49 protein-coding genes and 1 pseudogene (1 of these 50 running past the window's edge) are annotated in these 57,671 nt (G+C 60.6%); 27 read left to right on the forward strand and 23 right to left on the reverse strand.

Features of this window, described 5'->3' with window-relative positions:
- A pseudogene (locus tag AOA62_RS01780) lies at nucleotides 1–2,549 on the reverse strand (DUF6531 domain-containing protein); the annotation flags it as partial.
- A 184-nt stretch (nucleotides 2,550–2,733) separates the two neighbouring features.
- Nucleotides 2,734–3,348, reverse strand: coding sequence for a LysE family translocator (locus AOA62_RS01785; protein WP_017134642.1), 615 nt, complete (start codon nucleotides 3,346–3,348; stop codon nucleotides 2,734–2,736).
- Nucleotides 3,349–3,493: 145 nt separating this feature from the next.
- On the opposite strand from AOA62_RS01785, the gene AOA62_RS01790 reads away from it, so the two are divergent.
- Both AOA62_RS01790 and AOA62_RS01795 read left to right on the forward strand, forming a co-directional pair.
- Nucleotides 3,494–4,579 carry a DUF1615 domain-containing protein gene (locus AOA62_RS01790; RefSeq protein ID WP_099547657.1) on the forward strand — a complete coding sequence of 362 codons (1,086 nt, stop codon included), beginning with the start codon at nucleotides 3,494–3,496 and terminating at the stop codon, nucleotides 4,577–4,579.
- A 90-nt stretch (nucleotides 4,580–4,669) separates the two neighbouring features.
- Nucleotides 4,670–5,095, forward strand: a complete 426-nt coding sequence (locus tag AOA62_RS01795) for a PaaI family thioesterase (protein ID WP_099547658.1) — start codon at nucleotides 4,670–4,672, stop codon at nucleotides 5,093–5,095.
- A gap of 244 nt (nucleotides 5,096–5,339) precedes the next feature.
- Here the strand turns inward: AOA62_RS01795 and AOA62_RS01800 are convergent, their stop codons facing one another.
- From AOA62_RS01800 to AOA62_RS01810, 3 genes are read right to left on the reverse strand one after another with little or no spacing between them, the layout of a single operon-like run.
- The gene (locus tag AOA62_RS01800) at nucleotides 5,340–6,521 is read right to left on the reverse strand and encodes an acetyl-CoA C-acetyltransferase (RefSeq protein WP_099547659.1); all 1,182 of its coding nucleotides are present in this window, start codon (nucleotides 6,519–6,521) and stop codon (nucleotides 5,340–5,342) included.
- A gap of 11 nt (nucleotides 6,522–6,532) precedes the next feature.
- Nucleotides 6,533–7,192, reverse strand: a complete 660-nt coding sequence (locus tag AOA62_RS01805) for a CoA transferase subunit B (RefSeq protein ID WP_017135011.1) — start codon at nucleotides 7,190–7,192, stop codon at nucleotides 6,533–6,535.
- A 31-nt stretch (nucleotides 7,193–7,223) separates the two neighbouring features.
- The gene (locus tag AOA62_RS01810; protein WP_017135012.1) at nucleotides 7,224–7,922 is read right to left on the reverse strand and encodes a CoA transferase subunit A; all 699 of its coding nucleotides are present in this window, start codon (nucleotides 7,920–7,922) and stop codon (nucleotides 7,224–7,226) included.
- A gap of 133 nt (nucleotides 7,923–8,055) precedes the next feature.
- Between AOA62_RS01810 and AOA62_RS01815 the strand changes: the two genes are divergently transcribed.
- Nucleotides 8,056–8,958 (forward strand): LysR family transcriptional regulator, encoded by a 903-nt coding sequence (locus AOA62_RS01815; RefSeq protein WP_017135013.1) that lies wholly within the window; start codon nucleotides 8,056–8,058, stop codon nucleotides 8,956–8,958.
- 122 nt (nucleotides 8,959–9,080) lie between these two features.
- Here AOA62_RS01815 and AOA62_RS01820 read toward each other — a convergent pair whose 3' ends face one another.
- The 6 genes from AOA62_RS01820 to AOA62_RS01845 all read right to left on the reverse strand — a co-directional run bounded on the left by AOA62_RS01820 (nucleotide 9,081) and on the right by AOA62_RS01845 (nucleotide 16,948).
- Nucleotides 9,081–9,410 (reverse strand): hypothetical protein, encoded by a 330-nt coding sequence (locus tag AOA62_RS01820; RefSeq protein ID WP_017135014.1) that lies wholly within the window; start codon nucleotides 9,408–9,410, stop codon nucleotides 9,081–9,083.
- A gap of 605 nt (nucleotides 9,411–10,015) precedes the next feature.
- Complete coding sequence (locus tag AOA62_RS01825) at nucleotides 10,016–10,861, reverse strand: NAD-dependent protein deacetylase (protein WP_017135015.1); 846 nt, start codon at nucleotides 10,859–10,861, stop codon at nucleotides 10,016–10,018.
- A gap of 8 nt (nucleotides 10,862–10,869) precedes the next feature.
- Nucleotides 10,870–11,310 (reverse strand): CBS domain-containing protein, encoded by a 441-nt coding sequence (locus tag AOA62_RS01830; protein WP_017135016.1) that lies wholly within the window; start codon nucleotides 11,308–11,310, stop codon nucleotides 10,870–10,872.
- A 132-nt stretch (nucleotides 11,311–11,442) separates the two neighbouring features.
- The gene (locus AOA62_RS01835) at nucleotides 11,443–13,392 is read right to left on the reverse strand and encodes a DNA topoisomerase III (protein WP_099547840.1); all 1,950 of its coding nucleotides are present in this window, start codon (nucleotides 13,390–13,392) and stop codon (nucleotides 11,443–11,445) included.
- Nucleotides 13,393–13,613: 221 nt separating this feature from the next.
- The gene (locus AOA62_RS01840) at nucleotides 13,614–15,236 is read right to left on the reverse strand and encodes an MFS transporter (protein ID WP_017135018.1); all 1,623 of its coding nucleotides are present in this window, start codon (nucleotides 15,234–15,236) and stop codon (nucleotides 13,614–13,616) included.
- A 65-nt stretch (nucleotides 15,237–15,301) separates the two neighbouring features.
- Nucleotides 15,302–16,948: a GMC family oxidoreductase gene (locus AOA62_RS01845; RefSeq protein WP_099547660.1), complete on the reverse strand. Its 1,647-nt coding sequence runs from the start codon at nucleotides 16,946–16,948 to the stop codon at nucleotides 15,302–15,304.
- Between the two features lie 325 nt (nucleotides 16,949–17,273).
- Here AOA62_RS01845 and AOA62_RS01850 point away from each other — a divergent pair, with 325 nt between their 5' ends.
- On the forward strand, nucleotides 17,274–18,167 hold the full coding sequence (locus AOA62_RS01850) for a LysR family transcriptional regulator (protein WP_099547661.1): 894 nt from the start codon (nucleotides 17,274–17,276) through the stop codon (nucleotides 18,165–18,167).
- Nucleotides 18,168–18,301: 134 nt separating this feature from the next.
- Here the strand turns inward: AOA62_RS01850 and AOA62_RS01855 are convergent, their stop codons facing one another.
- The 4 genes from AOA62_RS01855 to AOA62_RS01870 all read right to left on the reverse strand — a co-directional run bounded on the left by AOA62_RS01855 (nucleotide 18,302) and on the right by AOA62_RS01870 (nucleotide 23,357).
- Nucleotides 18,302–20,161, reverse strand: coding sequence for a DUF3857 domain-containing transglutaminase family protein (locus AOA62_RS01855; protein ID WP_099547841.1), 1,860 nt, complete (start codon nucleotides 20,159–20,161; stop codon nucleotides 18,302–18,304).
- A gap of 165 nt (nucleotides 20,162–20,326) precedes the next feature.
- Nucleotides 20,327–21,427, reverse strand: a complete 1,101-nt coding sequence (locus AOA62_RS01860) for a DNA alkylation repair protein (RefSeq protein ID WP_099547662.1) — start codon at nucleotides 21,425–21,427, stop codon at nucleotides 20,327–20,329.
- Between the two features lie 14 nt (nucleotides 21,428–21,441).
- Nucleotides 21,442–22,788 (reverse strand): glutamine synthetase family protein, encoded by a 1,347-nt coding sequence (locus AOA62_RS01865; RefSeq protein WP_099547663.1) that lies wholly within the window; start codon nucleotides 22,786–22,788, stop codon nucleotides 21,442–21,444.
- Between the two features lie 11 nt (nucleotides 22,789–22,799).
- Complete coding sequence (locus AOA62_RS01870) at nucleotides 22,800–23,357, reverse strand: helix-turn-helix domain-containing protein (protein WP_017135024.1); 558 nt, start codon at nucleotides 23,355–23,357, stop codon at nucleotides 22,800–22,802.
- Between the two features lie 1,399 nt (nucleotides 23,358–24,756).
- Here AOA62_RS01870 and AOA62_RS01900 point away from each other — a divergent pair.
- Together AOA62_RS01900 and AOA62_RS01905 are read left to right on the forward strand one after the other, a co-directional pair.
- Entirely contained in the window at nucleotides 24,757–25,215 is a 459-nt protein-coding gene (locus tag AOA62_RS01900; protein WP_099547842.1) for a transposase, read from the forward strand.
- 119 nt (nucleotides 25,216–25,334) lie between these two features.
- Complete coding sequence (locus AOA62_RS01905) at nucleotides 25,335–25,643, forward strand: RcnB family protein (RefSeq protein ID WP_017138987.1); 309 nt, start codon at nucleotides 25,335–25,337, stop codon at nucleotides 25,641–25,643.
- A 119-nt stretch (nucleotides 25,644–25,762) separates the two neighbouring features.
- Here the strand turns inward: AOA62_RS01905 and AOA62_RS01910 are convergent, their stop codons facing one another.
- From AOA62_RS01910 to AOA62_RS01920, 3 genes are all read right to left on the reverse strand, one after another.
- Nucleotides 25,763–26,035 (reverse strand): DUF1652 domain-containing protein, encoded by a 273-nt coding sequence (locus AOA62_RS01910; protein ID WP_017138988.1) that lies wholly within the window; start codon nucleotides 26,033–26,035, stop codon nucleotides 25,763–25,765.
- Between the two features lie 14 nt (nucleotides 26,036–26,049).
- Entirely contained in the window at nucleotides 26,050–26,301 is a 252-nt protein-coding gene (locus AOA62_RS01915; protein WP_017138989.1) for a CsbD family protein, read from the reverse strand.
- 132 nt (nucleotides 26,302–26,433) lie between these two features.
- The gene (locus AOA62_RS01920; RefSeq protein WP_017138990.1) at nucleotides 26,434–27,930 is read right to left on the reverse strand and encodes a PAS domain S-box protein; all 1,497 of its coding nucleotides are present in this window, start codon (nucleotides 27,928–27,930) and stop codon (nucleotides 26,434–26,436) included.
- Nucleotides 27,931–28,101: 171 nt separating this feature from the next.
- Between AOA62_RS01920 and AOA62_RS01925 the strand changes: the two genes are divergently transcribed.
- The 8 genes from AOA62_RS01925 to AOA62_RS01960 all read left to right on the forward strand — a co-directional run bounded on the left by AOA62_RS01925 (nucleotide 28,102) and on the right by AOA62_RS01960 (nucleotide 37,236).
- Nucleotides 28,102–29,070 carry a hypothetical protein gene (locus AOA62_RS01925; RefSeq protein ID WP_017138991.1) on the forward strand — a complete coding sequence of 323 codons (969 nt, stop codon included), beginning with the start codon at nucleotides 28,102–28,104 and terminating at the stop codon, nucleotides 29,068–29,070.
- 123 nt (nucleotides 29,071–29,193) lie between these two features.
- On the forward strand, nucleotides 29,194–29,814 hold the full coding sequence (locus tag AOA62_RS01930; RefSeq protein WP_017138992.1) for a hypothetical protein: 621 nt from the start codon (nucleotides 29,194–29,196) through the stop codon (nucleotides 29,812–29,814).
- 94 nt (nucleotides 29,815–29,908) lie between these two features.
- A complete protein-coding gene (locus AOA62_RS01935) occupies nucleotides 29,909–30,253 on the forward strand; it encodes an FKBP-type peptidyl-prolyl cis-trans isomerase (RefSeq protein ID WP_017138994.1) in 345 nt (114 codons plus the stop codon).
- 13 nt (nucleotides 30,254–30,266) lie between these two features.
- Entirely contained in the window at nucleotides 30,267–30,848 is a 582-nt protein-coding gene (locus tag AOA62_RS01940; RefSeq protein ID WP_099547667.1) for a GNAT family N-acetyltransferase, read from the forward strand.
- Nucleotides 30,849–31,422: 574 nt separating this feature from the next.
- Nucleotides 31,423–32,139: an MgtC/SapB family protein gene (locus AOA62_RS01945; protein WP_099547668.1), complete on the forward strand. Its 717-nt coding sequence runs from the start codon at nucleotides 31,423–31,425 to the stop codon at nucleotides 32,137–32,139.
- 262 nt (nucleotides 32,140–32,401) lie between these two features.
- A complete protein-coding gene (locus AOA62_RS01950; protein ID WP_026013841.1) occupies nucleotides 32,402–33,046 on the forward strand; it encodes a response regulator transcription factor in 645 nt (214 codons plus the stop codon).
- 6 nt (nucleotides 33,047–33,052) lie between these two features.
- The gene (locus tag AOA62_RS01955) at nucleotides 33,053–36,679 is read left to right on the forward strand and encodes a transporter substrate-binding domain-containing protein (protein ID WP_099547669.1); all 3,627 of its coding nucleotides are present in this window, start codon (nucleotides 33,053–33,055) and stop codon (nucleotides 36,677–36,679) included.
- Between the two features lie 134 nt (nucleotides 36,680–36,813).
- Nucleotides 36,814–37,236 carry a hypothetical protein gene (locus tag AOA62_RS01960; protein ID WP_017138999.1) on the forward strand — a complete coding sequence of 141 codons (423 nt, stop codon included), beginning with the start codon at nucleotides 36,814–36,816 and terminating at the stop codon, nucleotides 37,234–37,236.
- Here AOA62_RS01960 and dkgB read toward each other — a convergent pair.
- Nucleotides 37,233–38,051, reverse strand: coding sequence for a 2,5-didehydrogluconate reductase DkgB (gene dkgB / locus AOA62_RS01965; RefSeq protein WP_099547670.1), 819 nt, complete (start codon nucleotides 38,049–38,051; stop codon nucleotides 37,233–37,235). The two genes, AOA62_RS01960 and dkgB, sit on opposite strands and share 4 nt — an antisense overlap.
- A gap of 275 nt (nucleotides 38,052–38,326) precedes the next feature.
- Between dkgB and AOA62_RS01970 the strand changes: the two genes are divergently transcribed.
- Nucleotides 38,327–38,722, forward strand: coding sequence for a carboxymuconolactone decarboxylase family protein (locus AOA62_RS01970; protein ID WP_058420656.1), 396 nt, complete (start codon nucleotides 38,327–38,329; stop codon nucleotides 38,720–38,722).
- A gap of 9 nt (nucleotides 38,723–38,731) precedes the next feature.
- Here AOA62_RS01970 and AOA62_RS01975 read toward each other — a convergent pair whose 3' ends face one another.
- The 3 genes from AOA62_RS01975 to AOA62_RS01990 form a co-directional block, all read right to left on the reverse strand.
- Nucleotides 38,732–39,559, reverse strand: coding sequence for a hypothetical protein (locus AOA62_RS01975; RefSeq protein ID WP_099547671.1), 828 nt, complete (start codon nucleotides 39,557–39,559; stop codon nucleotides 38,732–38,734).
- Nucleotides 39,560–39,869: 310 nt separating this feature from the next.
- A complete protein-coding gene (locus tag AOA62_RS01985) occupies nucleotides 39,870–40,448 on the reverse strand; it encodes a helix-turn-helix domain-containing protein (protein WP_017139004.1) in 579 nt (192 codons plus the stop codon).
- Entirely contained in the window at nucleotides 40,436–42,391 is a 1,956-nt protein-coding gene (locus AOA62_RS01990) for an FAD-dependent oxidoreductase (RefSeq protein ID WP_099547673.1), read from the reverse strand. The genes AOA62_RS01985 and AOA62_RS01990 overlap by 13 nt, the downstream gene beginning before the upstream one ends.
- A 132-nt stretch (nucleotides 42,392–42,523) precedes the next feature.
- On the opposite strand from AOA62_RS01990, the gene AOA62_RS01995 reads away from it, so the two are divergent.
- From AOA62_RS01995 to AOA62_RS02045, 11 genes are all read left to right on the forward strand, one after another.
- The gene (locus AOA62_RS01995) at nucleotides 42,524–43,282 is read left to right on the forward strand and encodes a class II aldolase/adducin family protein (protein ID WP_099547674.1); all 759 of its coding nucleotides are present in this window, start codon (nucleotides 42,524–42,526) and stop codon (nucleotides 43,280–43,282) included.
- Nucleotides 43,283–43,323: 41 nt separating this feature from the next.
- Entirely contained in the window at nucleotides 43,324–43,962 is a 639-nt protein-coding gene (locus AOA62_RS02000) for a TetR family transcriptional regulator C-terminal domain-containing protein (RefSeq protein ID WP_058420659.1), read from the forward strand.
- Between the two features lie 150 nt (nucleotides 43,963–44,112).
- Nucleotides 44,113–44,904: an enoyl-CoA hydratase/isomerase family protein gene (locus AOA62_RS02005; protein ID WP_099547675.1), complete on the forward strand. Its 792-nt coding sequence runs from the start codon at nucleotides 44,113–44,115 to the stop codon at nucleotides 44,902–44,904.
- Nucleotides 44,905–44,935: 31 nt separating this feature from the next.
- Entirely contained in the window at nucleotides 44,936–46,096 is a 1,161-nt protein-coding gene (locus AOA62_RS02010) for an acyl-CoA dehydrogenase family protein (RefSeq protein WP_099547676.1), read from the forward strand.
- Between the two features lie 18 nt (nucleotides 46,097–46,114).
- A complete protein-coding gene (locus AOA62_RS02015; protein WP_099547677.1) occupies nucleotides 46,115–48,223 on the forward strand; it encodes an acetate--CoA ligase family protein in 2,109 nt (702 codons plus the stop codon).
- On the forward strand, nucleotides 48,213–49,820 hold the full coding sequence (locus AOA62_RS02020) for a 5-guanidino-2-oxopentanoate decarboxylase (RefSeq protein WP_099547678.1): 1,608 nt from the start codon (nucleotides 48,213–48,215) through the stop codon (nucleotides 49,818–49,820). The genes AOA62_RS02015 and AOA62_RS02020 overlap by 11 nt, the downstream gene beginning before the upstream one ends.
- Nucleotides 49,821–49,839: 19 nt before the next feature.
- Nucleotides 49,840–51,426 (forward strand): ABC transporter substrate-binding protein, encoded by a 1,587-nt coding sequence (locus AOA62_RS02025; protein WP_099547679.1) that lies wholly within the window; start codon nucleotides 49,840–49,842, stop codon nucleotides 51,424–51,426.
- A 149-nt stretch (nucleotides 51,427–51,575) separates the two neighbouring features.
- On the forward strand, nucleotides 51,576–52,535 hold the full coding sequence (locus AOA62_RS02030; RefSeq protein WP_099547680.1) for an ABC transporter permease: 960 nt from the start codon (nucleotides 51,576–51,578) through the stop codon (nucleotides 52,533–52,535).
- 3 nt (nucleotides 52,536–52,538) lie between these two features.
- Nucleotides 52,539–53,366, forward strand: coding sequence for an ABC transporter permease (locus AOA62_RS02035; RefSeq protein ID WP_099547681.1), 828 nt, complete (start codon nucleotides 52,539–52,541; stop codon nucleotides 53,364–53,366).
- A 2-nt stretch (nucleotides 53,367–53,368) separates the two neighbouring features.
- Nucleotides 53,369–54,988: an ABC transporter ATP-binding protein gene (locus AOA62_RS02040; protein ID WP_099547682.1), complete on the forward strand. Its 1,620-nt coding sequence runs from the start codon at nucleotides 53,369–53,371 to the stop codon at nucleotides 54,986–54,988.
- A gap of 9 nt (nucleotides 54,989–54,997) precedes the next feature.
- Complete coding sequence (locus AOA62_RS02045) at nucleotides 54,998–55,699, forward strand: NAD(P)H-dependent oxidoreductase (protein ID WP_017139016.1); 702 nt, start codon at nucleotides 54,998–55,000, stop codon at nucleotides 55,697–55,699.
- A gap of 120 nt (nucleotides 55,700–55,819) precedes the next feature.
- Here the strand turns inward: AOA62_RS02045 and AOA62_RS02050 are convergent, their stop codons facing one another.
- Entirely contained in the window at nucleotides 55,820–56,899 is a 1,080-nt protein-coding gene (locus tag AOA62_RS02050) for a 3-deoxy-7-phosphoheptulonate synthase (protein WP_099547683.1), read from the reverse strand.
- A 620-nt stretch (nucleotides 56,900–57,519) separates the two neighbouring features.
- On the opposite strand from AOA62_RS02050, the gene AOA62_RS02055 reads away from it, so the two are divergent.
- On the forward strand, nucleotides 57,520–57,671 hold the 5' portion of the coding sequence (locus AOA62_RS02055) for a carbon-nitrogen hydrolase family protein (RefSeq protein ID WP_017139019.1). The gene runs 598 nt beyond the window's last position; only the first 152 of its 750 coding nucleotides appear in the window; the start codon lies at nucleotides 57,520–57,522; the stop codon falls past the right edge of the window.

Below are 57,671 nucleotides of genomic sequence, written 5' to 3' on the forward strand. Positions count from 1 at the left end.
GTCAGCGCTCCCTGTTCATCCTCGCGGGCAACCTGCCGACCAAGGTCGTCATAGCGATAACGCTTGATACCCCCATTAGGCAGCAGCTCCTCAAGCAACTGCCCACGCTCATTCCAAACCAGCCGATGGCAACTGTTGTCGGGAAACCAAACCCCCGTCAGTTGCCCATATTTGTTGTAGCTGTAGTCCGTAATATTGCCGTCAGGATCGGTCTTACGCGTGACGTCGCCTTGATCATTGCGCTCATATTTCCAGACGGCGAGACCACGCCTTACGACCCGTACAAACCCGTTGTCATGCTCGTAGGACGTCGGCTCGTCATCCCCCGGAAACATCGCTACCAAGCGTCCGGCTTCGTCGTACTGATATGCCGTCACCGCCCCAAGCGGGTCCTGCTCGACCGTCAGCCGACCCTTGTCGTCATAAGACTTGAAGTGCTCAGCACCGTCCGGATCAATGCGCTGCACCAGCCGCGCACGGTCATCGTGGACATACACTTCCCGGCTGCCATCAGCGTTATGCACCGTGACACGGCCGTCATCGCCCCAGGCATACCGCGTATCCATCTGCGAAAAGCTGGCCCAATGCCGAACACACCGAGCGGCCTTGCCAGCCCGTTCCCACTCCCAAAAGAAGCTCGCGCCACCGGCCAACCCACGTTCAAGAATGACGTGCTGCTCGTCGTAGCGATAAACCTCGCTTTCACCCACGGCATTGGTCGCAGAAACCAGTCGGCCAAGGTCGTCATAGGCGTAGGAAACAACCTTCTGCTCCGTCACCCATTCAAACGGTTCGTGCCCCTTGGCCCGATGAACCTGATAGTCCACCGCCACAATGCGGCCCAGCTCATAACGCAGAAACAGCGAGCGACCCACACCGTTATCCAGCCGCTCAACCCGCCCCAAACGATCGCGGAAAACCCGCAACCGGTTGTCATACGCATCGCTGATGGCGGTCAGCACACCCTCTTGAAAGTGGTAGAACAGCGACGCCTAGGCCAGCACCAGTTCATCGGGCAATTCACCCAAATAGATCGCCGCTTCAGCCAAGCTATTGGTAATCGCCGGTCGAGCCGCGGAGGGCAGCACAAACTCGGTACGACGATTCTCATGATCCGTCCACACCACCGAATCACCCGAAACCACCAACCGTTGCGCCAGCGAATGGCTCCAGCCAAACCCCAACCCGCAATCGACTTCCACCGCACTGGTGCGATACAGCCGCGTCCACTCAAACGGCAAAATCCCGTCCAACGTGCCATCGGTGAGGGTCAGCAATTCCTCGCCGGTGACCATCGAAACGGGGCAACCGTGGGTGACGGTTTTGTCCGCAGGGGCCGCCGCATCGCCATTGAGGTTCTTGCCCGAAGCCGGCACATCATCCACAGGTTCCTGGCGCACCAACGCGGTCTGCTGCGTCTTGCCGCGCACCGCCGGCACCGGGTTGGCAACCAACTGATCCCCAGCCTTCAGCGGCGCAACCGGCACGGTCTTGATCGGCGTCGGGGCACTGCTCAGCAACAAGGGTTTAACCGCCGCTACATGTGGCTCCAACGTCGGCCCCACATGCTGTTTTGCCAGCAACTCGAGCAAACTCCGCGCCCGTCCAGACTTGATGTGCCCGAGGACTTGAGTGCCCAGGCGTACTGCCACGCCCATGCCCGCCGTCGCCCGAATCAACAGCAAGTTAATCAACACCTCGCCGGTGATTTCGCCCATCAGCTCCTGCATGTCTTGCGGCGGCAGCAGGCGCATCCAGCTGACCATCGCCGACACGTAAATGAACAACAGCGGCTCATCGCTGAGTACCAGCAGGCCGTTGGCGATCGCGTCATTGCTGAGTGTCAGCAGCTCATCAAGCTCGGCCTGGGAGATGTACTTGAGCAACTTTTCGCTGTTGGGCTTGATGTCCGCCAACATGTCAAACAGCTGCGTCAAGTTGTCCCAAAGGGTGTAGAGCGCCGTGCCCATGCCATTGAGAGCCGCTTTCTCCAGCATCCTGCGTTGATCAAGCGGTTTGGCGTCGGTATAAATTCTCCACTGCGCTTGGAAGGTGTCGTTCCACTCTTTACGCAGGCGCTCTTCCAACCCCGCAATCACTGACTGATAAGACGCGTACAGTGCCTTGACGTGATCTTTGGAAACATCGGGGTAAAAACTGATTCGGTACGATTGATTACGATCACACTCGGTGATTTCGAGAATGCCGCTGGGGCCGATGGTGTGGTGGATCGGCTCGCCCAATGGGCCGCCGTTGGGATCGACGCGTTGCAGCACCACCGGCGTATTGCCGATGGGCACAAAACGCGTGCTTTGGAACATATGCACCAGGGTCAACGTGCCATTGGCCTGGCACGTGGCAACGGTGCTACTGGGAATGATGGAGCGGTTGATCGGGGCGACCAGCGCCACCTCATCCCCGACCTTGAACACCTGCTCGACATCCAGCGCCGAGAAGCTCCAGAAGCTCGACGCCCATTCGTCAAAGGTATTCAGGCATTCGCGAAAATCACGGAAGACGCTTTCAACGTCGACCGTCTTCACGTCCATTGGGGTCAGGGCCAGCCTGCCAATGGCCGGGTTCAAGCGCTAGCCCCTTTGGCCCGGGCTCTAACTAACAAAACCATCTGCAATCCCTCGCACTGTGTGATCAGGCGAAGGACTTTGCAGCGGTTTTCAGGAAGGATCTGTAGAGCTTATCCGGGTGTTGGGTAGGAGGTTTCGCTAGTTCTTGTCAGCGCTGCGCAAACGCCAGGTTCAACCCCAACCCCGCAAAGGCTGCGGCAAAACTGCGGCGCAACCAATTCTGTACCCGTGGTGACTCGATCACGGCACGGCGAAACACATTGGCCAGCAGGCCGTACACCACAAACACCGCAAACGTCATCGCCATGAAAACGCCACTTAGTACCAGCATCTGCACAGCGGGCGCCGTGCTGCCGGGGGTGACGAATTGCGGCAGGAAGGCCAGGAAGAAAATCGTCAGCTTGGGGTTCAGGATATTCAGCAGAAAGCCGCGCAGCATCAGGCTGCGTGCAGTCGCGACCGCTGGTGTGTCGCTCATGGCGAAGGCCGAGCGGTCACGCCAGGTGGCATAGGCCAGATACAAAAGGTAGGCCGCCCCAGCGAATTTCAACGCCTCAAAGGCCAGGGCGCTGGTATGCAGCAGGGCGGAAAGGCCCAATATCGATGCGAGCAAGTGGGGAATGATCCCGGCAGTACAGCCCAACGCGGCGAACAGGCTGGCACGCTTGCCGGCAGTGAGGCCGGTGGACACGGTAAAGATCACCCCAGTGCCGGGGATCAGCACGACGATCAGGCAGGTGACGAAGAAGTTCAGGCTGAGCATGGCATTCAAACTCCTTGTACGAATGGTCGATGACCGATCCTGTCACGTTCAGTGATAACTGGCGAGTGCAACAGGTCGGCGAACCCCGGTTAGACTTACCTGTCGATATCCGCACAACCGGCCCGTCGTTATTCAAGGAAACCCCATGTATTCAAGCCGCCTGATCCTGTGCCTCACCACCTTGCTGGTGCTGGCCGGCTGCTCCACTCCACGCGGCCCGCAGCAGCCTGAGCGCAGCGAGGCCGAGGTGAAGGCGCAGATTGTGCGGCTGTTACCGGCCACGGTGGCGGACCGCAACGGCTGGGCCAAAGACATCTACACCGCCTTCGACACCCAGAAAATCTACCCCAGCAGCGAAAATATCTGCGCTGTGCTGGCGGTGACCGAGCAAGAGTCCACCTATCAGGTAGACCCGCCGGTGCCGAACATGGGCAAGATCGCCCAGGATGAAATCCTGCGCCGCGCCGGCAAGGTCCATGTGCCGGCCTTTGTGGTGCGTACCACGCTGCAACTGCGTTCGCCGACCGGCAAGACTTACGCCGAGCGCCTGAATGCCGCGCGCACAGAGAAGGACTTGAGCGGCATTTTTGACGATTTCATCAGCATGGTGCCACTGGGTAATACCTTGTTCGGCGGCTTTAACCCGGTGCACACCGCCGGCCCCATGCAGGTCAGCATCGATTTTGCGCAGCAACACGCCCGCGATTATCCCTACACCGTGGATGGCACAATTCGTCGCGAAGTCTTCACCCGTCGTGGCGGCATGTACTTCGGTATCACGCATCTTCTCGGTTACCCGGTGAGCTACGACCAGCCGCTGTACCGCTTTGCCGATTTCAACGCGGGGTGGTATGCCAGTCGCAATGCCGCGTTCCAGGCTGCTGTCAGCCGAGTCAGCGGCACCGAGCTGGCGCTGGATGGGGATCTGATTCGTTATGGCTCACTGCTGCCCGGCACCACCGAGTTGGCGGTGCGTTCCCTGGGCGCGAAGCTGGATATGCGCAACCCCAGCATCCGCAGCCAGCTGGAAAAGGGCGAGCAGCTCGACTTCGAAGAAACCACCCTCTACAAACGCGTATTTGCCCTGGCCGACAAAGCTGCCGGCAAGCCTGTGCCGCGCGCGATTTTGCCGGGCATCGTGCTCAAGAGTCCGAAGATCACCCGCAACCTCACTACCGCGTGGTTTGCCAAGCGTGTGGATGAGCGCTATCAGCGTTGCATGAAGCGTTAGCTGATTGTTGATCATTGGCTTGGCTGATCTTGATGGTGAACTTGGGGAGGCTGGGGTACACCTCGTGTTTTGGCCAAGGAAGAGCTCGCCATGATCACTTACACCGTGCCCGAAGGGTTTGTCTCGCTGCCACGCAGCAGCCCGTTGCTCGACCTGTTAGGTCCGGCGTATTGCCGGGGTGAAGGGTTGCAATTGGAAATCGGCCTGCGTGCCGACAACCGCCACGCCAATGGGCGCGGCACGGTGCACGGTGGGGTGTTGGCAACGCTGGCGGATGTCGGCATGGGCTATGCGATGGCGTTTTCCAGCGAACCGCCGTTACCGTTGATAACTGCTAGCATGACCCTGGACTACCTGGGTGCCGTGCAGGTGGGGGAGTGGATTGTGGTGCGGCTGGAGCACCACAAGCGTGGCCGGCAGATGGCGTTTGCCACTGTGAGCCTGCAAGTGGGGGACAAGGTGGTGGCACGGGCGAATGCGGTGTTTGCGGTACCTCACTCTGACGATGAAGATTAAATGTGGGAGCTGGCTTGCCTGCGATAGCGGTGTGTCAGCCAAGCAGTTGTTACCTGATACACCGCTATCGCAGGCAAGCCAGCTCCCACATGAGTATTGTTTTTTTTCAGGAAAACCGGGCAAAGAAAAGGCCCGATTTTTCGTGGAATCGAGCCTTTTCTCATGTTGCTCTTGTCGACAGGGGCTGCTGCGCAGCCCAACGGGAGCAAGCTCCCTCGCCACAATTAGCCTGTTGCTCTTTAGATCAACTGCGCTCGAGGGCCAGGGCTACGCCTTGGCCGCCGCCGATGCACAAGGTGGCCAGGCCTTTCTTGGCGTCGCGCTTGATCATTTCATGCAGCAGGGTCACCAGCACGCGGCAGCCTGAGGCGCCGATCGGGTGGCCGATGGCGATGGCGCCGCCATTGACGTTGACCTTGTTCGCATCCCACTCCAGCTCTTTGCCCACCGCCAGAGATTGCGCGGCGAAGGCTTCGTTGGCTTCGATCAGGTCCAGGTCACCCAGGCTCCAACCGGCTTTGTCCAGGCAGCGGCGGGTAGCCGAGATCGGGCCGATGCCCATGATCGCAGGGTCCACGCCGGCGTTGGCATAGCTGGCGATACGCGCCAGCACCGGCAGGCCGAGAGCCTTAGCTTTTTCGGCGCTCATCAACAAGACAGCGGCGGCGCCGTCATTGAGGCTGGAGGCGTTGCCGGCGGTGACGCTACCCTCTTTCTTGAACGCGGGCTTGAGCTTGGCCAGCGACTCGGCTGTGGTGCCGGCGCGCGGTTGCTCATCCACGGCGAAGGACAACGGATCACCCTTGCGCTGTGGAATCAGGATCGGAGTGATCTCATCGACAAACCGGCCGGCTTCGATAGCGGCGGCGGCTTTCTGCTGGGAGGCGGCGGCGAAGGCGTCCTGGGCTTCACGGCTGATGCCGTACTTGTCCACCAGGTTCTCGGCGGTGATGCCCATGTGGTAGTCGTTGAACGCATCCCACAGGCCGTCAGTTATCATGCTGTCGAGCATCTTGGCGTGGCCCATGCGCAAACCGGTGCGCGCAGCGGGTAATACGTACGGCGCCAGGCTCATGTTCTCCATGCCGCCGGCGATGATCACCTCAGCGTCACCACAACGGATGGCTTGGGCACCCAGGTGCAGGGCTTTGAGGCCCGAGCCGCAGACCTTGTTCAGGGTCAAAGCCGGCACCGCATGGGGCAGACCCGCCAGAATAGAGGCCTGGCGCGCCGGGTTCTGGCCGCTGCCTGCGGTCAGTACCTGGCCGAGGATCACTTCATCGACCTGAGCCGGGTCCAGACCGGTCTGCTCCAGCAGGCGACGGATCACGGCCGCGCCCAACTCCGGTGCCGGAATGCTGGCCAGCGCTCCTTGAAAGCTGCCCACGGCGGTGCGGGTGGCAGCAACAATCACGACGTCTTGCATGGAATCTGTCCTCACTGGAAGTGCATTTCTGGAACGTGGTCCGGGACGATCAGTTTACCGGCGGTCTTGCTCACAATCTCTTCAACGCTGACGCCAGGTGCGCGTTCCTTGAGGACAAAAGCGCCATTTTCGATTTCCAGGTACGCAAGGTCTGTCAGCACGCGCTTGATGCACTTGGCGCCGGTCAGCGGCAGGCTGCATTGGCTGAGCAGTTTGGACTCCCCGTCCTTGGACGCGTGGGTCATGATCACGATGATGTTTTCTGCACCGGCCACCAGGTCCATGGCGCCGCCCATGCCCTTGACCAGCTTGCCGGGGATCATCCACGACGCGATGTTGCCTTGCACGTCCACTTCAAATGCGCCGAGCACGGTGAGGTCGACATGCCCGCCGCGAATCATTGCGAAGGACTCGGCAGAGGAGAAGATCGAGGCGCCGATGCGTGCGGTCACAGTTTGTTTGCCGGCGTTGATCATGTCGGCATCGATGGTTTCTTCGGTCGGAAACGGGCCCATGCCGAGCAGGCCGTTTTCCGATTGCAGCATCACTTCCATGCCTTCGGGGATGTAGTTGGCCACCAGGGTCGGGATGCCGATGCCGAGGTTGACGTAGAAACCGTCCTGCATTTCGCGGGCGACGCGTTGAGCCATTTGTTCGCGGGTAAGAGCCATGTGTTGTCTCCTTATTATTTGGGCTGGCGGATTATTTGCGGACGGTGCGCTGTTCGATGCGCTTCTCGAAGGTGCCGCAAATGACTCGGTCGACGTAAATCCCTGGGGTGTGGATATGCGCCGGGTCCAGCTCGCCCGGTTCGACGATTTCTTCAACTTCGACCACGGTGATCTTGCCCGCAGTAGCCGCCAGCGGGTTGAAGTTCTGCGCGGTATGGCGGTAGATGACGTTGCCGAAGTGGTCGGCTTTCCAGCCTTTGACAATGGCGAAGTCGCCGGTGATGGACTCTTCCATCAAGTACGGGCGACCGTTGAACTCGCGGGTCTCCTTGCCTTCGGCCACCGGAGTGCCGACGCCGGTGGCGGTGAAGAAGGCCGGGATGCCGGCGCCGCCTGCGCGCATTTTTTCGGCCAGGGTGCCTTGGGGCGTGAGCACCACTTCGATTTCGCCGCTGAGCAGTTGCTTCTCGAACAGCGCGTTTTCACCGACGTAGGAGGCGATTACCTTGCTGATCTGCTTTTCTTCCAGCAGTACGCCCAGGCCAAACCCGTCAACGCCGCAGTTGTTGGAAACCACGGTCAGGTCGCGGGTGCCTTTGCGCTTGATCTCGGCGATGAGGTTTTCTGGAATGCCGCACAGGCCAAAACCACCGGAGAGCACGGTCATGCCGTCTTCCAGGCCTGCCAGTGCTTCTTCATAGGACGCCACGCGTTTATCGAAACCTGCCATATGCACCTCTTTTATTGTTTGTGGGCCAGCCAATGAACTGAGTGTTGCGCCGACGGATTGATTTGTTAAGTTGTTTTTTAAGGTTGATTGATTTAGAAAACAGCATAGTCCAATCGCCGCCCGGAGCAGCCTCATGACCGTCAAACAGATGCGCGCCTTTCTCGCCGTGGCCCAAAGCCTGAGTTTTGCCGCCGCCTGCGAGCGCCTGCACCTTTCCCAATCGGCGCTGAGCCTGACCATCAAGGGCTTGGAGGAGGGCCTGGGTGGGCGCCTGTTCAGCCGCAATACCCGCAACGTCGCACTGACACCCGAAGGTGAATCGCTGCTGCCGTTGGCGCGCCGGTTGATTGCCGACTGGGACAATGCCGAAGACGAACTGCGTCAGCGTTTCACCCTGCAGCGTGGCCGCGTCACTGTGGCGGCGATGCCTTCGTTTGCGGGCAACCTGCTGCCACCGATTCTTAAGATATTCCGCGCACGTTACCCGCAGGTGAATGTGACGGTGCATGACCTGATCAATGAACAGGTGCTGGAAATGGTCCGCGATCGCCAAGTGGAGCTGGGCGTGGCGTTCGAGCCATCCGAAGGTTCGTCCCTGGCATTCACGCCTTTATACCTGGACCGGTTTATTGCGGTGGTGCCCGGTGATTCGCCCTTGGCGCAATGTACCGAAGTCGACTGGAAAACCCTGTTGGAACACCCGTTCATCACCCTGCAACGGCCCTCGACGGTGCGCGTGATGCTGGAGGAGCACCTTGGGGCCTTGCAGATGAAATTGCCGGTGGCGTTGGAAAGCCATCAATTGGCCACGGTCGGCAAGATGGTTGCCAGTGGCCTGGGTGTCAGCGCCGTGCCTGCATTGTGCGCACGTCAGATGGAGGAGGCGGGCGCCCATTGCATCACCTTGAGCGATCCGGTGATCGAGCGGCCGATTGGCGTACTCACCAAACCCGGTCATGAACTGTCGGCGGCGGCGCAGGTGTTGTTTGATATTTTTCGCGACGAAGCCGCGAAGGGACGTTTCCCGACGTTTTGAGCGTGCCACAAAACAAATGTGGGAGCTGGCTTGCCTGCGATAGCCAGTTAACATTCAACAAAAGTGTTGGCAGTTAAACCGTTATCGCCGGCAAGCCAGCTCCCACAGTGGGCAAGTTTTACTTAGTAGTAGCGGTCGATCACTTTAACTTGCGAGTTATCCTTGAAAGATGCCCAGGCATTGTTAAGTGTGTCGAATACTTGCTCAATGAAGTTTCGATCGGCCGCCGCTTTCTTGCCGACATAACCCTGGCCGCGGCGGTACATCTTCAGGCGCGCCGCGAGTTCACGGTGAGTGCGGTCAAACTCGGCTTCTTCGGTGTGGGGCGCCAGGCAGTCAATTTTGACTTCGCCCGACTTGCCAACCCACAGGATATGGTCGTCGAGTTTGTCTTTTTGCGCTGCGAACATCTCAGCCAATTCATCGATAGTTGGTTGGTTGTTCAGATTCATGTGTAAGCCCCTTGACCAGTTGGCGATCTATCAGTTGGTTCGTTAAAACTGCTTAGTTGTCTCCGGTTGCGAAAACCGGGCGTCAGTAACGGTCTGCCGAATACGGGCAGGGTCTTGAACCTGATGCATGTAGTCTTGCTGATGAGCGGCTACGTGATGGTTTCATCACGAAGACAAGCAGCGTTTGAGCTCCTTGTACCGATCCTTGCGGGCCGGTCAGCTTCATCAATCTGCCTTGTGGGCAGTGCACATCCGGAAAAAACAGCTCGGCGGTCAGACGAGCTTGTTCAAAACGCGTGTTACCAACGCTCCCGATCCGGGAGACGTCTCGATAATGCAAGGACAAAAAGGTTACGTCAACGATTATGTAGTGATTATTTTTAGTCACTACATAAATTGCTGTGGGGACGGGAGAATGCGGGAAAACGTGACTTGGGCGTCATTTTTTGTGCGGTGGGTCGTGGTGGGCAGATAGCCAATCCAACGCGCAATCCCTGTGGGAGCTGGCTTGCCTGCGATCGCGGTGTGTCAGCCAAAGAGTTGTTAACTGATACACCGCGATCGTAGGCAAGCCAGCTCCCACAGTTGGATTTTCGGTGGTTTTGCTAACTCAGTCGTTCGGCCAGCAGAGGCAACAACCGCTCGCATGACGCCTCGATTTTCACCTGCAACAGCTCATCCCCACGGGTCTTGCCCAGGTTGATGGCAATTACCGACTTGCCTTGCTCCACCATCGCCTTGCACAGGCGAAATGCGGAATAGGCCATTAGCGAAGAACCCACCACCAGCAGCCCGTCTGCATGCCCCACGGCGGCCATGGCCCTGGCTGCCGTAGCCGGTGCCACGTTCTCGCCAAAAAACACAACGTCTGGCTTCAAGCGCTCGCCATTGCAATGGGGGCAGCGAGGAACCTGGAAGCGTTCTTCAAAGGTCGGATCGAGCAGGGTGTCACCGTCGGGCGCCTGCACCGCGTGGACCTGCACCAGGTAAGGATTGTCGATTTCCATCTGCCGCTGAATCACATCGCGGGTACTGCGCTGCTGGCAGTCCAGGCACAGCACACGATGCAGGCTGCCATGCAGTTCGATCACATCATGGCTGCCGGCCTGATCATGCAGGGTGTCGACGTTTTGCGTGATTAGCCCGCTGATACGGCCACGCTGCTGCAGCGTGGCCAGCGCCAGATGAGCCTGGTTCGGCTGCGCAATACGCACCCGTGGCCAACCCAGCATGGCGCGTGCCCAATAGCGGCGACGCGCTTGCGCGGTGGCGAGGAATTCCTGGTACATCATCGGCGCCTTGCCACGGCGCACGCCTTCGCTGTCGCGATAATCCGGGATGCCCGATGACGTGCTGATACCTGCACCGGTCAAGACCAAAAAGCGTCGTTCAGCCATGGCCCGGTACAGGGTGTCGAGGTGATTTTCTTGATGGTCCAGCGTATCGAGCATGGGGTCCCCTATTCGCCGCGGATGTATTGCTCCAGCTGTTTGATCAGGTCGGTCTGTTCGGCAATGGCCTCTTTTACCAAGTCACCGATGGACAGCAGGCCCTTCAGTTCGCCGTCTTCGACCACTGGGAGGTGGCGCAAGTGACTGTCGGTCATGATGTTCATGCATTCTTCGACACTTTTATGGGTATCCACGGTGATGACCGGTGAACTCATCACCTCATGGACCTTTGTGGTAACCGAAGAGAGTCCCTTGAGGATGAGTTTGCGGGCGTAATCACGTTCGCTGATGATTCCGACAACCGCGCCGTCTTTGACCACCGGCAAGGCCCCGACGTTTTTCTCTGACATCCGCACCAGCGCCTCAAAGACCGTGTGGTCCCATTGAATGGTATGGACGTCCTGGTTCTTCTGGTCCTTGGCTTTGAGCAGTTGTGCAACGGTTTTCATGGCGGCCACTCCGGTGTTGTTATTAGGAAGTCAGCGAGTCCCTTACAGAATCCTAGACGGGCTACAGCGCCGCAAGGCCCAAAGCGGCGTTAAACCCGTCGAAAAACGTCATTCGCCGGATTATTTCGCTATTCAGCCGGCACTGTTCGGCTTTTTCGCCCGCTTTGGAGCGCCTGTCGTCTTGCGCGGTGCAGCCTTGCGCTTGTTTTTCCACGGCGTAGCACCTCGGCCTGCCGGGCTGGCTGGGCCGGTGATGGTCATGCGCATGCCATTGCAGCGTGCCACTTGTTTGCTCATCCAGGCCGCCTGCTTGGCGACGAATTCTTCCAGGCTCATTTCACCGCTTTGCACCATGTCCAGCGCCTGCTCCCAGATCGCGGTGGTGCCTGGGTCGGCAATCGCCCGAGGCACCGCGTCGATCAGGCTGAACGCAGCCGGAGTGGCTGACAGTGCCTTGCCGTTTTTGACCAGATAACCCCGGTCGAGCAAACCCTGGATAATCCCCGCGCGGGTGGCTTCGGTGCCGATGCCGGTGGTGTCCTTGAGCTTTTGCTTGAGCAGCGGGTCTTCCACCAGTTTGGCGACGTTTTTCATCGCCTTGATCAGGTCGCCCTCGGTGAAGGGCTTGGGCGGCTGGGTCCACAGGTCTTTGAGGTTGACCTTGGCCACCGCGTAATCCTGGCCTTGCACCAAGGTCGGCAAGGCCTGTGGTGCAGGAGCTTCACGGCCTTTGGCAGGCGCCAGCGCCTCGGGCAGGGCGCGTTTCCAGCCCGGCTCGATGATGACTTTACCTACCGCGCGCAAGGCTTGGCCGGCGCAGTCGAAATCCGCCTGGGTGCGATCGTATTCATGGTTGGGCAGGAACTGCGCCAGGTAACGCGCGCGAATCAGCGTGTAGACCGCACGGTGTTTGCCGGCCAGTTGCGCGACCTCCTTACCGGCACCCGTAGGAATGATGCCGTGGTGCGCGCTGACCTTGGCGTCGTTCCAGGCCCGCGAGCGGCGTTGCGGGTCGATATGCGGCATCAACTCATTCACCGCCGCATCCGCGCGGGCCAGCGCGGCCAAGATCTTCGGCGCATCACTGTGTTGGCTGAGCGGCAGGTAGCCGCAATCGCTGCGAGGGTAGGTGATGACTTTGTGGGTTTCGTAAAGGGACTGCGCGATGTCCAGGGTTTCCTGGGCGCCGAGGCCGAGCTTCTTGGAACAGATTTCCTGCAACGTGCCGAGGTCGAAGGGCAGGGGCGCCACCTCGCGCACGCGTTCGGTATGCAGTTTGACCAACCTGGCGCTGGCGGCGTTGGTCATCGCATCGGCAGCATCGCGAGCCAGTTGCGGGTTAAGACAGCGGCCTTGATCGTCGCAGGCATCCTCAGCGGCGCGCCATTGAGCCGTGAAGGTCATGCGGTCATGCCGCAAGTCGACATCAATGGCCCAGTAAGCCACTGGCACAAAGTCGGCGATGCTGCGGTCGCGGTCCACCACCAGGCGCAAGGTCGGGGTTTGCACGCGGCCCACCGGCAATACGCCTTGATACCCGGATTGACGCCCGAGCAAGGTAAACAAGCGACTCATGTTCATGCCGATCAACCAGTCGGCGCGTGAGCGGCCGAGGGCCGAGTGATACAGGCTGAAGGTTTCGGCGCCGGGTTTGAGGGCGGCGAGGGCTTTGCGAATGGAGGCGTCATCCAGCGCCGACAGCCACAAACGCTGGATCGGCCCGCGATAGCGGCAATGCTCCACCAACTCACGGGCGATCATTTCGCCTTCGCGGTCGGCGTCGGTGGCGATCACCAGTTCCTGGGCTTCCCCGAGCAAACGCTTGACGGCCTTGAACTGGCTGGCGGTCTTGGGCTTGACCAACATCTTCCATTTTTCCGGCACGATTGGCAGGTCGGCCAGCACCCAGCGCTTGTATTTGGCGTCGTAGGCGTCGGGTGGGGCGGTTTCCAACAGGTGCCCGATGCACCAGGTGACTGTGACCCCGTTACCCAGCCAGCACCCGTCGCCACGCCGACTGGCGCCGAGCACGGCCGCGATATCCTTGGCCTGGGAGGGTTTTTCACAGAGGTACAGCCGCATGGTCATCACATCAGATTGGGTCGATGCCTTGCAGGATGCTCAGTCAAAGGCAATTGAGCAACTGTTATCTGTATGGATGTACAGCAATTTGTGTGGTCAGCACTCAGAAAAATGTGGGCACTAGCCTGCCTGCGATACGGACAACTCGGCACATCTGACACTCCGAGGTGATGCAATCGCAGGCAAGCCAGCTCCCACAGGGGGCTTCAGCGTTTTGAAGATCAGTTGTTATTGATATCCACGTTCTTGGTTTCTTTCAGGCAGAACAACCCCACAATCAAGCTCACGCCGGTCACCACCACCGGGTACCACAAGCCGTAGAAGATATCGCCGGTGTACACCACCAAGGCAAACGACACGGTCGGCAGGAACCCGCCAAACCAGCCGTTACCGATGTGGTAGGGCAGCGACATCGAGGTGTAGCGGATGCGCGTCGGGAACAGTTCCACCATCAGCGCTGCCAACGGGCCGTAGCACATGGCGGCGATCAGGATCAGCACCACGATCAGCACCACCACCATCACTTTGTTGACCTGGGCCACATCCGCCGAAGTCGGGTAGCCGGCCAGGGTCACCGCGCCGCGCAGGGCCGCTTCGTCGTAACCGTCGATGCGCACATCACCCACGCTCACCTGCACCGGGCTGCCGGCTGGCGCGGCGGCGCTGCTGTATGGCAGACCTTGCTTGACCAGGAAGGTCTTGACCTTGTCACACGGGCTGTCAAAACGCGCCTTGCCCACCGGGTCGAACTGGAAGGTGCAGGTGGCCGGGTCGGCCAATACGGTAATCGGCGCCTGGTGGCTGGCCTGGTCCATCGCCGGGTTGGTGTAATGCGCCAGCCCTTTGAAGATCGGAAAGTACAGTGCGGTGGCCAACAGCAAGCCGAGCATCAGCACCGGTTTGCGCCCAACCTTGTCCGACAGCCAGCCAAACAGGATGAAGAACGGCGCGCCGATCACTACGCTGATAATCAACAGCATATTGGCCAGGGCCGGGTCCATCTTCAGGAACTGCGTGAGGAAGAACAGCACATAGAACTGCGCCGCATAGAAGGTCACTGCCTGCCCGCCGTTGATACTGAACAGCGCAATCAGCACCACCTTGAGGTTTTCCCATTTACCGAAGGATTCGCGGATCGGCGACTTGCTGGCCTTGCCTTCCTCTTTCATCTTCAGGAATGCCGGCGACTCATGCAGGCTCATGCGGATCCAGGTGGAAATACCCAGCAGCACAATCGAAAACAGGAACGGAATGCGCCAGCCCCACACCTCGAACTGGTCACCGGTGAAGTAACGGCAAGCCAGCACCACCAGCAGCGACAGCAGCAAGCCAAGGGTGGCTGTGGATTGAATCCAGCTGGTGTGCAGGCCGCGTTTGCCGGCCGGTGCGTGCTCGGCCACATAGGTGGCTGCGCCGCCATATTCACCGCCTAACGCCAGGCCTTGCAGCATGCGCAGCACGATCAGAATGATCGGCGCCGCAATGCCGATGCTGGCATAGGTCGGCAATAGCCCGACACAGAAGGTCGCGACACCCATCAGGATGATGGTGACCAAAAACGTGTACTTGCGCCCGATCATGTCGCCCAGGCGGCCGAACACCAACGCGCCGAACGGCCGCACCACAAAGCCTGCGGCAAAGGCCATCAAGGCGAAGATGAACGCCGTGGTGTCGTTGACCCCGGCAAAAAATTGCTTGCTGATCACCGCCGCCAGGGCGCCGTAGAGGAAAAAGTCGTACCACTCGAACACCGTCCCTAAAGACGAGGCGAAGATGACTTTCCTTGATTCGCTGCCGGTGCTCGCCTTGACGGCCGAGCCCAGGGGTTGAGCATGTTCTGACATCGGGTATCCCTCACAGTGATTATTTATTGTTGTTCCACTGTCGGCGCCGGGTGCGGCGCCGCTATTCAGATTGCATGAACCGTTTCTCTCTGCGGGGCGAGACTCCTTGTGTTCGGCGAAAGCATCAGCTGCGCTGCCTTTTCCGCAATCATCAGTGTAGGTGAGCAGGTGTTGCCGGATGTAATGCGTGGCATCACCGAGGCATCGGCAATACGCAGGCCCGGCACGCCATGTACGCGCAGTTGCGCATCGACCACGGCATCTTGGTCATCGCCCATGCGGCAAGTGCCCACCGGGTGGAAAATCGTCGTGCCGATACGCGCGGCGGCTTCATGCAGTTGTTCTTCGGTTTGCAGCGCGTCGCCCGGCAGGTATTCCACCGGCTTGAAGTGGCTCAAGGCCGGTGCGGCGACGATGCGGCGGGTCAGGCGGATCGCGTCGGCGGCCACGCGCAAATCTTCGGGATGGCTGAGGTAGTTGGGCCGTATCAGGGGTGCATCCGCCGGGTTGGCGGAGCGAATATCAATGCGGCCACGGCTTTGCGGGCGCAGGTCGCACACCGACGCGGTGAATGCCGGGAAGGCATGCAACGGCTCGCCAAAACGCTCCAGTGACAGCGGCTGCACGTGGTATTCAAGATTGGCCGTAGTCTGTTCCGGGCCGGAGCGGGCGAAGGCGCCAAGCTGGCTGGGCGCCATGGACAACGGGCCGCTGCGGTCATACAGGTAGCGCAGGCCCATGCCCATTTTGCCCAACAGGGTGCCGGCGATCTGGTTCAAGGTGCGTGCGTTTTCCAGCTTGTAGATCAGCCGCAGTTGCAGGTGATCCTGCAGGTTGCCACCGACACCCGGCAGTTCATGCAGCACGTTGATGCCCAATGGCTTGAGCACAGTGGACGGGCCAATCCCTGAGCGTTGCAGGATGCCCGGCGAGCCGACAGAACCGGCGCACAGGACGATTTCCTTGCGTGCTTTCCAGCTTGATTGCTGGCCATGCTGGCGCCCGACCACGGCCGAAGCGCGACCGTTTTCCAGCACTACACGGTCGACTTCCACTTCGGTCAGCACGGTGAGGTTGGGGCGCTGGCGGATCGGCTTGAGAAACGCCTTCGCCGCGTTCCAGCGCACCCCGGCCTTTTGGTTGACCTGGAAGTAGCCGCAACCTTCATTGTCGCCCTGGTTGAAATCGCTGATCGGCGCGATACCACTCTGCGCCGCCGCATCGCGAAAGGCATCGAGGATCGGCCAGTGCAGGCGCTGTTGCTCCACGCGCCATTCACCGCCGTCGCTGTGAAATTCCGAGCCGCCGGCAAAATGGTTTTCGCTCTGTTTGAACAGTGGCAGCACGTCTTTCCAGGCCCAGCCGGGGTTGCCTGCGGCGGCCCAGCCGTCGTAATCCTGGGCTTGGCCGCGCATATAGATCATGCCGTTGATGGACGAGCAGCCGCCCAGCACTTTGCCGCGTGGGTAACTCAGTGCACGGCCCTGCAGGCCTTCCTGGGCTTCGGTCTTGAAGCACCAGTCGGTGCGCGGGTTGCCGATGCAGAACAGGTAGCCGACGGGGATGTGGATCCAGGGGTAATTGTCGCGGCCACCGGCTTCGAGTAGCAGCACGCGGTGGGCGGGGTTGGCGGACAATCGATTAGCCAGCAGGCAGCCTGCGGGGCCGGCGCCTACGACGATGTAATCGTATTCAGCAGTTGCAATGGGCATCTGAGGTCTCGCTTGTTTTTCTTATTGGGCCCATCCTAGTTGTTAGTTTTCGTCTTAAAAATGTTAGTTTTTACCCAGCTGCTGTGCGTTTTTAAACAGCGGCACTTAAACCTCGAAGCAACGTTATGCCTGTGGCGAGCGAGCTTGCTCGCGCTGGGGCGCGAAGCGGCCTCGTCAAAGTAAGCGCGGTGGCTTAGATAAAGTGTAGTGGCAGGCATTGGGGCCGCTGCGCAGCCCAGCGCGAGCAAGCTCGCTCGCCACAGTAAGCGCCAGCCACAGGTGCCGGGCCAGGCATTAGAAGGTACATTTGTCCAAGGGAGGCGACATGTTCGACTGGAATGACCTGCGGTTTTTTCTTGAGTTGCAACGCAGCGGCCGCCTGCTCACCGCTGCACAGCGCCTGAAAACCACGCACGCTACCGTGGCCCGGCATATCGAGGCCATCGAGAAAAGCCTCGGCACCGCGCTGTTCGTGCAGCATGCCCAGGGTTACGAACTGACGCCTTCCGGTGAAGCCCTGCTCAAGCACGCCGAGGCCATGGAAAACGTCGCGTTGCTGGCCGAAGACGAACTCACCCATTCCGCTGCGCCGCTGGGCAAGATCCGCCTTGGCGTGGCTGAGGGGTTGGGCGTGATGTTCCTCGCCAGCCGCATGGGCGGGCTGTTCGAGCGTTATCCGGGGCTGGAAGTGGAACTGGTGGCGGTGCCGCGCTTTGTGAGCATTCTCAACCGCGAAGCGGAAATCAGCATCCACCTCGAACGCCCCAGCGTTGACCAACTCGTCACGCGCAAACTCACCGACTACCGCCTGGCGCTCTACGCCAGCCGCGCCTACCTTGCGCGCAATCCGCCGATTGAAAAACGTGAAGACCTCGCCGCCCATGCATGGATCGATTACGTGGATGACCTGCTGTTCAGCCAGGAACTCAAGTTCCTCAGCAGCTTTTGCCGCAACCCCAAAGTGGTGTTCCACAGCACCAGCGTGATTGCTCAACACCAGGCGGCGCGTTCGGGATTGGGCATTGCGGTGCTGCCGTGCTTTATGGCTGCTGGCGACCCGGACCTGGTGCCTTTGCTGCCGGCAGAAAGCATCCAGCGCAGCTACTGGATCAGCTCGCGCCGGGAACTGCACAAGTCGGTGCGGTTGCGGGTGTTGTGGGATTATGTGGTGGAGTTGTGTGCGCGCGAGCAAAGCTTGCTGTTAGGCGAAACCCACTGAATAAACCGGATAAAAAATGTGGGAGCTGGCTTGCCTGCGATGAGTCCCTGTCAGTCAACTTATTTGTTGAATGACACACTGCAATCGCAGGCAAGCCAGCTCCCACATTGGGTTTGTGTTGTGTCAGTGAGGGGTCAGAGCTTCACCACCTGATGCACCTGCTCAGCACACGCCCGCGCCTCGTCAATCATCTTGCCAAACGCTTCACTGGCGACTTCTGCATGGGTCAGCCAGCGTATCTTCTGGCTCAGGCGATAGTGATACTGCAGGCCGTCATCCGTGCGCTTGCCATCCAGATCCAGGTCATACCAGGGCGAACGCACCTGGCAGCCGGGGATGGCTTTTTCCATCTGCCCACCGGTCAGCGTGAAACGGTAGTCGTAGGTTTCGGGGTTGCCCAGGTAAAGGTCGGCTTGTTGATCATGGCGACGGTAGTTGATGAAACCATCCCAACGGCCTTTGAGTGACTCGTCGGTGTAGACGTAGTCGTTCGCGAGCTTTTCCAGCGCGCGCTGGTCGTTCATGCTGGCGTTGACGGTGTAGCCGTCGTGCACCACGAAGGCGGTGGGTTGGCGGGTGATTTTACAGTCGCTGATTTCGTTGCCAAAGTTGCCGCAGATGTTCTGGTCGGTGGCGGTGGTGCCTTGCTGGCGGTCGGCGACGCTCATTTGCATCAGCGGCAGGCGGCTGAAGGTGATGGTGGCCTGGGTGGCGCCATTGCCTTGCTTGTCGAAGTGCACTTTTTTGTCCAGGCGCAGGGTGGTTTCCGGGCGTTCCAGCGGGATCTGTTCTTCGCGTACCTGGCCCTGAGCATCATTGACCAGCACCCAGCGGTCTTGAATGTCGGGCATGGTCTGGCCGGGTGCGAACACCGGATTGGTCGGGTCGAGCCACCAGACCTGGCCATCGACTTCGGCACGCACGATGGCGTGGTTCGCTGCATTGGTGCCGGGGATCAACAATGAGAACGCCACGTCGCCACGGCTGACCCAGGCGGTTTCGGCCTTGATGCCGCTGGCCTTGAGCATTGCGGTCAGCAGGATCGCCAGGTCTTTGCAGTCGCCATAACCATGCTGCTCGATTTCCGCCAGGTTGAACGGCACATAGCCGCGCTCGGTGGCGCGCCAGTCGCCCAGGTAGCGGTAGTGATCGTTGATGTGCTGCATCAGCGCTTCGACCTGTTGTGCCGGCGCCAGGTTGCGTGCGGCAGCTACGGCTGCGGCCGCTTGCGCCGGCAGGTTGGCGCCGAGGATCTGGTTGTAACGCTGGGCGAAATCACCGAAATACGCCTGGCGCTCCAGGGCGCTGCCCACTTCCAGGCGCGGGATGCGTTGCAGCGCGGCGCTGGAGGATTCGTTGATGTAATTGAGATAGGTCGGTTTTTTTTGCACCACGTCCAGGGTTTTGCCGTTGGCAGATGCCGTTACTTTGAAACCGTCGAACAACTCACTGCGCCACTGGATCGGGCGCTCGGCGGTAAAGCGCGCCTTGACGTGGTCGCGCCGGAATGTGCTGGGGCCAAACATGATTGCGTAGTGAAACTGGGTCACCAACGGTTTGGCGGCGCGACGTTCGCGCACGGTGTAGCGAATTTGCGTGCCTACGCGCAGGTTTGGGAAGGCCAGCGAGGTTTGCTTGTAGCGGCTGAAGCCTTGGTCCGGGTTGGGCGCGGTGCGCGTGTCGATTTGCGCGGCGTCCAGCGCGACCGGCTTGGCGCCTGGTTGGGTGGATTGCGCGCTGATCACTTCAAAGGTGTCGCCTTCGGAGTAATCGAAGTCGATGCGCGAGAGCATTTCGCGGCCGTTGGGCTTGAGGATGGTGTAGTGCTGGGTTGTAGTGCAGTCGGTGCTGGCGTCGCGGTTGAAGTGGCAGTGCAGCTCGGTGTCGCTGGCCAGCGGGGCTTCGGCCATGGGTTGCAGGGCGGCACTGACACCGTGGGAAACCAGCCCCAGGCTCAGGGCAAGCAAGGGGCTGTGAAACGAAAAACGATACAAACGGTGCGAACGGTACATTGGCGCCTCGGGTGACACAGTGGAACAACTACCCGATGGGTAGTGAGAAGGCGCCGGATGATAATGGATCGCAACAACAAAAGCCAGGATTGTCTGACAATTAATGTGTCTGAAAGGCCCGTTCTAGAGCCTTTTGGTTGATTTTTGTCAGGGTTTTAGCAGTTCAAATTCGGCACTGGCGAGCTTTTCGCCGTTCACCAGCACATGCACCCAGTGCTTGCCTGCGTAATGCTTGCGCGTGGTCAACTCGCGAATATGTTGTTCGCGGCGGATGCTCTGATGTTCGCCCGCGCCCAGGGTAAAGGCCTTGAGCTTGAACACTTTGGCCGCGCTATGGCCGGCACTTTTTACGTAGTCGATGGCGTAGTCGACCACCAGCTTCTGCGCGGCGGTGGCGGTGGATTCCAGACTGAACGACAGGTTGATCCGCTCGCCCAGGTTGATCACCGCCGGTGTGACTTTCAGGTGGTGAATGTTTACCTCGGCCTTGGCGCCGGCGCCCATGATCGTGAGTGCGCGGGTATTGCCTTGCTTGATCAGGCTGCGCAAGGCGTGCCGGGCGATCCAGGCCGTGTGCGGGTTGTCCAGGTTCCAGCCTTCGATCAGGCTGAGCACCCAGTCCGGGTGGTCCTTGGTGATGTCGTTGAGGTGGTTGGCCACCGACTTGCGCACATACAGGCTGCTGTCGGCCTTGAGGTTATCCAGGATCGAGGCGCACAGCTGCGGGTTGGCCTGCACCTGGGCCAAGCGAAAGGACCACGGCAGGCGAGGGCGCGAGCCTTCACTGGCGAGGCGACGCACGTGTTCGTTGGCGTCCAGCGACCACTGCTGCATCACGGCCAGGGTACGCTCGAAGTCGTTCAACAAGAACGGGCGAATGGCGAACTCGGCCGAGCCAAACACGGTGAAGTATTTGAGCGCGGCCATGGAGCGCTTGAAGTCACTTTGCCCGTAACTGGCCACGTAGTGCGGCAGAAACAGGCACACAAATGAACTGTTCAGTCGCGGAGCCAGCGCATGCAGCAGCTTGAGGGTTTGCGCGTAATCCAGTGGGATTACCGCATGCAGGCTCTCACTGACCCGCGCCATGCGCTGCATCACCGACAACTCGGCCAGCCCGGCTTTGGCGTGCTTTAGAAACCCTTTTGCATCAAAGGCCGGGTACACCGCTGTCATTTCACTGGCGATGTGTTGCAGGCGTTCAACGTTGAAGATTTCCTTGAGGGCCGGGGCGCTTTGGTCGGTCATCGGTGATTCCATGGCTAGAGAAACCAGCGGTATTCCCGCGCGTTGATCTCTTGTTGAAAGGCCAAGTGGTCCTGGCGTTTGTTTTCGCAGTACACGTCGATAAATTCGGCGCCCAGCTTATCGCGCAATACCGCTTGATGCTGCATGGCGCGTACGGCATCGAGCATTTCCAGGGGGAAGTCGGCGCCGCTGTTACGGTCCTCATTCAGCGGGGCGATGGGTTCTTGCCTGGCTTCAAGGCCATGCTCCAACCCTGCCAGGATCGCTGCCAGCACCAGGTAGGGGTTGGCATCGGCACTGGCCAGGCGGTGTTCGATGCGCAGGTTGCGCGGGTCGGAATCGGGAATACGCACGCACGCGTCGCGGTCTTCAAAGCCCCAGCTGGCACGCGTTGCCGCGTTCACGGTGCCACCCAAGCGGCGGAAGGCGTTGTGGTTGGGCGAGAAAATCGGCATGCAGTGCGGCAACAATTCCAGGCAACCGGCCACCGCGTGGCGCAGCGGTTGCTGCTGGTGCGCCGCGAGTAAATTATTGCCCGCGCCGTCATACAGGCTGACATGCACATGCATGCCGCTGCCGGGAAATTGCAGGTAAGGCTTGGCCATAAAGCTGGCGCGGTAGCCATGCTTGAGTGCCACGCCACGCGTGCTGCGGCAGAACAGCGCGGCCCAGTCGGCGGCGCGCAGGCCGTCGTCGCAGTGGCCGAAGTTGATCTCGAACTGGCCAGGGCCGAGTTCGGCGGTGATCACCGTGATGTCGATGCCTTGGGCCTGGGCGGTTTGCGCCATGTCGTCGAGCACTTCGCTGAAGCGCGACAACCGCTCGATGTGCAGGTTGGGCTGGTCGTCAGCGTCATCACTCAGCGGGTCGCGGGCGAATTGCGGCAGGCCGTCGTCGAGCTTTTTATCGAACAGGTAAAACTCCAGCTCAAACGCCACCACCGGGTGAATGCCCTTGTGCTGCAGGCGCTCCAGCACCTTGGCCAGGACTTCACGTGGTTCAAACTCGATGGGCGCTTCAGTGCCATCCGAGGTGATCAGCATCTGCCCCAGCGGTTGCGCTTCCCAGCTCACCGGCTTGAGCGTGCCCGGCACCAGGCGGCGATTGGCATCCGGGTCGCCGTCGTGGAAGCAATAGTCACCAATTTTGAACAGCCCGCCCTGGGCGCCCAGCAGCACGGCATTTTGCGGCAGCTTCAGCGGGCTGCCGGCGGCGACTTTTTCGAGCATCTCCACCGGGTAGCGCTTGCCGTAGAAATGGCCGGGAATGTCCAGGGCGATCAGGTCGACGTAACGCACCTCGGGGTGGTTCTGGCGAAAGGTCCGTACTTCGGCCAGCAACGTGGAGGGTTGGCTTTTCACGGGTGTTGCTCCTAGTTGTAAACCCACAATACGCGGGCGGGCAGATCAGTCAGGTTGGCGTAGCGGCAATGGGCAAAACTGGCCAGGTGGAAGCTGTCGCCTTGGCCGAGGGTGACCGAATCGGCTTCACCTTCCACCCATAGCGTCAACTCGCCCTCCAGTACAAAACCGGCCTGTTCGGCGCGGTCGCTCATGGTGTGCTCGCCACTGTTGGCGCCGGGCGCCAACAGGCTGTCGAGCATCGAAAAGGCGCCGTGCATGCTTGGCGAAACCAGAATGTCGGTGATGCCATTGGCGTAATACACCGTGCGCCGCTCGTTGGGGCGTGTGACCCAGTCGACGGCCTTGGGTTTGGGCAGGCTGTAGAAGTAGGTGGTGGGCACATCCAGGGCGTGGCTGATGGCAGTCAGGTCGGCCACAGTAGGGCGTGACAGGCCGCGTTCGACTTGAGACAAAAAGCCCACCGAGCGCTCGATTTTTTGCGCGAGTTGGGCAAGGGTGAGTTTCTTGTGCTTGCGCAGATCGTGGATGAGCACAGCCAGGGCGTCGAGTTCTTGTTGTTGGTTCATGAAATTTATGTCGAGAAATTTCATGAAAAATTACACGGATTATTTCACGGTGGCAATGGGTGTGGCATAGCTTTTGTGGCGAGGGAGCTTGCTCCCGCTGGGCAGCGAAGCGGCCCCAATCGATCCACTGCGTTGGTTCAGGTGTTACTCGGCCAGCCTTTTTGGGGCTGCTGCGCAGCCCAGCGGGAGCAAGCTCCCTCGCCACAGTGGGGGGCGTGACATAGTGGGAAACTGAATGGTCCGAGCCAGTTGCGGAGGGTGTTTTTTCAGCGCACACCTGCTGCCTAAGCTTTTGTGGCGAGGGAGCTTGCTCCCGCTGGGCCGCGAAGCGGCCCCAATCGATCCACTGCGTTCGTTCAGGTGTTACTCGGCCAGCCTTTTTGGGGCTGCTGCGCAGCCCAGCGGGAGCAAGCTCCCTCGCCACAGTGGGGGGCGTGACATAGTGGGAAACTGAATGGTCCGAGCCAGTTGCGGAGGGTGTTTTTTCAGCGCACACCTGCTGCCTAAGCTTTTGTGGCGAGGGAGCTTGCTCCCGCTGGGCCGCGAAGCGGCCCCAATCGATCCACTGCGTTCGTTCAGGTGTTACTCGGCCAGCCTTTTTGGGGCTGCTGCGCAGCCCAGCGGGAGCAAGCTCCCTCGCCACAGTGGGGGACGTGACATAGTGGGAAACTGAATGGTCCAGGCCAGTGGTGGAGGGTGTTTTATCAGCGCACACCTGCTGCCTAAGCTTTTGTGGCGAGGGAGCTTGCTCCCGCTGGGCAGCGAAGCGGCCCCAATCGACCCACCGCGTTGGTTCAGGCGGTACTCGGCCAGCCTCTTTGGGGCTGCTGCGCAGCCCAGCGGGAGCAAGCTCCCTCGCCACAGTGGGGGGCGTGACATAGTGGGAAACTGAATGGTCCAGGCCAGTGGTGGAGGGTGTTTTATCAGCGCACACCTGCTGCCTAGGCTTTTGTGGCGAGGGAGCTTGCTCCCGCTGGGCAGCGAAGCGGCCCCAATCGATCCACCGCGTTGGTTCAGGCGGTACTCGGCCAGCCTCTTTGGGGCTGCTGCGCAGCCCAGCGGGAGCAAGCTCCCTCGCCACAGTGGGGGGCGTGACATAGTGGGAAACTGAATGGTCCGAGCCAGTGGTGGAGGGTGTTTTATCAGCGCACACCTGCTGCCTAGGCTTTTGTGGCGAGGGAGCTTGCTCCCGCTGGGCCGCGAAGCGGCCCCAATCGATCCACTGCGTTCGTTCAGGTGTTACTCGGCCAGCCTTTTTAGGGCCGCTGCGCAGCCCAGCGGGAGCAAGCTCCCTCGCCACAGTGGAGGGGCGTGACATATTGGGAAACTGAATTGAACGGAGGTATTGCTGTGGCTTGCTAGGGTAAATGGATCATTCATTCAATCGCAGAGCAAAGGATTGCTTCAGAAACCCAATTCTCACCTATTGCGACGTGGCCGTTATTCAGAGGCGGGTCGGGCTTACTTGGTAACTGCTGTGGTCTATCAGCGCCGCCCGGTGTTTGCCAATTTTCGCTTGGGGCGGTTGTTGGTGGCAGAGTTCAAACAGGCTCATGACCTTGAGATGGTTAACTCTTTGGCTTGGGTCATCATGCCAGACCATTTCCATTGGCTATTTGAACTCAGAGCCGCATCGTTGCCGCAAGTGATGAAAAGGGTGAAGTCGCGCAGCACATTGACCATCAATCGAGCCTGTCATGCACGGGGCGCGTTCTGGCAGTGCGGGTACCATGATCGCGCAGCGCGCGCTGAGGAGGATCTTATAAAGATCGCACGCTACATAATTGGCAACCCATTGCGCGCTGGGTTGGCTGAACATATCGGCGATTATCCGCTCTGGGACGCAGCCTGGTTATAGACCCGGCGCCCTTGTGGCGAGGGAGCAAGCTCCCTTGCCACAGGAAGGGTGCAAACTTGAATGATTCCATGCGCCTGCGGTCGGAACCTGGGTACGCATCATTCATTGAAGGAGCACCCATGAAGTCCAAGACCCTAGCCGCTTGCCTGCTGCTCACCGCTGGCCTGTCCACCGTCAGCTTTGTCGTGCAGGCCGGTGATACACCCCAGGAAACCGTGCAGCCTTCCAGCATCAATACGCGGGATCTGAAAGAAGGTGATCGCGCCCCGGATATCCTGATGCGCAAGGAATCGGCGGTCAGCGACTGGAAAAAACGCGGCCTCAAGCAGCCTGAGGCAGACAGCCAATGGGCGCGGGTGGGTGACAAGTTTGTGCTGCTCAAAACCACCAACGGCACCATTCTTGAGATCACCCCCGTCAAGCGGTGATCGGTCTGTTTTCCTCGCTCTTGCGTTAAGGTAACCGGCCACACCGGTCGTGTTACCTCACCCATCACTTCGGCCTCGGCGTCACCCAGGTCGACCTGGAGATCAGCCTGCCTTCATTTTCATTGGGCCGTCGTTGAAGGCAGATCATCCAGTGTGAGCTTGCCGACGTTGTTGCTTTGCAGTTCGTAGCGCAACTCTTCAACCATCTTGGCCACTTCTTGCGCGGTTTGCAGCCGGTTGGTGCTGATGCCTGTCACCACCAGATCAACACGGCCGGTTTCGGCGTCGTAGACCTTGAGGGTCAGGGACGCGTCCCGGCACAGGGTGAACTCGCAGGTCAGCGGTGACAAACCTTCTTCGATGCAGTTGCGCAGTTGAGAGAGGGTAAACATGGGCCTCGGCCTCCTCAACGACGACGCAGCAACAGGCCCACAAGCAGGCCGATACCGGCGACGACAGCCACGGTAGCCAGGGGTTTGTTTTTGGCGAAATCACTGACAGTGTCCAGCGCGTCGCCGTACGTTTGCTGCAGTTGACCTGCGGCCTGACGCGCCACACCTTCAGCGTGCAATTGTTCATCGCCGGTGAGGTCGCCGATAAAGCCCTGGGCCTTGCCGGCAACCTTCTCTACGGCGCCTTTGACTTGTTCGCTTTTCATCGTGCTTTCCTTGGAAGAGATCAAACCATTACGGCACGGGACCAAAGGCCCTGTGCCCACCCTTCAAGGTTAAGCAGCGTACGCCAGCGCAATAAGGCGAATTTGCACTGGTCGCACTAGTGCATTTGCACTCTATGGTTTGCTTTTGACGCGCAGTTCGCCGGCAAACAAGCCGCGCTCCCTGGCCCATACAATGGCCGCGCTGCGGCTGTGCACACCGAGTTTGGAGTACACCGTGGCCACATGATTACGCACCGTGTTGGGCGCAAGCTTCAGGCGCGAGGCAATTTCCTTGTCGGCCAGGCCTTCGCAGATCAAACCCAGCACATCACGCTCACGGGCGGTAAGGTCGGTGAAGGCTACGTTCGGCAGGTTGGGGCTGTTGACGCTCTTGGCGTTGGCCAGTTTCTCGATCAGGGTCTGGCTGAACCAGGAGGCGTCTTGCATCACCTCCTCAATGGCCGCCACCAGCTCCAGCTCCGAGCGTTTGCGTTCGGTGATGTTCATCAGCACCAACAGGTAGCAGGGCACGTCCTCGATAATCACGGTGTCGGCGGAGACCACGCAGTCGATCACCTCGTTGCCTTTCTTGCGCACCTTGAGGTCCTGGCCTTCGAGGTTGCCGGCTTTTTCCAGGGTGGCGAACAACTGCGCTCCAGCAGGGGCGCTGTCGATGAAGTTGATGTCCTCAACGTTCTTGCCGATCAGCTCTTCGCTGATGTAACCGGTGATGTTCATGAACGCTTCGTTGATGTCCACCACTTGCCGGTTGGCGGCGTTGCACACCAGGGTCGGCACCGGCGTGAGGCGAAAGGATTTGGCGAACCGTTCTTCGCTCTGGCGCAGGGCGATTTCTGCCTTGCGCCTTGGCTCCAGGTCGGTAAAGGAAAACAGCATGCAGTCTTCCTCGTTCATGTCCAACGGCTGGCCGGCGACAATCACCAGTTTGCTGCCGCCCTCGGGCAGGCGCAGTTCAGCCTGCATCTGCGGGATGGTCGCACCTTCGCTCAGGCGCTGAATGGCCAGGTCCTTGCGATCGGCGTGTTCCAGTACATCCAGTTCATAGACGGATTTGCCGATGACCTGATCGCGGTTGTAACCGGTCATCTCCAGGAAACCCTGGTTAACCTTGATGTAGCGCAGGTCGCTGAGGCGGCAGATCACCGCGGGTGCCGGGTTGGCGTTGAAGGTTTTTTCGAAGCGCTGCTCGGCGCTGGCCCATTCGGTGGCGTCGCTGAGGATCAGCACCAGCAGTTCCGGTTCACCGTGGGCGTCCGTCAGCACCAGGCTGCGCAAGCGATGCACCCAACTGCGGTCCTCGTCGTCAACGGGGGTGACTTCCACCACCACATCGCTGAATTCTTCACCGGCTGCGATTCGGCTGAGCGGGTAGCTGTCCAGCGGCAAGGGGTGGTTGTTGCGATAGCGCAAGGCGAAGCGCTTGGCGTATTGCTCGGTATTGGCGCCGAGCTGCTCGACCTCACTGACCCCGTGCATGGCCAGCGCGGCTTCGTTGGCCCACAGAATGGTCTGGTCGACTTCGGCCAGGATCACACCGTCCGATAACCCGGAGATGATCTGCTGCAATTGGCGGCGGTTGGTTTCTTTGGCAAGAACGTCCTGGGTCATGGTCTCTCCGGGGATGGGCGCATGAAGGGTACGACACCCAGGCATCAGGATAGTGCACACAGAGTGCCCGTTGCGGGGTGCGAATGCACCAGATGCTCTGGTGCATTTGAGCGGGGACGACCGGCAGCGGTCTCGCCAGACTGATACGGTCAACCACTCAAAGGATTAATCATGACAACTGTCTATGAAACCAACCGTTCACCGTTTCGCGTGTCCTGGAGCTCTGTGCTGGCCGGTAGTGCAATTGCCCTGGTGACCTACCTGGTACTCAGCGTGCTCGGCACGGCCATCGGCGCCAGTGCCGTCAACCCGATGGAAGCGGGCAACCCCCTGAGCGGCTTCGGCACCGGCGCCGGGATCTGGCTGTTTGTCTCAACCCTGGTGGCTGTCGGCCTCGGCGCCTTTGTGGCCGGGCGCACTGCACCGGACCGTGGCGGCTTGCACGGCGTATTGACCTGGACCTTCACCACCTTGCTCACCACCTGGCTGCTGGCTGGCCTGGCCGCCAGCGTGGTCGGCACCGCCGGTAACGTAGTAGGCAAAGGCTTGTCCGCCGCCGGCAGTGGTATCGCCGCTGCTGCGCCTGGGATCGGCAACAGCATCAAGCAGCAGTTGAACGAGCAGGGTATCCAACTGGACTGGAACAGCCTGCAAGGCCAACTCGACACCTTGCTCAAGCAAAGCGGCAAGCCTGAGCTGGACCCTGCCAACGTCGAGCAGAAAACCGACCAGGCCGCCGCCGACGGCAAGCAATCGGCCAAGGACGCCGCGACCAACCCTGCCCAGGCCGGTGATGAGTTGAAGCAGTGGTTCGAACGCGTCAAAGCCTCCGGCGAGCCTGCGTTGAATGCTGCGGACAAAGACGCGCTGGTCAACATCGTGGCCGCCCGTACCGGCAAGAGCAAAGCCGAAGCCACGCAGATCGTCGACAACTATGCCCAGGCTTATCAGCAAGCCATGCAGAAGGTCGATGAGCTGAAACAGCAAGCCGAACAGAAAGCCCGTGAAGCCGGTGAAGTAGCGGCTAAGCAGCTGTCCCGCGCTGCATGGAGCACCTTGGCCATGTTGCTGCTGGGTGCAGCCTTGAGCTTCTTTGTGGGTCGTACCGCGCTGACCACGCGTCGCGTGCCGTTGGCTTAAGCTGAGCATGTGCGGCATGGATGCCGCCTGTGGAAGCTGGTTATGGAGTGAACTCGCTACCCCCTGCGCTCGAATGAATGCGTAAAATACCGGCTTTTTACGTGTATCACGCAAAGGTGCCCCTTGAGCGCAGGCAAAGCTGTCGGACTGTTATTACTCACCTCCCTGTTGGCGGCGTGCGGTACTTCGCCGCCACGCACGCCAAACGACATCTGCGGCATCTTCCGTGAAAAAGATGACTGGTACGACGCCGCCAAGGTCACGCAAAAGCGCTGGGGCGTGCCGATCCAGGTGCCGTTCGCGATCATGTATCAAGAGTCGGGCTTCCGCCAGGATGCCAAGACACCACGCAAGTACCTGCTATGGATCATCCCCTGGGGGCGCGTGTCCACCGCCGAAGGCTATTCCCAGGCCAAGGATGAAGTGTGGAACGACTACCGCAAGAGCACCGGCCGCAGCGGTGCGAGCCGTCAGGATTTCGATGACTCCATCGACTTTGTGGGTTGGTACATGGACAAGACCTACACCATCAACGGCGTGTACAAATACGACGCCTACGGCCAATACCTGAACTACCACGAAGGCTGGGGCGGCTATCGCCAGCGTACCTATGCGGCCAAAGCCTGGCTGCCGCCGGTGGCGAGCAAGGTGCAGGCGCGCTCGCAGATGTACGCGGCGCAATATGCGCGCTGTAAGGATGATTTGGGCCGCGGGTTCTGGAGCCGGTTCTGGCATTGGTTGTAAGGAACGATCGGCATAAGGGTGTGGCGAGGGCGCACTTGCCAAGCTCATTTTATTCTGGGAAAACCCCAGTCTTAACTCATCCAACGAGAGCCCCATGAGCAACGATGAACTCCAGATCACCGACACCCGCCTGGGCACCGGCAAAGCCGTGGTCAAGGGGGCGCTGATCACCACCCAATACACCGGCACCCTCGAAGACGGCACCGTGTTTGATTCGTCCTGGGAGCGCGGCAAGCCGTTCCAGTGCGTGATCGGCACCGGGCGCGTAATCAAGGGCTGGGACCAGGGCTTGATGGGCATGCAGGTGGGTGGCGTGCGCACACTGTTTGTGCCGGCGCACCTGGCCTATGGCGAGCGTTCGATGGGCGCGCATATCACGCCCAACAGCAATCTGCGCTTTGAAATCGAGTTGCTGGAAGTGCTGACGCGCGACGATTGAAGGGGAAGAAAACATGGAGGTTGATTGCGCACTCGAAGGTATTCGAGTGGTTGAACTGTACGACGGCGACGCGGCCGAACTGCAGTGTTTTTTTGACCAGGCACCCGAGTATTTCATCGCGGTCAATGGTGAACCGGCCACACCGACCGAAGCGCACGAAGAGTTACAGGGCCAGTTGCCGGCAGGTTGGCGTTGCAGCCGGATGTACTGGCTGGGTTATCGCGATACGCAGGACCAACTGGCCGCCGTCGTGAACATCGCGGCCGACTTGCTGGCCGTCGGCGTGTGGCATATCGGTTTGCTGCTGGTGCATACGCGCCTGCATGGCACCGGGTTCGCGCGACAATTGCATGCCGATCTTGAAGCGTGGGCGGTGAGCAACGGTGCCCAGTGGCTGCGGTTGACGGTGGTGGTCGGCAATACCAAGGCCGAGCGCTTCTGGCCCAAGCTTGGGTATGTGCAGGTGCGCACGCGTGAAGGCATCAGGATGGGACGGCAGGTCAACAGGGTGTCTATTCAGGTCAAGCCGCTGGCAGGTGGGCAGATGGACGAGTACTTGAAACGGGTTGAGCGGGATCGGCCCGATATGCCGTAATAGCGGACGTGCACACTCCTTGTGGGAGCTGGCTTGCCTGCGATGACGCAGTGTCAGGCAATAAACCTCCAGCAGACAGACCGCTATCGCAGGCAAGCCAGCTCCCACAGTTGATCTTCGGCGTGACCCAAAAAACAGTTGCTGAACTCACCCTGAACAATCCACCTAAACCCCTATGGTAAATTCTCCTACGGTTTACTCCCTCGAAAACGCGGCGTAAACTCCGCGCGTTTTCATCAATAGCGGAGACCCTCAGTGGGTACTTGTTCGAGCGACAGTCGTCGGCCGGTTTCGGTAACTGGCACATACTTGGCAAGGTAACGCGCATTTTTCCTGATGCCGTTGTCTCGCCTCAAAAAGCGAGAAGCGGCATTCCGGCAGCGGCCAGTCCTGGCACCTGCCTGCATCCCTCTCATCGACGCTGACCAGCACCTCAAATCACTTGGGATGCTACGGACGCGCCTGCCTTTTACGGCGGGCGGGCCAAGCTGACTGTGCCTTTAAACGGGGACGGTGCAGTCGGTCGTACCTGCACTAAGGTTTCTGGCATGCGCAGCAGTCATGGAGAATTTTTATGCAGGCAATCAACAACATCAACCTCAACTCTTTGGTCGATACCGTGGTCAGCCTTACCGCGGCGTTTATCCTCGGTGGCTTGATCGGTTTCGAACGCCAGTACCGCCAGCGCACGGCGGGCTTGCGCACTAATGTGCTGGTGGCAGTGGGCGCGGCGATCTTCGTCGACATGGCCAACCGCCTGGGTGGCGCGGAAGGCGCGGTGCGGGTGGTTGCGTACGTGGTCTCGGGCATCGGCTTTTTGGGCGCTGGCGTGATCATGCGTGAAGAAGGCAACGTGCGTGGGCTCAACACTGCTGCGACGTTGTGGGCTTCGGCAGCGGTGGGGGCGTGTGCGGGGGCTGACCTGATCCTCGAAGCACTGCTGGGCACGCTATTTGTGCTGGCGGCCAACACCTTGCTGCGGCCGATCGTCAATAACATCAACCGTCAGCCTTTGGACGTGGTGTCGGCGGAGGTCACCAACATCCTCTATGTCATCGCCCGGCGCAGCCAGCAGCAGGCAGTGATGGTGCTGCTGGAGGCCGAACTGGCGCGGTGCAACTACCCGGCCAGCGACGTCGATGTGCGGCCGTTCGGCAGCGAAGAAGTGGAGATCGAGGCCACCCTGGCCGCGACCTCGGTAGACGGCGACGAACTGGACGCGCTGGTGGCGCGAATTTCCACCTCGACACTGGTGGTGCAAGCGTTCTGGAGCCCGAGTACCACTGACTGACACGCGCTCAACGGCTACTTTTGCGAAGAAAAATCCTACATCTGATTGGGATTGCCCCTTCGGTCAATACGTCATTTCGTTGTTAAGGTTGCGCACTTGCAGCTAGCCGGTGGTCACGGTTTGGCTATACGTGCTCGATGTGACTTCGATAGAAGCGGACCACCTGAGTGACGGCAGTACCGCTGGTCGAAACTGTCATTTCTCACAGGTAGTGGTGTCCCGTGTGATGTGTAAGGGTACTTATTCTTTTCAGGGTAGTGATATGAGCAAAGCGCTAAGTAGTGGGACCGTGTTAGTTGTGGACGATCATCCGTTTATACGGGCAACCGTCAAGCATTTGCTCAAGTGCGAAGGCTTCACTGACATCGAGGAAGCCGGTACGGGGGCGGACGCGCTTCAGAAGGTTAGAGAGAAGCGTCCAGTCTTGATTATTCTCGACCTGGCCATTCCAAAACTGGGTGGGCTGGAGGTGATCAGCCGGGTCAAGGCGCTGGGTGTGCCGTGCAAAATTCTGGTACTGACGTCGTATCTGCCGGAGTTTTTTTCCACGCGGTGCATGCGTGCCGGCGCCATGGGGTTTGTCGCCAAGACCGGAGAGCTGGAGGAGCTGCAAAAAGCCATTAAGGCGGTGATGTCCAACTACAACTGCTTCCCCAGTCTGCCGAGCAGTTCGGTGCGTCGTGATGATTTGCAGACCACCGAGCACGAGCTGGTGCACTCGCTTTCAGACCGCGAGCTGGCAGTGCTGAGGATGTTGGCGTTGGGTTTTACCAACAACAAAATTGCTGCAGATATGCTGCTGAGCCACAAGACCATCAGCACCTACAAGACCCGGCTCAAGGAGAAGCTGCGGATGACGTCTGTGGTGCACATGGCCAAGTTTGCCCAGCGTAATCATCTGATCTGAATCGACATGATCCTTGCCCAGGTCCGACGGTTGATCATGCTGGTGTTGATGAGCCTGCTGCCGTTGCTCGCTGCGGCCCTTGATGAGCCCCACACCTTGCGGTTGCTGGGGCATTCCAGCCTCGACGAGAATGGCCCGCCCGTGGTGCTGGGGGACGCTGACTGGCACTGGCTGCGTGAGCGCCGCACGCTGTGGATGGGGGTTTCTGCGCCCGATTACGGGCCTTTCGAACTGACCAACAATAACGATGAACTGGAAGGCGTCACCGCCGACTATGCCAAGTTGCTTGCCCAGGCGCTCAACGTCAGCGTTGAAGTGCGCCGCTATGACACCCGTGATGAAGTGATTGAGGCGCTCAAGCAGGGCTCTATCGATTTCTTGGGGTCGGCCAACGGGTTTGAAGCGGGGGACCCGCAACTCGTCCTTTCGCGCTCCTATGCCAATGATCAGCCCATCCTGGTCACCCGTACCGGAGACACCCAGTCCCTGAGTGTCGACCTGGCCGGCAAGCGTGTGGCGATGCTTTATCACTATATGCCGCCCGATGTGGTCGAGGCGTTTTACCCCAAGGCCCATGTGGAACTGTTTGCGTCGGTCTTCGAAGCCATCGGCGCCGTGGCCTTTGGCCGTGCCGATGTCTACCTCGGAGACGCCATCACCGCCCACTACCAGATCAACCGCAACCACCTCAACAATGTACAGCTGGCGGACTTTTCCACTTTGGAGTCCAACGCCTTTGCGTTCGCGCTGGCCCGGGACAATATTCGCTTGCTGCGCATCATCAACAGCGCGCTGAGGTCGATTCCGGCTAACCAGCAGCTGGATATTTTGCGCCGTTGGAGTGCTGGCAATCTTGGTGTTCTGGGTACCGAGCGCCTGCGCTTAAGCACCAGCGAGCAACGCTGGCTGGAAAAACACCCACGGGTGAGGGTGGTAGCGTCCGACCAGATGTTGCCGTTGGCATCCTTCACGGCACAAGGGCAATCAGAGGGCTTGAGTGCAGACGTTCTATCCCGGATCAGCTTGCGCACCGGCTTGAAGTTCGATGTGGTCCCGGGCGGCTCAATGCCTCAGCAAATAGAGGCGGTCCGTTCCGGCCGGGCGGACATGATGGCGGTGGTCACGCCCAGCCTCGAAGGCTCTGACCAGGTGCGTTTTACGCGGCCCTACTTGACCAATCCGCTGGTGCTGGTCACCCGTACCGACACGCCTGGCACCATGACACTGGAAAATATGCTGGGTAAACGCCTGGTAATACCCAGCGGCAATGCGCTGCGTGACGTCATCAATCGCGACTATCCCGGTATCCAGTTTGTGGAGGCGAAAAATCCTACGGATGCCATGGCTCTGGTGGCCAATGGCAGCGCCGAGGGTGCCGTCAGTTCACTGATCTATGCGCGTTACCTGATCGCCTTTGAGTACCGCGATCGCTTGCACGTGACCAGCACCGTCGGCTCTGAACCTGTGCGTATGACGTTCGGGGTCAACCGGGGGCAGTTGGAGCTGTACTCGATACTGGACAAGGCGTTGCTGAGCATCCCGCCTCAGGAAATGGATGAACTGATCAGCCAATGGCGCACCGATGTCATCATCGAAGACCATTGGCTACGCCATCGCCGCACGATTATCCAAGGATTCGGCCTGGCAGCGGTATTGCTGCTGATCACCCTGGGATGGGCGATTTACCTGCGCAGCCTGATACGCAAGCGTGCTCAGGCCGAACGCGCGTTAAGTGACCAGATGCGCTTTATGGGCGTGCTGATCGACGGTACGCCCCACCCGATCTACGTGCGTGATCGCCAGGGGCGGCTGATGGCCTGCAACAGTGCCTACCTGGACGTGTTTGGCTTCAAGCTTGAAGCGGTGATCGGCAAGACGGTGATCGAGACCGACACCGGCAACCCGCCGCAGGCCCAGTCATTCCATGAGGACTATCTGCGGTTGATGGAGCGGGGCGAACCGCAGATTCATGATCGGGTGCTCAGGTTGCCTGCGGGCAAGGTGTTGACCATTTACCACTGGATGCTGCCGTACCGTGATGGCGACGAAAATGTCGTGGGCATGATTGCCGGTTGGGTCGATGTGAGCGAGCGCCAGCGTCTGCTGGGCCAGTTGCAGGAAGCCAAGGAGGACGCTGACGCCGCCAACCGTGCCAAGACCACGTTCCTGGCGACCATGAGCCACGAAATTCGCACCCCCATGAACGCGGTGATCGGCATGATCGAGCTGGCGCTGGCCAACGCTGAACAAGGGCGTGCCGACCGTGACGCCCTGGAAGTCGCTTCGGTGGCCTCCCACGGCATGCTGGACCTGATCGGCGACATTTTGGATATTGCCCGAATTGAGTCCGGCCATTTGTCTTTGTCCCTTGAACCGGCCAACCTGCATGAGCTATTGAAGTCGGTGGCGCGGGTATTCGAAGGGTTGGCGCGCGCGAAAGGCCTGGCGCTGCAAGTAGAGCTTGACCCGCAGATGGATTGCGCGGTGTTGATCGACCCGTTGCGATTCAAGCAGGTGGTGTCCAACCTGCTGAGCAATGCCATCAAGTTTACCGACCACGGCCGGGTGCGCTTGGGCGGCCGCTGTGGGTTGGCATCGGACCCCGGCCAATTGAACCTCACCTTGTGGGTAGAAGACACCGGCATAGGCATCAGTGCCGAGGACCAGCAGCGGCTGTTCAACCCGTTTATCCAGGGCAGCAATACCGAGCAGTCGGCGCGCAGCGGCTCGGGCCTGGGGTTGGTGATCAGCCGCACGCTATGCGAAATGATGGCGGGGAAACTGCAGTTGAGCAGTACGCTGGGGCAGGGGACACGGGTGGACGTAGCACTCACGTTGGCCACCACAGCAGCAATAGCGGCCGAGGTTTCGGCTACGCCGGAACCTACCCGTCCCGTGCGTGTTTTGGACATTCTGGTGGTGGATGACTACCCGGCCAATCGCCTGCTGCTGGCCCGGCAGCTGAGCTTTCTGGGGCATCGCATCAGCACCGCCGAAGATGGCGTCCAGGGCTTGGAACGCTGGCAAACCCAGCGGCCGGATGTGGTAATCACCGATTGCAACATGCCCCTCAAGGATGGCTATGCCTTGGCGCGTGAAATCCGTGCGCAAGAGCGTGAGCATGGCTTGCCCGCCTGCCTGCTGCTGGGGTTTACCGCCAATGCCCAGCCGGAAGAAACCGAGCGCTGCCGGCAGGCGGGCATGGATGGTTGCCTGTTCAAGCCTGCCGGGCTTGAGGACTTGCGCTCTGCGCTGAGCGTCTATGCGCTCGGCCCTGAGTCACCCGACGCTGGTCCAGGGTTTGATTTAAAGGCTTTGAAGGTCGTCACGGGAGACGATCACGCCGCGCTCAATGAGCTTTTGAGCGCCTTGCTCGACAGTTTGGAGGCAGACCGCGCGATGCTGGCGTTGCTGGCGCGTCAGCATAGTTTTAGTGGGCTGCATGACCTCGCACACCGCGTCAAAGGTGGGGCGCGAATGGTCAAGGCCGAGCCATTGATAGCCAGTTGCGAAATGCTGGAGGCGGTGTGTGAGCGACAGGAGCGCAGCACATTAGGCGCGGCTGTTGCAACAATTGACACGGCAATTGCTGATTTGCACCAGCGCATGGGTGACTATTGCAAGCAGGCCTGACTGCAGTTGAGGGGCATTCGGTGAATTTGGGAGAACTCCTACATGAAGGGGGAACATGCCTGATTTTGTCTTCGGTATATGTCTGGAGAATGGGGCACGCTCACTGACGAGCGCTGCCAGCCCAGGGGTTCGCCATGCCGAACAAAGCACTGACCATCCTGATTGCCGATGAACAACACCTGCAACGACTGTACATAGAAAAAATGCTCAATCAGTTGGGTTACCACCGCATTGTGCCGGTGCAAACCTACCAGGAAGTCCAGATACTCACCGCGATCCCTGCCGAGCCCTTCGACGTATTGATCATTAATGCGGGGCTGGCGCTGCAGGCTTGCGGGCCGCAGCCTCAGGTGCGGCATGTGCTGCTCTATGACCATCAGGAACTGGGCGAACCGGCTGATACTCAGCCTGCGGTGCTGGTGCGGTTGCCGGGTGTGCCGGACAGCGTCAACCTCGAACACTTCATGGACATCATCGACCCACCCGCAGCCACGGCGGGCCTGCGGGTGTTGCCATGGCTGCGGGAATTATCGCGCAAACCGCTGGCCGGGGTTTAGTCCCACTTCGGCGCAATGCCTTTGGGGCTGGTTAAACGGTGGCCACGCTCCAAGGTTGCAATCTGCGCCATGTCGGCAGCGCTCAAGGTCAGGTGCAGGGCCTCGAGATTGCTTTGCAGGTTGACGCGTTTGGTCGACGACGGGATCACCGCGTAACCCAACTGCATTGCCCAGGCCAGCGTGACCTGCGCCGGTGTGGCTTGATGGCGCTCGGCGATCTGCTGGATCACCGGGTCTTTGAGCACTTCGCCATAGGCCAGGGTCATGTACGAGGTGATCTGGATACCCTGGGCGGTGGCAAAATCCACAACCTTCTGGTTTTGCAGGTAGGGGTGCAACTCGATCTGGTTGGTGGCGATGTTCTCGGCACCCACCGCAGCGATTGCCTGCTTCATCAAGTCAATGGTGAAGTTGGAGATGCCGATCTGGCGTGTCAGTCCCAAGCGCTTGGCTTCCAGCAACTGGCCCATGAATTCGGCGACCGGCACCTGGTCTTCCGGCGATGGCCAGTGGATCAGCGTCAGGTCGAGATAATCGGTTTTGAGTTTGCGCAGGCTTTCGCGCAGGCTCGCAATCAACTGGCCTTCGGCGAAATTGGCGATCCAGATCTTGCTGGTGATAAACAGCTCATCACGCGCTACGCCGCTGTCGGCAATGGCTTGGCCGATATCGGCTTCGTTCTCGTAGATCTGCGCAGTGTCGATGACGCGGTAGCCCAGTTCCAGGCCGGTGCTCACCGAGTCGATCACCACCTGGCCTTGCAGGCGGAAGGTGCCGAGGCCGAAGGCGGGGACGTTTGGGGTTGGGGTAGACATCAGTAACTCCAGAAGGGGTGTGAACAATGGAGTCGAGTATTCGCCCGTCGTTCACTCGGAAAAACCGCCCATTGCGAAAAGGACTCTTAACCACAAGTCACGAATACCCGCGGCCTTGTCAGGGTGAGCAGGCTGTGCCCAGCACGCCGATTCACAACAGCACGGGTTCGCATGACCGCTGGTCAACTTTGTCACCCGATGCTTACCGGCTTCACTTGCCAGCCATGGGTGTGGCGCGGTATTCCAGAATGCTTTATGCCAGCCTTGGAAAGACCATGACCCAACACCTCACCGAATACGCCGACGCCAGCCCTGAAGTGCGTGCGGTTTACGACGACATCATGCAAACACGCAAGGTCGACCAGGTGAACAACTTCTGGAAATGCCTGGCCGCCCACCCGCCGACGTTGCGCCGCACCTGGGAAAGCCTCAAGGAAATCATGGCACCGGGAGCTCTCGACCCGCTGACCAAGGAGTTGCTGTATGTGGCGGTCAGCGTGACTAACAATTGCCCGTATTGCATCGCCTCCCACACCGCCGCCGCACGCAAGGCCGGCATGACAGACGAGATGTTTGGCGAATTGCAGGCCGTGGTCGGCATGGCCAATGAGACCAACCGCCTGGCGACCGGCTACCGTGTACCAGTGGACGATATGTTCAAGTGGCCGTGATACCCAGCTTCATGCGCAGATGCGCGAGGCTTCTGCCGGGCGCGCAGGGCGGTGGTGATAGAACTGCCCCTGCTGCGCCTTTCGGCTTCTGCAGGACTGGGAACGGGTCCATGTGGTGAAGTCAAAACGAGTGGCCGACACGACGTTTTCCTGAACCAGCAGGATCGGCCTGGGGCGGTTTATAGGGGCGTGGTGAGTGTGGAGCGTGACCTCCAATGTGTCCTTGTCCCGGTACCCGCTGAGTATGGGCACCAGGCTGAACCCCTGACCAATGCCTTCGGACTCCGTGGGGGTGCCTGCGAATACTACAATCCCGACATAGACCTTCCTGTCGCTCAAACTGAACATGCACGGCACACACTTGACGATGGACTCTCTCAATAAAAGCTTGAATGGCGTGCCCTCAAGAATACCCAGCGAAAGCACGTGGTAGAGCTGCGTGTCGGTTTCCAGCTTCAGCATTTTCTTCTTCGCGCGTACATATAGCCTTGCCCAGAAAAAAGGAATCGCCAGAGTGGTCATGCCCGCCTGCAACATGAAAACCCATAGCGTGCAGTTTTTCTCATTGGCAATGTCGAGTTGTACCAATAGCGTACCCAGTTTTTGGCTGTAGTCCGCCGCAACTTCATGCCCGGCGATAAAGGCTGCTTGTTTTGATAACGTCAGCAGGGCAGCACTCAAAAACGTGGCAACGATTAAGCAGAGCATTCCGAGCCTTGCTACCTGCAGGTAAAGCAACTGTCCCTGGAATCGGTGCAATCGCAAGTAGAAAAACGGGTGCCTGAGGCAGACCAGATAGCCACTGACCAGTAACGGCACAATGATCAGCAGGCCCATGAGTCGTCTGACTCCATTTTTTGCACTTGGCGCAGAGCGTCCTTGTAACCCTCTGACGCGATAACCTCATCGATGTCCAGGCCGATGCCTCCACGTAGGACCTTCCAGGTTTTACGGGATTTGACATCCCTTACTCGATCCCAATCATCCTGAGTCGGTTTCCCAAACAACAAATGCAATAAAGACATGGCGACAACCTCGAAAAGAAGTAGCCATTTTTATAGCAAGCGACTGGGTGCCTCACCACTGATGGCAAGCCGCGCCACTGTCGCCAGTTCCCGTAGGAAACGTCTGCATTTGCTACAGCGGCCTAAAATGTCGGGGGTGTAATCACCCAGATCACCACTGTATCCACCTTGCCCGGGTTGCCATACCGGTGCGGCTCGCTGCTGGCAAAGCTGAAACTGTCGCCTTCAGCCAACAGAAAATGCCGCTCACCGACCCACAGCTCAAAGGTGCCGCTCAACACATAGCCCGCTTCTTCGCCTTCATGGCTGTAGCTTTGCTGGCTGTAGGTGCCGGGTGGGAAGCATGAGTGCAGGATCTCCAGTTGGTGGTTGGGCAATGGCGTCAGCAGTTGGTCGACGATGCCATCTTCATAACGGATGCTTTGACGATTGTTTTTACGTACCACATAGCCTTCATCCGCTGGGGCAGGGGCGGCCTCGCTGGCAAAAAACCACTGGATAGTCACGCCCAGGCTGCGGGCGATATTGAACAGCGCCGGGATCGATGGGTACGCCAGGTTGCGCTCCAACTGGCTGAGATAGCCGGCGGTCAGTTCACTCAGTTGCGCCAGTTCGGTCAGCGTCAGGCCGCGTGCCTTGCGCAGGCCGCGAATGCGGGTGCCGAGAAACAGTGGCTGCGGTTCGTCGTTCAGAGTTTCCACGCTACCTTGAGTCCTTCGTAGATCGCCTCTTCGGCGGTGCGCGGCGCCAGGCAGTCGCCGATGCGTTCAAACGGCACCAGCCCGGCAAGCGCCGTGCCCAGAGTGTCCACTGGCTGATGGCCCTGGCACAACACCAGGCTGTCGACGTTCTCCAACAGCATCGGTTCGCCGCTGGCGCTGTGTTGCAAGTAAACCGTGCTGTCGTCGCAGCCGTAGAGGCGGGCATAAGGGATGATGGGGATGCCCAGGCGGTGCAGCTCGCCCGCCAGTTGATCGCGTACATAGAGCGGCAGGTTTTCCCCGCAATGCGTGCCATTGACCGCCAGTTGCACCTGATGGCCGGCGCGCACCAGACGCTCGGCGATACCGGGGCCGATCCAGTCGCAGCGCCAGTCGACCACCACCACCGAACGGCCCAAGGTGACCTGATCGCGTAACACCTGCCAGGCATCGACTACTTGCAGCTCGCCGCCTCGCTCGAATGCCGGCCAATAGGGTTCGGCGCCGGTGGCGATGATGACGTGATCAGGTCGCTGTTGTTCCACCAGGGCGCGGTCGACGCGGGTATTGCGCAGCACACGCACGCCTGCCAGCGTCATCTCTCGTTGCAGGTTGGTACTGGCGCCGCCGAATTCGCTGCGCCGTGGCAGCAACTGCGCCAACAGCACTTGCCCGCCCAATTGCCCGCTGGCTTCAAACAAGGTCACGTCGTGGCCGCGTTGCGCGGCCACAGCGGCAGCTTTCATGCCGGCCGGGCCACCGCCGACCACCATGATGCGGCGGCGTTTCAACGTCGGTTGCAGGTTACCGTAGTGCAGCTCGCGCCCCGTCTCGGGGTGCTGGATGCAGGAGATTGGCAAGCCCTTGTGAAAGTGCCCGATACAGGCCTGATTGCAGGCGATGCACGCGCGCACGTCTTCAGCGCGGCCGCCGAGGGTTTTGGCCGGCATCAGCGGGTCGCAGATCAGTGCGCGGGTCATGCCGCACACATCGGCCTGGCCGCGCGCCAGGATCAGCTCGGCCTCCTGCGGCTGGTTGATCCGCCCGGTGACAAACAGGGGTATCGACAGGCTGGCTTTGAACGTCGCGGCCGCATCGGCCAGGTACGCGGCGGCGATGGCCATGGGCGGCACGATATGCACTGCGCCGCCCGTGGACGCCGAGGTGCCGGCGACGATATGCACATAATCCAGCTGCGTTTGCAGGTGTTGCACGGCCTCCAGGGATTCGCTTTCGGTAAGGCCTTCGCTGTCGCGCTCATCGGCAGAAATGCGCAGGCCGATGATGAACTGCGGGTCGGTCGCGGCGCGCACTGCGGCAATAATTTCCCGCAGGAATCTCAGGCGCTGTTCAAGCGCGCCGTTGTAGTCATCGGTGCGCCGGTTAACCCGCGGGTTGAGAAACTGCGCGGGCAGGTAGCCGTGGCTGGCGACCACTTCCACGCCATCAATGCCCGCCTGATGCAAGCGCCTGGCCGCCGCTGCGTAACCGCTGACGATCTCATCGATCATCGCCTGGTCGAGCGCCCGTGGCATCACCCGAAACCGCTCATTAGGCACTCCCGACGCCGAGTACGCCACCGCCAGCAACCCGTCTGCCGACTCCATGATCTCGCGGCCCGGGTGGAATATTTGCGACAGCACCACGGTGCCCTGAGCGTGGCAAATATCGGCTAACTCACGATAGCCGTCGATGCATTCGTCGTCGGTGGCCATCAGCACATGGGAGGTGTACCGCGCACTGTCATGCACGCCCGCCACCTGCAACACAATCAGCCCCACACCGCCTTCGGCGCGCGCACGGTGATAGGCGATCAATTGCGCATTGACCCGGTTATCCGTCGGCATCGAGGTGTCATGCCCGCTGGACATGATGCGGTTCTTCAGACGTTTGCCGCGCAGTACCAAGGGTTCGAACAGATGCGGGAAGGCAGCGTGCGACATGGTGCGGATACTCCAAGCGCTGTTATTGTTATTTTTCTAGTAAGAGGCGAGCGCCAGTAAAAAATCAACTTGTTTTTTTACTGGCGGCTGGCTTAGCGTCGCCTTTACCAACCCCGAGCCTGGAGAATAAAAATGACTCACTCCACCGAGCAGCAACTGCGCGAAGAGCTCGCGGCCTGCTATCGATTGATCGCGCACTACCGCATGAGCGACCTGATCTTCACGCATATTTCGGTGCGTATTCCCGGGCCGGAACATCACTTTCTGATCAATCCTTATGGGCTGATGTTCGATGAAATCACCGCCTCCAACCTGGTCAAGATCGGCCTGGACGGGCAGGCGGTCGAACCTTCTGCTTATGCCGTCAACCCGGCTGGTTTTGTCATTCACAGCGCCATTCATGGCGCTCGCGAAGACGCCCAGTGCGTGCTGCATACCCACACCCGCGCCGGCTGTGCGGTGGCGGCGCTGGAGTGCGGTTTGTTGCCGGTCAATCAGATCTCGATGGAGTTCTACGGCAAGGTTGCCTACCACGACTATGAAGGCGTCGCCCTGGACATGCACGAGCAACGCCGGCTGGTGCAGGACCTTGGCGACAAGCCGGTGCTGATGCTGCGCAACCATGGTTTGTTGACGGTGGGCGAGACGGTTGGTGAGGCGTTTCTGCGCATGTATTACCTGGACAAGGCCTGCGATATCCAGATCGCCGCGCAGGCCTGCGGCAAGCTGATCCTGCCGCCGGCTGAGGTTTGCGCTTACACCGAGCAGCAATTCAATAACCCCAACCGAGCGCTGGAGGAGGGCGAGCTGACCGATGTGAATGCCATGCAGCTGGCATGGGCGGCGTTGCTGCGGATGCTGGATCGGGTGTCGCCCGGTTACCGCGACTGAGGTAGAGTCGTGCAGCCGACTCAACCGAAGGACACCGCCCCATGACTCAGGAATCGCGTTTCTCCCGCATGGAGCCGCAATTGCGCAAGGCCAACCTGGTTCAGGCGACGCTGACGTGCCTCAAGCGCGATGGCTTCCAGGGCGCTTCGATCCGCAAGATCAGCGCTGAGGCCGGGGTGTCGGTAGGGCTGATCAGCCATCACTATTCGGGCAAGGATGAGTTGGTGGCCGAGGCCTATCGCACCATCACCGCCCAAGTCATGAGCCTGTTGCGCGAGACCATGGCCAAGGCGCCGCCGCAGCCGCGTGAGCGTTTATCGGCGCTGTTCCGTGGCTCCTTTTCAGCTGAACTGCTCGACCCACAGCTGCTGGACGCCTGGCTGGTGTTCTGGGGCGCGGTCAAGACCGCGCCGGCGATCAACCAGGCCCACGAGCATTCCTATGGCGAGTACCGCACCATCATGCGTTCGGCGTTGGCGGACATGGCCAGGGAGGAAGGCTGGGAGCAATTCGACGCTGATTTGGCCGCCATCGGCTTGAGCGCGTTGCTCGATGGCTTGTGGCTGGAGTCGGGGCTCAACCCCGGCACGTTCACGCCGCAGCAGGGCATCCAGATCTGCGAAGCCTGGGTGGACGGCCTGCAAGGCGGCGGTCGCGCGCGCTACCAGCTCAAAGCCTGAACCTTCCCTTCAGCGCCTGAACGCTCTATTCGGGCGTTTTTTTTCGCCCTGAAAATATTTGCAGTTTGCCGATTGCCTCCTTACTGAACACTCGTTTAGTATCTCGCCATGTCGCACCCCTCACGCCAACTAAAATAATTCGAGGAAGCCATGACTACCGATTCGCCCGTGCTCACTCAGGTGCAAGCTGGCGTTGCCTGGATCACGCTCAACCGTGGCCCGCAGCGCAATGCACTCGACATCCCGACCCTCAACTACCTGCATGCGGTGCTCGACGCGTTCAACACCGACCCCAGCGTGCGGGTGGTGGTGCTCACCGGCAGCGGCCGTAGTTTCTGCGCCGGTGCCGACCTGGCTGAGTGGGCCGACGCCGAGTCCCGTGGCGCCCTGGAAACCTACGGCTGGACCGAAACCGCTCACGCCCTGATGACCCGTCTGCATACCCTCGACAAACCTACGATTGCTGCGATCAACGGCACCGCCGTCGGCGCGGGCATGGACCTGACCCTGTGCTGCGACCTGCGCATCGCCGCCCAGTCGGCGCGCTTCAAGGCCGGCTACACCAGCATGGCGTATTCGCCGGACGCTGGCGCCAGTTGGCACTTGCCGCGCTTGATCGGCAGCGAGCAGGCCAAGCGCCTGCTGTTCCTCGATGAGCTGTGGAGCGCCGAGCGCGCACTGGCCGCCGGGCTGGTGGGCGAAGTGGTCGCCGATGAGCAGCTGCATGCCCACGCAAGCGAGCTGGCCACGCGCCTGGCCAACGGGCCGACCTTCGCTTTCGCCCAGACTAAAACCCTGATCCGCGAAGGCGCCGGGCGCAGCCTGCCTGAACAGCTTGAGGCCGAACTGGCCGCCGGGCTGCTGTGCGGGCGCACTGACGACGGCGCCGAGGCGCTGCGTGCCTCGATGGAAAAACGCCTGCCGGTTTTCTCCGGTCGCTAAGCCCACACAGGAAGCACACACAGGTAGCGCCATGAATTTCCAACTCAGCCAAGAACAAGACATGTTGGTGGACGCGGTACGCAGCTTTGTTGCCAGGGAATTGCTGCCCCATGAGGACGCGGTGGACCGTGCCGACGCGGTTTCGCCCGAGCTGGCCGCGCAGATTCGCGACAAGGCTGTCGCTGCCGGCTTCTATGCTTTCAACATGCCCGAAGAGGTGGGCGGTGGTGGCCTGGATTACCTGTCCCAGGCGTTGATCGAACGCGAGTTGTCCAAAGTCTCGTGGGCGCTGCATGTGTTTGTCGCGCGCCCGTCCAAGATTCTCATGGCTTGCACCGGCGCGCAGGTCGAGGACTACCTGTTGCCGTGCGTGCAAGGCAAGAAAGTTGACTGTTTCGCGCTGACCGAACCCGGCGCTGGCTCCGACGCCAATGCGATCAAGACCCGCGCCGTACGCAGCGGCGATGACTTTGTGATCAACGGCAGCAAGCACTTCATCAGCCACGCTGGCCATGCCGATTTTGCCATCGTGTTTGCCGTCACCGACACCTACGAACACAGCGGCCGCCAGCGCAATGCGGTGACTGCATTCCTGGTCGATCGCGGCACGCCCGGCATGACCATCCGCCGTGGCCCCAAGTGTGTGAGCAACCGCGGTTATCACACCTATGAAATGTTCTTCGACGACTGCCGCGTGCCAGCCTCCAAAGTGCTGGGCGAAGTCGGTAAAGGTTGGGAGGTCGCCAACGCCTGGCTCACCGCTGGCCGGGTGATGGTCGCTGCCAACTGCGTCGGCCAGGCCCAGCGTGCGTTGGAGGTGTCGCTGCAATGGGCGGCGGACCGCAAGCAGTTCGGCCAGCCCATCGGCACCTACCAGGGCGTGAGTTTCAAGCTGGCCGACATGGCCACGCAGATTCGCGCCGCCGAGCTTCTGACCCTGCACACCGCCTGGAAGATGGACCAGGGCAGCATGACCGATGGCGAGGCCGGCATGGCCAAGCTGTTTGCCAGTGAAACCCTGGGCAAGGTAGCCGATGAAGCCGTGCAGATCTTTGGCGGCATGGGCTTGATGGATGAAGGGCCAGTGGAGCGCATCTGGCGTAACGCGCGGATCGAACGGATCTGGGAAGGCACTTCGGAAATCCAGCGGCACATTATTGCCCGTGAACTGTTGCGGCCGTTGTTGCGCTGACCGGCGCGGAGAACGCTTATGTCCCAGGCTATTCGCGACAACCTCAAGCGCCTGCTGGCGCCCCGGCACCTGGCTTTTGTCGGCGGGCGCAGCATGGCCCGCGCCCTCAAGCGCTGCGCCGACGGCGGTTTTACCGGGCCGATGTGGCTGGTCAACCCGCAGCATGACAGCCTCGACGGCATCCCGTGTGTGCGTCGGGTTGCCGATTTGCCTTACGGCCCGGATGCGGTGTTTATCGCGACTAACCGTGAGCTGACCTTGGCCTGTGTGGCCGAACTCGCCGCCCTCGGCACTGGCGGCGCCATTTGCTATGCCTCGGGGTTTGCCGAAACAGGCGCCAATGGTGCGGCTCTGCAACACCAGCTTATTTCGGCGGCGGGCGACATGGCCTTGCTCGGCCCCAACTGCTACGGCTTGTTGGACTATTTGCACAGCGCCGCGCTGTGGCCGGTGGCCCACGGCGGCAAGGCGGTAGAGAAGGGCGTGGCGGTGCTCACCCAGAGCGGCAACTTTGCCTACAACCTGTCGATGAGCGACCGCTCGCTGCCCATTGCTTATATGGCGTCGGTGGGCAACCAGGCGCAGTTGGGGGTTGCCGAGTTGATGGACGTGCTGCTCGATGAGCCGCGCGTGACCGCCATCGGCCTGCACCTGGAAGGCTTGAAGAATGTGCCGGGGTTTGCCCGCGCGGCGAACAAGGCGCTGGAAAAAGGCATCCCGATTATCGCGCTGAAAACCGGCGTGTCGCAGATCGGCGCCGAGTTGGCCCTGAGTCACACCAGTTCGCTGTCTGGTTCCGATGCGCTGTACGACAGCCTGTTTGCGCGCCTTGGCGTGATCCGCGTGAGTGGGCCGGTGAGTTTTGTCGAAACCTTGAAAGCGGCGGCCTGCGGCAATCTACCTGGCGGCAATTGCCTGATCGCACTGGCCTGTTCCGGTGGCGACGCGGGGCTGATTGCCGACTACGCCGAGCGCAACCAACTGGCCTTGCCGAAGCTCGACGCAGGCCAGCGCGCGGAACTGGCGCAGGTGCTGCCCAGCTATGCCAACCTGGTCAACCCATTGGACTTCACCACCGCCATCTGGGGCGACCGCGAGGCGCTCGAACGCATGCTCGAAACGGCCCTGCGCACCGATGCCGATGCGGCGATGCTGGTGCTGGATTACCCGGCCGAATTCACTGGCGAGCGCAAGGAATGCGACCTGTTGCTGGCGCTGTTTTGCGCTGCGCTCAGTCGTCATGGCAAAACCGGATTCGTCACCTCGGCCTTTCCCGAATTACTGCCGGCCCATGCCCGCGAACGCCTGCATGCCCACGGCATTGCCGCGCTGCAGGGGGTGGAAGATGCACTCGCTGCCTGGGGGCGGATTGCCGACTATCAAAACCATCGCCGTGTGTTGTTGGAACGCGGCGAGTCGATCCTTGCACCGCTGTGCCCTCAGCCTCTTGCGGGCCAAGGCCTGGCGCTGGATGAATGGGCGTCCAAACAAGCCTTGCGCGCCTTTGGCTTGAGCACGCCAGCGGCGGTGCTGAGCACGCCAGGGCGCGCCATCGCAGACGCCAAACTCTTGGGCTATCCGTTGGTGCTCAAGGCCGTCAGCACCGACCTGCCGCACAAAACCGAAGCCGGTGCAGTGGCGCTCAACCTGAAAGACGGTGTCGCACTGACCGCCGCGCTGGAGCAGATGCGCGAGCAAATCGGCGCTTATGCGCCGGGCATTGTCTTTGATCAATTGCTGTTGGAAAGCATGGCTACAAAGCCCTTGGCCGAGTTGATCGTGGGCATCAAACGTGAAAATGACTTTGGCCTGGCCCTGGTGATTGGCGCTGGCGGGATCCTCGTGGAATTGCTCAAAGACAGCCGCAGCCTGCTGCTGCCGACTACCGATGAGGCGATTCGCAACGCCGTGCTCAGCCTGCGCAGCGCGGCCTTGCTGCAAGGTTTTCGCGGGCGTGAAGTGGCGGATATGGATGCGTTGGTGGCGGCCATTCGCGCGGTGGCCGACTACGCCTGCGCCAACGCCGGGCGGTTGCTGGAACTGGATGTGAACCCATTGTTGGTCAATGCCCACGGCACGCTGGCGGTGGATGCGTTGATTCGCCTAGGAGATGAACATGCAAGATAAGACCCTGACCGGCGGCCAGGCCCTGGTGCGGTTGCTGGCTAATTATGGCGTCGACACCGTGTTCGGCATTCCCGGCGTGCACACCCTGGAACTGTATCGAGGCTTGCCCGGCAGCGGCATTCGCCACGTGCTGACACGCCACGAGCAGGGCGCCGGTTTTATGGCCGACGGCTATGCGCGGGTCAGCGGCAAACCGGGCGTGTGCTTTGTGATCACCGGGCCTGGCGTGACCAACGCCGCCACCGCCATCGGCCAGGCTTACGCCGACTCGATCCCAATGCTGGTGATCTCCAGCGTCAACCACACCGCCAGCCTCGGCAAAGGCTGGGGCAGCCTGCACGAAACCCAGGACCAGCGCGCCATCACCGCGCCGATCACCGCGTTTTCGGCGCTGGCCTTGAGTGCCGAGGATTTGCCCGAATTGATCGCCCGCGCCTATGCGGTGTTCGACAGCGAGCGGCCACGGCCGGTGCATATTTCAGTGCCGCTGGATGTGCTGGCAGCGCCGATCAAACGCGACTGGAGCCATGAAGTCGTGCGGCGCCCGGGACGCGGCATGCCATCGGCCGAGGCGCTGGAGCTGGCCGTAGCCAAGCTCGCGGCGGCCAAGCAACCCATGATCATTGCCGGTGGCGGCGCGCTGGCGGCGGGTGATGCGTTGCAGCGCTTGAGCACGTTGTTGGCGGCGCCGTTTTTCAGCAGTGTGGCCGGCAAGGGTTTACTGCCGGTCAATGACCCGCTGAATGCCGGTGCCACCCTGTGCGTGGAACCCGGCTGGCAACTGATCAGCCAGGCGGATGTGGTGCTGGCCGTCGGCACGGAAATGGCCGACACCGATTACTGGCGCGAGCGCTTGCCCATCACCGGCGAACTGCTGCGCATCGATATCGACCCGCGCAAGTTCAACGATTTCTACCCTTGCGCCGTGGCGCTCAAAGGCGATGCCCAACAGACCTTGCTGGCCTTGCTCGAACGTCTGCCGCCTGCGCCGCGTAACGCCGATGCGGCAAGCCAACAGGTCGCGACATTGCTTGAGGCGGTCGAGCTGGGGCACGGCCCTTTGCAGGCCATTCACCAAGGCATTCTTGAGCGTATCGAGGCCGAGCTGCCCGCCAACGCATTTATCAGTAGCGACATGACCCAGTTGGCCTACACCGGCAACTACGCCTACCGCAGCCGCGCCCCGCGCAGTTGGCTGCACCCTACCGGCTACGGCACCTTGGGCTATGGCTTGCCTGCCGGCATTGGCGCCAAGTTCGGCGCGCCGCTGCGTCCGGGCCTGGTGTTGGTGGGCGATGGTGGCTTCCTCTACACCGCCCAGGAACTGGCGACCGCGGTCGAGGAACTGCACAGCCCGTTGGTGGTGCTGCTGTGGAACAACGACGCCCTCGGCCAGATCCGCGACGACATGCTCAGCCTGGACATCGAGCCCATCGGCGTGCTGCCACGCAACCCGGACTTTGCGCTGTTCGCCCAGGCGTTCGGCTGCACCGTGAACCAACCCAAAAACCTGGATGAGTTGCAGACGGACTTGCGCAACGGTTTCAAACGCAATGGCGTGACCTTGATCGAGCTCAAACATGCCTGTGCCTGTTGACCTTTAGAGGAGCAAGACCATGAGCGAAAACAACAACAAAATGACTCAAGCGATGCACCGAAGGGACTTTCTCAAACACAGCGCCGTGGCGGGTGCGGGGGCGGCAGCGTTTTCCATGGGCCTGCCGTTGCACGCGTTTGCCGAAGAGGCGACACCCAAAGCCGGCGGCGTGCTGCGCCTGGGCCTGGCCGGCGGCAGCACCACCGATTCGCGCGACCCCGGCTCCTGGGTCGACACCTTCACGTTCGTCGGCTTCTCGGCGGTGTACAACACGCTGACTGAAATCGCCGTCGACGGCAGCGCGATCCCCGAGCTGGCCGAGCGTTTTGAATCCACCCCGGATGCGCGGGTGTGGACCTTTCACTTGCGTCAGGGCGTGACCTTCCACAACGGCAAAAGCCTCAGCGCCGACGATGTGGTGGCGTCGATCAATCACCACCTGAGCAAAGACTCCACGTCGGCGGCCAAAACCGTACTGGGCGACGTCGCCAGTGTCAGCGCCAAGGGCAATGATACGGTGGTGTTCGAGCTGCATTCCGGCAATGCCGACTTTGCTTATGTAGTCGCCGATTACCATTTGGTGATCATGCCCGCCAAGGACGGCGGCGCCGATTGGCAGGCCGGTGTGGGCACCAGCGGTTACCGCCTGAAAAGCTTTGAACCCGGCGTGCGCATGGACTTGGAACGCAACCCCGATTACTGGAAAACCGGCCGCGCGCACTTCGCCAGCGCAGAACTGCTGGCCATCGCCGACGGCGCGGCGCGGGTCAATGCGCTGGTGACCGGGCAAGTGGATGTGATCAACAAGGTCGACCTGAAAACCGTGGCCTTGCTCAAGCGCAATCCAAATCTTGTGATCGAGGAAACCAAGGGCGCCCAGCACTACACCTTCCCGATGCTGTGCGACAGCAACGAGTTCAAGAACAACGACATCCGCCTGGCGATGAAGCACGCGATCAACCGCGAAACCTTGCTGGCCTCAGTACTGCATGGCTATGGCCTGGTTGGCAACGACCATCCGATCCAGCCCGGCAGCCGCTTTATCAACGCGGCGTTGGAGCAGCGCACTTACGACCCGGACAAGTCACGCTTTTACCTGCGCACAGCCGGTGTGGAGTCACTCAAGGTGCGCCTGCAAGCCTCCGACGCCGCCTACACCGGCGCGGTGGACGCCTCGGTGCTGTTCAAGGAGCAGGCGCGCCAGGCCGGTATCGACATTGACGTGGTACGCGAACCGGCTGACGGGTTCTTCTCCAATGTGTGGATGAAGCAGCCGTTCACCACCTCGTTCTGGTACAGCAGCCTGACCGCCGACCGCATGTTCAGTATCGGCTATGCCAAAGGTGCAGCCTGGAACGAAACCCACTGGGACAACCCACGCTTCAACCAACTGCTCACCGCCGCCCGTGGCGAGATGAACGCGCCGCTGCGCCAAGAGATGTACAACGAAATGCAGGCCCTGTGCCGCGATGACGGCGGCGCGATTGTGCCGCTGTTCGCCAGCTCCGTGGCGGCGCGCTCGAACCGCGTGAGTCATGGGCCGCTGACGGCGCCCTACGGCGAACTGGATGGGTTGCGGTTGATTGAGCGGTGGTGGCAGGCATAGAAACCCTCCAAACAATGAAGATTCAATGTGGGAGCTGGCTTGCCTGCAATGGCGGTGTGTCAGGCTAAAAATCTATCGCTGATGTACCGCTATCGCAGGCAAGCCAGCTCCCACACTGGATTTGTGGTGGCTTAGGAGTCAACACACACATGAATAGTCTGTTGAAACTGGTCTTCCAGAGATTGGCCCTCGGCCTACTGTCGTTGTTCGCCGTCTCGGTGATCATCTTCCTCGCCGTCGGCCTGCTGCCCGGCGATATCGCCCAGGCCATGCTCGGCCAGTCGGCCACGCCGGAAACCATCGCCGCTTTCCGCGCGCAGTTGGGCCTGGATCTGCCGCCGCTGACGCGCTTTGCGCACTGGCTGTTGCGGCTGTTACAGGGTGATCTGGGCGCGTCGCTGGCCAACCAGCGGCCCATCGCCGAGTTGATCGGTGCGCGGCTGGGTAACACCCTGAGCCTGGCCGCCCTGGCGGCATTGGTGTCGGTGCCTACCGCGCTGGTACTGGGCATGCTTGCGGCGCTGTACCGCAACAGCTGGTTCGATCGCCTGCTCAATACCACGGCGTTGAGCGCAGTGTCGTTCCCGGAGTTCTTTGTCGCGTACCTGCTGATCCTGGTGTTCTCGGTGAAGCTGGGCTGGTTTCCCAGCCTGTCCAACCTGGCGCCGGATGCCACGTTCGGCACGCTCCTGGAGCGCTCGGTGCTGCCGGTTGCCACCCTGAGTCTGGTGGTGATCGCGCAGATGATGCGCATGACCCGCGCCTCCTTGATCAACCTGTTGGCCAGCCCGTATATCGAGATGGCCCGGCTCAAGGGCATCAGCCAATCGCGGATTATCTGGAAGCACGCGTTGCCCAATGCACTGGCGCCGATCGTCAACGTGGTGGCGCTGAACCTGGCGTACCTGGTGGTTGGGGTGGTGGTGGTCGAGGTGGTGTTTGTCTATCCAGGTCTCGGCCAGTTGCTGGTGGACTCTGTGTCTAAACGTGACATCCCGGTGGTGCAGGCGTGCAGCCTGATTTTTGCCGCCACCTACATCCTGCTCAATACCGGGGCGGATGTGCTGTCCATCGCCAGCAACCCACGCCTGATGCATCCCAAGGGGTAAGCCATGAGCCTGTTGAGCCAAGTGGCCCGGGCGCCGTTGAGCGCCAAGTTCGGCCTGCTGATTATTCTGTTATACGTCGCGCTGGCGCTGTTGGCGCCGCTGCTGGCGCCCTATGGCGAAACCCAGGTGGTGGGTGAAGGCTTCGCGCCGTGGAGCGGCCAGTTTTTGCTGGGCACCGATAACCTGGGGCGCGACATGTTCAGCCGCCTGATGTACGGCGCGCGCAATACCTTGGGCATTGCCTTCCTGACGACGACGCTGGCGTTTCTGCTCGGTGGTTTGAGCGGTTTGGTCGCGGCGATCAAGGGCGGCTGGGTCGACCAGGGGTTGTCGCGGGTGGTGGATATCCTCATGGCGATCCCGCAGCTGATTTTTGCCTTGTTGATTCTCAGCGTGGTCGGCACCAATGCCACCTCGCTGGTGCTGGTGATTGCGCTGCTGGATTCGACGCGGGTGTTTCGCTTGGCCCGCGCGGTGGCGATGACGGTGGTGGTGCAGGATTTTGTCGAAGCCGCGCGCCTGCGCGGTGAAGGCTTGTGGTGGCTGGTCACCCGCGAAGTGCTGCCCAACGCCGCGGCGCCGCTGATCGCCGAGTTCGGCCTGCGTTTTTGCTTTGTGTTCCTGTTTATCAGCGCGCTGTCGTTCCTCGGCCTGGGCATCCAACCGCCCACCGCCGACTGGGGCAGCATGGTGCGCGACAACGCGGTGTTGATTACCTTCGGCGATATCAGCCCATTGTTGCCCGCGTTGGCGGTGGCGTTGATCACCGTCAGTGTGAATTTTGTCGTCGACTGGATGCTGCACAAATCCAGCGGCCTGAAGGAGGGTTGAGGATGGACAGGCCATTGCTGGAAATCCGCAACCTGCAGGTGGAAGGGCATTACGAGGATGCCTGGCACCCGTTGATCAAGGGCATTGATCTGACCTTGCAGCGCGGTGAAGTGTTGGGGCTGATCGGTGAGTCCGGGGCGGGTAAATCCACCCTCGGGCTGGCAGCGATGGGCTATGCGCGCGACAGTTGCCGCATCATCGGCGGCTCGGTGTGTTTTGATGGCATTGAGTTGCTGCAGGCCAAGCCCGAAGCCTTGCGCAAGCTGCGCGGCTTGCGCATCGCGTATGTCGCGCAGAGCGCGGCGGCGTCCTTCAACCCGGCGCACCGCCTGATCGACCAGCATGTGGAAACGGCGGTGATCAACGGCGGCATCAGCCGCGCCCAGGCCGAGCACGAGGCGGTGGAGCTGTACCGCGTACTGCGTTTGCCCAACCCCGAGACCATTGGTCGACGCTACCCGCATCAAGTCTCGGGCGGGCAGTTGCAGCGGGTGATGACGGCCATGGCCATGGCCTGCCATCCGGACCTGATTATCTTCGACGAACCCACCACCGCCCTCGACGTCACCACCCAGATCGAAGTGCTGGCGGCGATCCGTGACGCGGTGAAAACCTTCGGCAGCGCCGCCTTGTACATCAGCCACGATCTCGCCGTGGTCGCGCAGATGGCCGACCGCATCATGGTGCTGCGCCACGGCAAGTTGGTGGAGGAGGCCGACACTCGCAGCATGCTCAGCCAGCCGCAGCAGGACTACACCAAATCGTTGTGGGCAGTGCGCAGCTTTCGCACCGAGCCCAAGGCATGCCCGGTGGCGCAGGTGCCGTTGCTGGAAGTGCGTCAGGCCTGCGCCAGCTATGGGCAGCAGCCGGTACTGCATGGGGTGTCGATGCAGCTGTATCGCGGCCAGACCCTGGCGGTGATCGGCGAGTCCGGCAGTGGCAAAAGCTCCACCGCGCGCTTGATTACCGGGCTGCTGCCGGCCACGGCGGGGCAGGTGCTGTATGACGGCGAGGCGCTGCCGGTGGATTTTCGGCGGCGCAGCAAGGAGCAATTGCGGCGCATCCAGATGATCTACCAGATCCCCGACACGGCGCTGAACCCGCGTCAGCGCATCGTCGACATCATCGGCCGGCCACTCACGTTTTACCTGGGCCTCAAAGGCAAGGCGATGCGCGCGCGGGTCGCCGAGTTGCTGGAGATGATTGAACTGGACCCGGCGGTGTTCATGGAGCGCCAGCCCCGTGAATTATCGGGCGGGCAAAAACAACGTATCTGTATCGCCCGCGCGCTGGCGGCCGACCCGCAACTGATCATCTGCGATGAAGTCACCTCGGCGCTTGATCAACTGGTGGCCGAGGGCGTGCTGAAACTGCTCAACCGCCTGCAGCAACAACTGGGCGTGGCCTACCTGTTTATCACCCACGACGTGGCCACCGTGCGGGCGATTGCCGACGAGGTGCTGGTGATGCAGCGGGGCAGGGTAGTGGACCAAGGCAGCCGCAATGCGATTTTTACTCCGCCGTACCAGGCTTACACCGGCCTGTTGTTTTCATCGGAGCCGGAAATGGACCCGGACTGGCTCGACCATTTGCTGGCCCAACGGGCGGCGCCCACTGTTTGAGGAATGCACATGAAGGTGTTGATTGTTCACGCTCACCCTGAGCCTCAGTCGTTTACCGCGGCGTTGCGCGACCAGGCGCTGGCTACGTTACAAGGCCAGGGCCATGAAGTGCAGGTGAGTGACTTGTATGCCATGCAATGGAACCCTGTGGCGTCTGCCGCTGACTTTGCCACGCGGGAGAATCCGGACTACCTGGTGTATGCCTTGGAACAGCGCCTGGGCGTAAAAAATCAGTCGATCGCGGCGGACATCCAGGGCGAACTGGACAAGCTGCTGTGGGCCGACCTGCTGATCCTCAACTTCCCGATCTTCTGGTTCTCGGCACCGGCCATGCTCAAGGGCTGGATCGACCGGGTGCTGGTGTCCGGCGTGTGTTACGGCGGCAAGCGTTTTTACGATCAGGGCGGGCTTGCAGGCAAGCGCGCGCTGGTCGCCGTGACCTTGGGCGGGCGTGAGCATATGTTTGGTGAGGGCACGATCCACGGGCCGTTGGAGGAGATGCTGCGGCCGATTCTGCGCGGCACCCTGGCGTATGTCGGGTATGACGTGCTGGCGCCATTTGTGGCCTGGCATGTGCCGTATATCAGTGCCGAGGCGCGGCAGGATTTTCTGCTGGGGTATGAACAGCGGCTGCAAGGGCTTGCGGATGAGCAGCCCTTGGTGTTTCCGAAGCTGGCGCAGTTTGATGAGGCGTTGTATCCACTGTCCTGAACGCAACGATATTCAAATGTGGGAGCTGGCTTGCCTGCGATAGCATCAACTCGGTGTACCTGACACACCGGGGTGTCTGCATCGCAGGCAAGCCAGCTCCCACATTTTGATCTGCATGGATCAGTTGGCTGTGTGTTGCTGGCGGAGGCGCTCAGCCGCACTGCGCAGCAATTGCTCGGTGCCGTTCCAGCCCAGGCAACCATCGGTCACCGACACCCCGTACTTCATCGACGCGCTCAACGGTTGGCAGCCTTCGAACAGGTGGCTTTCGAGCATCATGCCGATCAGCGACGTGTCACCCTGCAGGCGCTGCTCGAGCACGTCATTGAACACCGCCGGTTGACGCAGCGGGTCTTTGCCGCTGTTGGCGTGGCTGCAATCGACCATGATGCGCGCCGCGACCTTGGACTTGGCCAGGTCGTGTTTCACCTGCGCCACGCTTTGCGCATCGTAGTTCGGCCCACGGTGACCGCCGCGCAATACCAGGTGCGTGTCGGGGTTGCCCGGTGTCTGGATGATCGCCGGATGGCCTTGGCTGTCCACGCCGAAGTGACGATGCGGGTGGGAGGCTGAGCGCATCGCATCACAGGCAATCGCGACGCCGCCGTCGGTGCCATTCTTGAAGCCGACCGGCATGCCCAGGCCGCTGGCCATTTCGCGGTGGATCTGCGATTCGGTGGTGCGTGCGCCGATGGCGACCCAACTGAGCAGGTCATCGAAGTAGCCGGCGGCCATGGGTTGCAGCAGCTCGGTGGCGACCGGCAAACCCAGGCGCAGCATCTCGCGCATCAGTTGGCGCGACAGCGTGAGGCCGGCGGCCATGTCGTCGCTGCCATCCAGGTGCGGGTCGTAGGCCAGGCCTTTCCAGCCGATGGTGGTGCGCGGTTTTTCGACGTAGGCACGGATCACCAGCAGCATCTGGTCGCTGACTTCCAGCGCGAGCTTCTTGAGGTTGCGCGCGTATTCCATGGCCGACTCGGGGTCGTGGATCGAACACGGGCCGACAATCACCAGCAAACGCGAGTCTTCGCCATTGAGGATGGCGCGCACGGCTTGGCGATGGGCGTGGATCTGTTCGTTGAGGAACGGGCTGAGGGGCAACTGGTGCTTGAGTTCAAGGGAACTGGGCAGGCGCTGGGTCAGGGCTTCATTGGCGCTGGACAGGTTGGCAACAGGCAAGGCGGCAGTGGCAGAGTTCATATTCAAGGCTTCCTGGGCAAGCGGCGGGCTGTTCCCGCACGCTCTGCCCTACTGGGGTGTTCGACAATTGGCCGTATTGGCTACGTGTGTTGGCTTGCCACCAATAGGTGACCGATCGGAGGCGGCAGGCTGTCCCGAGCGGAGCTTGCTAAATCGCCATGCAGTCGAAGTGTCGTAACGGTAATAAGTGGCGTAGTTCATGTCGTGAGTCCTTTTAGTGTTCGGTGTGAAGCAAAATTATTGGGGCCTTGAAAAAACAAAACCCCCGGTCGGGGAGCCGACCGGGGGTTAGATTTCTCTGGTAGGCGACCCCTTGAGTAGCGGGCGCCGATTTCAGGTATCAGGCGCGCCAGTGGCTAAACCAATACCCAAAATAAAAGCTGACCAGTGCGCTCAAACCGCTCACACGGGTAGCCGACACCGAGCGCTGGGCGCTGGCAGCAGGGCAAACCTGAGTATGGGTGAGTTGCAACATGGTGTGTCTCCAAATGATGGGGGGAGCTTACTAGAGGCACGCGGGTTGATTCAATCAGTAATTTCTATCGCATGACCTACTTACGGCTATGGGGTAAGTGCCGATATGCTGGTAACACGTTAATAATGATTGCCAGGACGCGACCATGACTGCCTTGACCCTCGCCGCAGCTCAAACCACTTCCATCGCCGGCGACGTGCCGGGCAACATCCAGGGGCACCTGAGGTTCATGCAGGCGGCGGCGGAGCAGGGCGTGCAATTGTTGGTGTTTCCGGAATTGTCGTTGACCGGCTATGA

Origin of the sequence: Pseudomonas sp. 2995-3 (assembly GCF_002742565.1) — a bacterium.
Taxonomy (GTDB): domain Bacteria; phylum Pseudomonadota; class Gammaproteobacteria; order Pseudomonadales; family Pseudomonadaceae; genus Aquipseudomonas; species Aquipseudomonas edaphica.

Coding starts and splice junctions, on each gene's coding strand:
- AOA62_RS01785 (WP_017134642.1), bottom strand. CDS start 3,348: ATGCTCAGCCTGAACTTCTTCGTCACCTGCCTGATCGTCGTGCTGATC.
- AOA62_RS01790 (WP_099547657.1), top strand. CDS start 3,494: ATGTATTCAAGCCGCCTGATCCTGTGCCTCACCACCTTGCTGGTGCTG.
- AOA62_RS01795 (WP_099547658.1), top strand. CDS start 4,670: ATGATCACTTACACCGTGCCCGAAGGGTTTGTCTCGCTGCCACGCAGC.
- AOA62_RS01800 (WP_099547659.1), bottom strand. CDS start 6,521: ATGCAAGACGTCGTGATTGTTGCTGCCACCCGCACCGCCGTGGGCAGC.
- AOA62_RS01805 (WP_017135011.1), bottom strand. CDS start 7,192: ATGGCTCTTACCCGCGAACAAATGGCTCAACGCGTCGCCCGCGAAATG.
- AOA62_RS01810 (WP_017135012.1), bottom strand. CDS start 7,922: ATGGCAGGTTTCGATAAACGCGTGGCGTCCTATGAAGAAGCACTGGCA.
- AOA62_RS01815 (WP_017135013.1), top strand. CDS start 8,056: ATGACCGTCAAACAGATGCGCGCCTTTCTCGCCGTGGCCCAAAGCCTG.
- AOA62_RS01820 (WP_017135014.1), bottom strand. CDS start 9,410: ATGAATCTGAACAACCAACCAACTATCGATGAATTGGCTGAGATGTTC.
- AOA62_RS01825 (WP_017135015.1), bottom strand. CDS start 10,861: ATGCTCGATACGCTGGACCATCAAGAAAATCACCTCGACACCCTGTAC.
- AOA62_RS01830 (WP_017135016.1), bottom strand. CDS start 11,310: ATGAAAACCGTTGCACAACTGCTCAAAGCCAAGGACCAGAAGAACCAG.
- AOA62_RS01835 (WP_099547840.1), bottom strand. CDS start 13,392: ATGCGGCTGTACCTCTGTGAAAAACCCTCCCAGGCCAAGGATATCGCG.
- AOA62_RS01840 (WP_017135018.1), bottom strand. CDS start 15,236: ATGTCAGAACATGCTCAACCCCTGGGCTCGGCCGTCAAGGCGAGCACC.
- AOA62_RS01845 (WP_099547660.1), bottom strand. CDS start 16,948: ATGCCCATTGCAACTGCTGAATACGATTACATCGTCGTAGGCGCCGGC.
- AOA62_RS01850 (WP_099547661.1), top strand. CDS start 17,274: ATGTTCGACTGGAATGACCTGCGGTTTTTTCTTGAGTTGCAACGCAGC.
- AOA62_RS01860 (WP_099547662.1), bottom strand. CDS start 21,427: ATGACCGACCAAAGCGCCCCGGCCCTCAAGGAAATCTTCAACGTTGAA.
- AOA62_RS01870 (WP_017135024.1), bottom strand. CDS start 23,357: ATGAACCAACAACAAGAACTCGACGCCCTGGCTGTGCTCATCCACGAT.
- AOA62_RS01905 (WP_017138987.1), top strand. CDS start 25,335: ATGAAGTCCAAGACCCTAGCCGCTTGCCTGCTGCTCACCGCTGGCCTG.
- AOA62_RS01910 (WP_017138988.1), bottom strand. CDS start 26,035: ATGTTTACCCTCTCTCAACTGCGCAACTGCATCGAAGAAGGTTTGTCA.
- AOA62_RS01915 (WP_017138989.1), bottom strand. CDS start 26,301: ATGAAAAGCGAACAAGTCAAAGGCGCCGTAGAGAAGGTTGCCGGCAAG.
- AOA62_RS01920 (WP_017138990.1), bottom strand. CDS start 27,930: ATGACCCAGGACGTTCTTGCCAAAGAAACCAACCGCCGCCAATTGCAG.
- AOA62_RS01925 (WP_017138991.1), top strand. CDS start 28,102: ATGACAACTGTCTATGAAACCAACCGTTCACCGTTTCGCGTGTCCTGG.
- AOA62_RS01935 (WP_017138994.1), top strand. CDS start 29,909: ATGAGCAACGATGAACTCCAGATCACCGACACCCGCCTGGGCACCGGC.
- AOA62_RS01940 (WP_099547667.1), top strand. CDS start 30,267: ATGGAGGTTGATTGCGCACTCGAAGGTATTCGAGTGGTTGAACTGTAC.
- AOA62_RS01945 (WP_099547668.1), top strand. CDS start 31,423: ATGCAGGCAATCAACAACATCAACCTCAACTCTTTGGTCGATACCGTG.
- AOA62_RS01950 (WP_026013841.1), top strand. CDS start 32,402: ATGAGCAAAGCGCTAAGTAGTGGGACCGTGTTAGTTGTGGACGATCAT.
- AOA62_RS01955 (WP_099547669.1), top strand. CDS start 33,053: ATGATCCTTGCCCAGGTCCGACGGTTGATCATGCTGGTGTTGATGAGC.
- AOA62_RS01960 (WP_017138999.1), top strand. CDS start 36,814: ATGCCGAACAAAGCACTGACCATCCTGATTGCCGATGAACAACACCTG.
- dkgB (WP_099547670.1), bottom strand. CDS start 38,051: ATGTCTACCCCAACCCCAAACGTCCCCGCCTTCGGCCTCGGCACCTTC.
- AOA62_RS01970 (WP_058420656.1), top strand. CDS start 38,327: ATGACCCAACACCTCACCGAATACGCCGACGCCAGCCCTGAAGTGCGT.
- AOA62_RS01975 (WP_099547671.1), bottom strand. CDS start 39,559: ATGGGCCTGCTGATCATTGTGCCGTTACTGGTCAGTGGCTATCTGGTC.
- AOA62_RS01990 (WP_099547673.1), bottom strand. CDS start 42,391: ATGTCGCACGCTGCCTTCCCGCATCTGTTCGAACCCTTGGTACTGCGC.
- AOA62_RS01995 (WP_099547674.1), top strand. CDS start 42,524: ATGACTCACTCCACCGAGCAGCAACTGCGCGAAGAGCTCGCGGCCTGC.
- AOA62_RS02000 (WP_058420659.1), top strand. CDS start 43,324: ATGACTCAGGAATCGCGTTTCTCCCGCATGGAGCCGCAATTGCGCAAG.
- AOA62_RS02005 (WP_099547675.1), top strand. CDS start 44,113: ATGACTACCGATTCGCCCGTGCTCACTCAGGTGCAAGCTGGCGTTGCC.
- AOA62_RS02010 (WP_099547676.1), top strand. CDS start 44,936: ATGAATTTCCAACTCAGCCAAGAACAAGACATGTTGGTGGACGCGGTA.
- AOA62_RS02015 (WP_099547677.1), top strand. CDS start 46,115: ATGTCCCAGGCTATTCGCGACAACCTCAAGCGCCTGCTGGCGCCCCGG.
- AOA62_RS02020 (WP_099547678.1), top strand. CDS start 48,213: ATGCAAGATAAGACCCTGACCGGCGGCCAGGCCCTGGTGCGGTTGCTG.
- AOA62_RS02025 (WP_099547679.1), top strand. CDS start 49,840: ATGAGCGAAAACAACAACAAAATGACTCAAGCGATGCACCGAAGGGAC.
- AOA62_RS02030 (WP_099547680.1), top strand. CDS start 51,576: ATGAATAGTCTGTTGAAACTGGTCTTCCAGAGATTGGCCCTCGGCCTA.
- AOA62_RS02035 (WP_099547681.1), top strand. CDS start 52,539: ATGAGCCTGTTGAGCCAAGTGGCCCGGGCGCCGTTGAGCGCCAAGTTC.
- AOA62_RS02040 (WP_099547682.1), top strand. CDS start 53,369: ATGGACAGGCCATTGCTGGAAATCCGCAACCTGCAGGTGGAAGGGCAT.
- AOA62_RS02045 (WP_017139016.1), top strand. CDS start 54,998: ATGAAGGTGTTGATTGTTCACGCTCACCCTGAGCCTCAGTCGTTTACC.
- AOA62_RS02050 (WP_099547683.1), bottom strand. CDS start 56,899: ATGAACTCTGCCACTGCCGCCTTGCCTGTTGCCAACCTGTCCAGCGCC.